This window comes from Geodermatophilus sp. SYSU D00779 (assembly GCF_054050595.1).
On the sequence record NZ_JBJGZQ010000009.1, the window covers coordinates 112,506 to 170,176 of the forward strand.

General features: G+C 74.1%; 48 protein-coding genes and 1 riboswitch (2 of these 49 cut by a window edge). Of the genes, 15 read left to right on the forward strand and 33 right to left on the reverse strand.

What is annotated here, in order from left to right; genetic code table 11:
• The 4 genes from sufD to ACI79G_RS09425 all read right to left on the reverse strand — a co-directional run.
• Nucleotides 1-218: the 5' end (the start) of a Fe-S cluster assembly protein SufD gene (gene sufD / locus ACI79G_RS09410; protein ID WP_456880867.1), read on the reverse strand. 1,105 nt of this gene lie to the left of the window's left edge; 218 of the gene's 1,323 nt are visible here — the first part of the coding sequence; its start codon is at nucleotides 216-218; its stop codon lies off the left edge, out of view.
• Nucleotides 218-1,660 (reverse strand): Fe-S cluster assembly protein SufB, encoded by a 1,443-nt coding sequence (sufB, locus tag ACI79G_RS09415; protein ID WP_456880868.1) that lies wholly within the window; start codon nucleotides 1,658-1,660, stop codon nucleotides 218-220. Before sufB ends, sufD begins: the two co-directional genes overlap by 1 nt.
• On the reverse strand, nucleotides 1,657-2,577 hold the full coding sequence (locus tag ACI79G_RS09420; protein ID WP_456880869.1) for a helix-turn-helix transcriptional regulator: 921 nt from the start codon (nucleotides 2,575-2,577) through the stop codon (nucleotides 1,657-1,659). The genes sufB and ACI79G_RS09420 overlap by 4 nt, the downstream gene beginning before the upstream one ends.
• A 152-nt stretch (nucleotides 2,578-2,729) precedes the next feature.
• A complete protein-coding gene (locus ACI79G_RS09425; protein WP_456880870.1) occupies nucleotides 2,730-5,273 on the reverse strand; it encodes an ATP-dependent Clp protease ATP-binding subunit in 2,544 nt (847 codons plus the stop codon).
• Nucleotides 5,274-5,513: 240 nt separating this feature from the next.
• Between ACI79G_RS09425 and ACI79G_RS09430 the strand changes: the two genes are divergently transcribed.
• A complete protein-coding gene (locus ACI79G_RS09430) occupies nucleotides 5,514-6,458 on the forward strand; it encodes a COX15/CtaA family protein (protein WP_456880871.1) in 945 nt (314 codons plus the stop codon).
• A 239-nt stretch (nucleotides 6,459-6,697) separates the two neighbouring features.
• Here ACI79G_RS09430 and ACI79G_RS09435 read toward each other — a convergent pair whose 3' ends face one another.
• Together ACI79G_RS09435 and ACI79G_RS09440 are read right to left on the reverse strand one after the other, a co-directional pair.
• A complete protein-coding gene (locus tag ACI79G_RS09435) occupies nucleotides 6,698-7,270 on the reverse strand; it encodes a hypothetical protein (RefSeq protein WP_456880872.1) in 573 nt (190 codons plus the stop codon).
• A gap of 219 nt (nucleotides 7,271-7,489) precedes the next feature.
• The gene (locus ACI79G_RS09440; RefSeq protein ID WP_456880873.1) at nucleotides 7,490-8,410 is read right to left on the reverse strand and encodes a heme o synthase; all 921 of its coding nucleotides are present in this window, start codon (nucleotides 8,408-8,410) and stop codon (nucleotides 7,490-7,492) included.
• A gap of 371 nt (nucleotides 8,411-8,781) precedes the next feature.
• On the opposite strand from ACI79G_RS09440, the gene tkt reads away from it, so the two are divergent.
• From tkt to ACI79G_RS09470, 6 genes are all read left to right on the forward strand, one after another.
• Nucleotides 8,782-11,007 (forward strand): transketolase, encoded by a 2,226-nt coding sequence (tkt, locus tag ACI79G_RS09445; RefSeq protein ID WP_456880874.1) that lies wholly within the window; start codon nucleotides 8,782-8,784, stop codon nucleotides 11,005-11,007.
• 86 nt (nucleotides 11,008-11,093) lie between these two features.
• A complete protein-coding gene (gene tal, locus ACI79G_RS09450; RefSeq protein WP_456880875.1) occupies nucleotides 11,094-12,197 on the forward strand; it encodes a transaldolase in 1,104 nt (367 codons plus the stop codon).
• Nucleotides 12,198-12,424: 227 nt separating this feature from the next.
• Entirely contained in the window at nucleotides 12,425-13,942 is a 1,518-nt protein-coding gene (zwf, locus tag ACI79G_RS09455; protein WP_456880876.1) for a glucose-6-phosphate dehydrogenase, read from the forward strand.
• A gap of 40 nt (nucleotides 13,943-13,982) precedes the next feature.
• A complete protein-coding gene (locus ACI79G_RS09460; protein WP_456880877.1) occupies nucleotides 13,983-15,104 on the forward strand; it encodes a glucose-6-phosphate dehydrogenase assembly protein OpcA in 1,122 nt (373 codons plus the stop codon).
• Nucleotides 15,101-15,916, forward strand: coding sequence for a 6-phosphogluconolactonase (gene pgl / locus ACI79G_RS09465; RefSeq protein WP_456880878.1), 816 nt, complete (start codon nucleotides 15,101-15,103; stop codon nucleotides 15,914-15,916). The genes ACI79G_RS09460 and pgl overlap by 4 nt, the downstream gene beginning before the upstream one ends.
• A 99-nt stretch (nucleotides 15,917-16,015) precedes the next feature.
• Nucleotides 16,016-16,174 carry a hypothetical protein gene (locus ACI79G_RS09470; RefSeq protein WP_456880879.1) on the forward strand — a complete coding sequence of 53 codons (159 nt, stop codon included), beginning with the start codon at nucleotides 16,016-16,018 and terminating at the stop codon, nucleotides 16,172-16,174.
• A gap of 61 nt (nucleotides 16,175-16,235) precedes the next feature.
• On the opposite strand, the gene ACI79G_RS09475 is transcribed toward ACI79G_RS09470, so the two are convergent.
• The 16 genes from ACI79G_RS09475 to ACI79G_RS09550 all read right to left on the reverse strand — a co-directional run bounded on the left by ACI79G_RS09475 (nucleotide 16,236) and on the right by ACI79G_RS09550 (nucleotide 35,913).
• The gene (locus tag ACI79G_RS09475) at nucleotides 16,236-16,577 is read right to left on the reverse strand and encodes an RNA polymerase-binding protein RbpA (protein WP_091217129.1); all 342 of its coding nucleotides are present in this window, start codon (nucleotides 16,575-16,577) and stop codon (nucleotides 16,236-16,238) included.
• A 249-nt stretch (nucleotides 16,578-16,826) separates the two neighbouring features.
• A complete protein-coding gene (gene secG, locus ACI79G_RS09480) occupies nucleotides 16,827-17,060 on the reverse strand; it encodes a preprotein translocase subunit SecG (RefSeq protein ID WP_091217127.1) in 234 nt (77 codons plus the stop codon).
• 154 nt (nucleotides 17,061-17,214) lie between these two features.
• Complete coding sequence (locus ACI79G_RS09485) at nucleotides 17,215-19,002, reverse strand: ABC transporter substrate-binding protein (protein ID WP_456880880.1); 1,788 nt, start codon at nucleotides 19,000-19,002, stop codon at nucleotides 17,215-17,217.
• A gap of 34 nt (nucleotides 19,003-19,036) precedes the next feature.
• A complete protein-coding gene (gene tpiA, locus ACI79G_RS09490; RefSeq protein ID WP_456880881.1) occupies nucleotides 19,037-19,864 on the reverse strand; it encodes a triose-phosphate isomerase in 828 nt (275 codons plus the stop codon).
• A gap of 15 nt (nucleotides 19,865-19,879) precedes the next feature.
• Entirely contained in the window at nucleotides 19,880-21,073 is a 1,194-nt protein-coding gene (locus ACI79G_RS09495) for a phosphoglycerate kinase (RefSeq protein ID WP_456880882.1), read from the reverse strand.
• Between the two features lie 2 nt (nucleotides 21,074-21,075).
• A complete protein-coding gene (gene gap, locus ACI79G_RS09500; RefSeq protein ID WP_456880883.1) occupies nucleotides 21,076-22,080 on the reverse strand; it encodes a type I glyceraldehyde-3-phosphate dehydrogenase in 1,005 nt (334 codons plus the stop codon).
• Between the two features lie 689 nt (nucleotides 22,081-22,769).
• Nucleotides 22,770-23,750: a DNA-binding protein WhiA gene (gene whiA / locus ACI79G_RS09505; protein WP_091217613.1), complete on the reverse strand. Its 981-nt coding sequence runs from the start codon at nucleotides 23,748-23,750 to the stop codon at nucleotides 22,770-22,772.
• Nucleotides 23,751-23,777: 27 nt separating this feature from the next.
• Nucleotides 23,778-24,866, reverse strand: coding sequence for a gluconeogenesis factor YvcK family protein (locus tag ACI79G_RS09510; protein ID WP_456880884.1), 1,089 nt, complete (start codon nucleotides 24,864-24,866; stop codon nucleotides 23,778-23,780).
• A complete protein-coding gene (gene rapZ, locus ACI79G_RS09515) occupies nucleotides 24,866-25,900 on the reverse strand; it encodes an RNase adapter RapZ (protein ID WP_456880885.1) in 1,035 nt (344 codons plus the stop codon). The genes ACI79G_RS09510 and rapZ overlap by 1 nt, the downstream gene beginning before the upstream one ends.
• Nucleotides 25,897-27,957 carry an excinuclease ABC subunit UvrC gene (uvrC, locus tag ACI79G_RS09520; RefSeq protein ID WP_456880886.1) on the reverse strand — a complete coding sequence of 687 codons (2,061 nt, stop codon included), beginning with the start codon at nucleotides 27,955-27,957 and terminating at the stop codon, nucleotides 25,897-25,899. The genes rapZ and uvrC overlap by 4 nt, the downstream gene beginning before the upstream one ends.
• Before the next feature lie 69 nt (nucleotides 27,958-28,026).
• On the reverse strand, nucleotides 28,027-28,947 hold the full coding sequence (locus tag ACI79G_RS09525; protein WP_456880887.1) for an alpha/beta fold hydrolase: 921 nt from the start codon (nucleotides 28,945-28,947) through the stop codon (nucleotides 28,027-28,029).
• 86 nt (nucleotides 28,948-29,033) lie between these two features.
• Nucleotides 29,034-29,330 carry a hypothetical protein gene (locus ACI79G_RS09530; RefSeq protein ID WP_456880888.1) on the reverse strand — a complete coding sequence of 99 codons (297 nt, stop codon included), beginning with the start codon at nucleotides 29,328-29,330 and terminating at the stop codon, nucleotides 29,034-29,036.
• A gap of 115 nt (nucleotides 29,331-29,445) precedes the next feature.
• Nucleotides 29,446-30,675: a saccharopine dehydrogenase family protein gene (locus ACI79G_RS09535; RefSeq protein ID WP_456880889.1), complete on the reverse strand. Its 1,230-nt coding sequence runs from the start codon at nucleotides 30,673-30,675 to the stop codon at nucleotides 29,446-29,448.
• Nucleotides 30,676-30,736: 61 nt separating this feature from the next.
• Complete coding sequence (locus ACI79G_RS09540; protein WP_456880890.1) at nucleotides 30,737-31,387, reverse strand: LysE family translocator; 651 nt, start codon at nucleotides 31,385-31,387, stop codon at nucleotides 30,737-30,739.
• Between the two features lie 84 nt (nucleotides 31,388-31,471).
• Nucleotides 31,472-34,363 (reverse strand): excinuclease ABC subunit UvrA, encoded by a 2,892-nt coding sequence (gene uvrA, locus ACI79G_RS09545; RefSeq protein ID WP_456880891.1) that lies wholly within the window; start codon nucleotides 34,361-34,363, stop codon nucleotides 31,472-31,474.
• Between the two features lie 137 nt (nucleotides 34,364-34,500).
• Complete coding sequence (locus ACI79G_RS09550; protein WP_456880892.1) at nucleotides 34,501-35,913, reverse strand: amidase; 1,413 nt, start codon at nucleotides 35,911-35,913, stop codon at nucleotides 34,501-34,503.
• A gap of 50 nt (nucleotides 35,914-35,963) precedes the next feature.
• Between ACI79G_RS09550 and ACI79G_RS09555 the strand changes: the two genes are divergently transcribed.
• Nucleotides 35,964-36,620 carry an MBL fold metallo-hydrolase gene (locus ACI79G_RS09555; protein ID WP_456880893.1) on the forward strand — a complete coding sequence of 219 codons (657 nt, stop codon included), beginning with the start codon at nucleotides 35,964-35,966 and terminating at the stop codon, nucleotides 36,618-36,620.
• A 7-nt stretch (nucleotides 36,621-36,627) separates the two neighbouring features.
• On the opposite strand, the gene ACI79G_RS09560 is transcribed toward ACI79G_RS09555, so the two are convergent.
• The 7 genes from ACI79G_RS09560 to uvrB all read right to left on the reverse strand — a co-directional run bounded on the left by ACI79G_RS09560 (nucleotide 36,628) and on the right by uvrB (nucleotide 46,014).
• Nucleotides 36,628-36,906 (reverse strand): hypothetical protein, encoded by a 279-nt coding sequence (locus ACI79G_RS09560; protein WP_456880894.1) that lies wholly within the window; start codon nucleotides 36,904-36,906, stop codon nucleotides 36,628-36,630.
• Nucleotides 36,907-36,917: 11 nt separating this feature from the next.
• The gene (locus ACI79G_RS09565) at nucleotides 36,918-37,679 is read right to left on the reverse strand and encodes an SDR family NAD(P)-dependent oxidoreductase (protein WP_456880895.1); all 762 of its coding nucleotides are present in this window, start codon (nucleotides 37,677-37,679) and stop codon (nucleotides 36,918-36,920) included.
• A 16-nt stretch (nucleotides 37,680-37,695) separates the two neighbouring features.
• A complete protein-coding gene (locus tag ACI79G_RS09570) occupies nucleotides 37,696-38,697 on the reverse strand; it encodes an acetamidase/formamidase family protein (RefSeq protein ID WP_456880896.1) in 1,002 nt (333 codons plus the stop codon).
• A 153-nt stretch (nucleotides 38,698-38,850) separates the two neighbouring features.
• Nucleotides 38,851-40,860, reverse strand: coding sequence for a S9 family peptidase (locus tag ACI79G_RS09575; RefSeq protein WP_456880897.1), 2,010 nt, complete (start codon nucleotides 40,858-40,860; stop codon nucleotides 38,851-38,853).
• A 28-nt stretch (nucleotides 40,861-40,888) separates the two neighbouring features.
• Nucleotides 40,889-41,995, reverse strand: a complete 1,107-nt coding sequence (locus ACI79G_RS09580) for a TerC family protein (protein ID WP_456880898.1) — start codon at nucleotides 41,993-41,995, stop codon at nucleotides 40,889-40,891.
• A 340-nt stretch (nucleotides 41,996-42,335) separates the two neighbouring features.
• On the reverse strand, nucleotides 42,336-43,493 hold the full coding sequence (locus tag ACI79G_RS09585) for a TerC family protein (protein WP_456880918.1): 1,158 nt from the start codon (nucleotides 43,491-43,493) through the stop codon (nucleotides 42,336-42,338).
• 406 nt (nucleotides 43,494-43,899) lie between these two features.
• A complete protein-coding gene (uvrB, locus tag ACI79G_RS09590; protein ID WP_456880899.1) occupies nucleotides 43,900-46,014 on the reverse strand; it encodes an excinuclease ABC subunit UvrB in 2,115 nt (704 codons plus the stop codon).
• Between the two features lie 461 nt (nucleotides 46,015-46,475).
• On the opposite strand from uvrB, the gene glgX reads away from it, so the two are divergent.
• The 5 genes from glgX (at nucleotide 46,476) to ACI79G_RS09615 (ending at nucleotide 54,956) form a co-directional block, all read left to right on the forward strand.
• Nucleotides 46,476-48,593: a glycogen debranching protein GlgX gene (gene glgX / locus ACI79G_RS09595; protein ID WP_456880900.1), complete on the forward strand. Its 2,118-nt coding sequence runs from the start codon at nucleotides 46,476-46,478 to the stop codon at nucleotides 48,591-48,593.
• Nucleotides 48,594-48,595: 2 nt separating this feature from the next.
• Nucleotides 48,596-50,923, forward strand: coding sequence for a malto-oligosyltrehalose synthase (gene treY / locus ACI79G_RS09600; RefSeq protein ID WP_456880901.1), 2,328 nt, complete (start codon nucleotides 48,596-48,598; stop codon nucleotides 50,921-50,923).
• Nucleotides 50,924-51,208: 285 nt separating this feature from the next.
• Nucleotides 51,209-51,376: riboswitch (cyclic di-AMP (ydaO/yuaA leader) on the forward strand.
• 24 nt (nucleotides 51,377-51,400) lie between these two features.
• A complete protein-coding gene (locus ACI79G_RS09605) occupies nucleotides 51,401-51,961 on the forward strand; it encodes a transglycosylase family protein (protein ID WP_456880902.1) in 561 nt (186 codons plus the stop codon).
• Nucleotides 51,962-52,477: 516 nt separating this feature from the next.
• The gene (gene treZ, locus ACI79G_RS09610; protein WP_456880903.1) at nucleotides 52,478-54,232 is read left to right on the forward strand and encodes a malto-oligosyltrehalose trehalohydrolase; all 1,755 of its coding nucleotides are present in this window, start codon (nucleotides 52,478-52,480) and stop codon (nucleotides 54,230-54,232) included.
• Nucleotide 54,233: 1 nt separating this feature from the next.
• Nucleotides 54,234-54,956, forward strand: coding sequence for a dihydrofolate reductase family protein (locus ACI79G_RS09615; RefSeq protein WP_456880904.1), 723 nt, complete (start codon nucleotides 54,234-54,236; stop codon nucleotides 54,954-54,956).
• On the opposite strand, the gene ACI79G_RS09620 is transcribed toward ACI79G_RS09615, so the two are convergent.
• From ACI79G_RS09620 to ACI79G_RS09635, 4 genes are all read right to left on the reverse strand, one after another.
• The gene (locus tag ACI79G_RS09620; RefSeq protein ID WP_456880905.1) at nucleotides 54,931-55,332 is read right to left on the reverse strand and encodes a DoxX family protein; all 402 of its coding nucleotides are present in this window, start codon (nucleotides 55,330-55,332) and stop codon (nucleotides 54,931-54,933) included. The two genes, ACI79G_RS09615 and ACI79G_RS09620, sit on opposite strands and share 26 nt — an antisense overlap.
• 2 nt (nucleotides 55,333-55,334) lie before the next feature.
• Nucleotides 55,335-55,721 (reverse strand): type II toxin-antitoxin system VapC family toxin, encoded by a 387-nt coding sequence (locus ACI79G_RS09625; protein WP_456880906.1) that lies wholly within the window; start codon nucleotides 55,719-55,721, stop codon nucleotides 55,335-55,337.
• Nucleotides 55,718-55,951: a type II toxin-antitoxin system Phd/YefM family antitoxin gene (locus ACI79G_RS09630; protein ID WP_456880907.1), complete on the reverse strand. Its 234-nt coding sequence runs from the start codon at nucleotides 55,949-55,951 to the stop codon at nucleotides 55,718-55,720. The genes ACI79G_RS09625 and ACI79G_RS09630 overlap by 4 nt, the downstream gene beginning before the upstream one ends.
• Nucleotides 55,952-56,026: 75 nt before the next feature.
• On the reverse strand, nucleotides 56,027-56,263 hold the full coding sequence (locus tag ACI79G_RS09635) for a hypothetical protein (protein ID WP_456880908.1): 237 nt from the start codon (nucleotides 56,261-56,263) through the stop codon (nucleotides 56,027-56,029).
• A 222-nt stretch (nucleotides 56,264-56,485) separates the two neighbouring features.
• On the opposite strand from ACI79G_RS09635, the gene ACI79G_RS09640 reads away from it, so the two are divergent.
• A complete protein-coding gene (locus tag ACI79G_RS09640) occupies nucleotides 56,486-56,848 on the forward strand; it encodes a peroxiredoxin (RefSeq protein ID WP_456880909.1) in 363 nt (120 codons plus the stop codon).
• A gap of 49 nt (nucleotides 56,849-56,897) precedes the next feature.
• Nucleotides 56,898-57,671 carry the 5' portion of an ATP-dependent DNA ligase gene (locus tag ACI79G_RS09645; protein WP_456880910.1) on the forward strand. The gene runs 306 nt beyond the window's last position, so only the first 774 of its 1,080 coding nucleotides appear in the window; it begins with the start codon at nucleotides 56,898-56,900; its stop codon lies beyond the right edge, outside the window.

The window sequence follows — 57,671 nt, forward strand, 5'->3', positions numbered from 1 at the left end:
TCGGTCGAGGTGAACCGCTCGGCCGGCGAGCCGGTCGGTGCCGGGCCACCGTGCGAGTGCGCACCCGGCGCGGCCTGCCCGGCGGTGCCGGTGCCGGCGGCCGGGGTGGTGGGCGGGCCGGCCTGGGCGCCGACCCCCTCGCCGAACAGCTCGCCGGCGAGGGTGGCCGACTCCGTGGTCAGGCCCGTGGTGTTGCTGGGCGTGTTGTCGGACGGCATCAGCCGACGGCACCTTCCATCTGCAGTTCGATCAGGCGGTTCAGCTCGAGGGCGTACTCCATCGGGAGCTCGCGGGCGATCGGCTCCACGAACCCGCGGACCACCATCGCCATCGCCTCGTCCTCGGACAGCCCGCGGCTCATCAGGTAGAAGAGCTGGTCCTCGCTGACCCGGGAGACGGTCGCCTCGTGGCCCATCGCGACGTCGTCCTCGCGGACGTCGACGTAGGGGTAGGTGTCCGACCGGCTGATCGTGTCGACCAGCAGCGCGTCGCACTTCACCGTCGACTTCGAGCCGTGCGCGCCCTCGTCGACCTGGACCAGGCCGCGGTAGGACGTGCGGCCGCCGCCGCGGGCGACGGACTTGGACACGATGGTCGAGGAGGTGTTCGGCGCGGCGTGCACCATCTTGGCGCCGGCGTCCTGGTGCTGGCCCTCACCGGCGAAGGCGATGGAGAGCACCTCGCCCTTGGCGTGCTCCCCGGTCATCCAGACCGCCGGGTACTTCATGGTGACCTTGGAGCCCAGGTTGCCGTCGACCCACTCCATGGTCGCGCCCTCGTGGGCGATCGCCCGCTTGGTGACCAGGTTGTAGACGTTGTTCGACCAGTTCTGGATGGTCGTGTACCGGCAGCGGGCGTTCTTCTTGACGATGATCTCGACGACCGCGGAGTGCAGCGAGTCCGACTTGTAGATCGGCGCGGTGCAGCCCTCGACGTAGTGCACGTAGGCGCCCTCGTCGACGATGATCAGCGTCCGCTCGAACTGGCCCATGTTCTCGGTGTTGATCCGGAAGTAGGCCTGCAGCGGGATCTCGACGTGCACGCCCTTCGGCACGTAGATGAACGAGCCGCCCGACCAGACGGCGGTGTTCAGGGCGGCGAACTTGTTGTCGCCCGAGGGGATCACCGAGCCGAAGTACTCCCGGAAGATGTCCTCGTGCTCCTTGAGGGCGGTGTCGGTGTCGAGGAAGACGACACCCTGCTCCTCGAGGTCCTCACGGATCTTGTGGTAGACGACCTCGGACTCGTACTGCGCCGCGACACCGGCGACGAGCCGCTGCTTCTCGGCCTCCGGGATGCCCAGCTTGTCGTAGGTGTTCTTGATGTCCTCGGGCAGCTCCTCCCACGAGGTCGCCTGGGCCTCGGTCGAGCGCACGAAGTACTTGATGTTCTGGAAGTCGATCCCGGACAGGTCCGAACCCCAGTCGGGCATCGGCTTGCGGCCGAACAGCTTGAGGGCCTTGAGCCGCCGCTCGAGCATCCACTCGGGCTCGTTCTTGCGGCGGGAGATGTCCCGGACGACGTCCTCGTCCAGGCCGCGGCGGGCGGAGGCCCCGGCGACGTCGGCGTCGGCCCAGCCGTACTGGTAGCGGCCGAGCTGCTCGATCTGCTCGTCCTGCGTCAGCGGCGTGCCGGTCACCGGCTGCTGGGTGCTGGTCATGCGGGCGTCCTCTCCCGGTCGTTCGTGGGGGTGCTGCTGGTGGACGGTGCGGTGCGCCCGCCGGCTCGGAGCCGGTGCGCCGCGCGCTCGTCCGGTACAGGGCTCGCGGGGCCCGATCTGTTCCCCGCGCGCGTGTGAGCAAGGACCCGGTCCCCACCCCGCGCGCGCTCGGGGTGAGCCTCTGGACCGGGCCACGGGTCGGTGCGGCGGACCGGCCCCGGGATGTGCGTGGTGCACACCCCGTCGCCGTGGGCGATCGTGGCCAGCCGCTGCACGTGCGTGCCGACGAGCCGGCCGATCACGGCCGTCTCGACCTCGCACAGCTGCGGGAACTCCGCCGCCACGTGCGCGACCGGGCAGTGGTGCTGGCACAGCTGGCCGCCACCCGAGATCGCCGAGGCCGACGCAGCGTAGCCCTCGGCCGTGAGCGCCGCGGCCAGGGCCTGGGCGCGGTCGACCGGCGGCCCCGGCACGGTTTCCACCGCGGCCGAGCAGCGCTGCTCCAGCCCGGCGAGCTGGGCCTCGGCCACCGCGCGGACGGCGTCCGGCCCGCCCTGCGCCGCGACGAACCGCAGCGCGGTCAGCGCCAGGTCGTCGTAGGCGTGCGGGAACGCCGAGCGGCCGGCGTCGGTGAGGTGGAACAGCCGGGCCGGGCGGCCCCGGCCCCGGGGCGCTCTGCTGGTCCCCGCCCCACCCTGCCGCTCCTCGACACGGCCGGTGGACACCAGCGCGTCGAGGTGCCGGCGGACGGCGGTCGGCGAGACCCCCAGCCGCCCGGCGAGCTCGGTCGCGGTCTGCGGACCGTGCTCGAGCAGCAGGGCGGTGACGCGGTGCCGCGTGCGCCCGTCCTCGGCGGACGGCGAGGGGCGCGACGGGTTGCTCGCCCCGCCGCCGACCTGCACCGCACTGCTTTCCACAACACGAGTCTCACCTAATTCCGGCGGCGTGCAAGCAAGGGCAACCTAAGCCGGGCACGGACCCTGGCCTGAGCCGGAGCCGCGGCCGGGCCGGCGGGAGCGGTGCGGCACACCTCCCCCGCCGGCCGTGTGACCGGGAACACGTCCGGTGGCTACACGCCCGCCGGCGCGGGCTGGTCGACGGCGAAGTCCAGCCGGCCGTCCCGGACGCCGACGGTGACCCGCCGGCCCCGCTCCAGGCGGCCGTCGAGCAGCAGCCGCGCCAGCGGGTTGTCGACCTCTCGCTGGATGGCGCGGCGCAGCGGCCGGGCGCCGAACTGCGGCTCGAACCCGTGCTCGGCGATCCAGGTGACCGCCTCGTCGGTGAAGGCCACCTCGATGTCCTGGGCCGCCAGCCGACGGCGCGTCTCGTCGAGCAGCAGCCGGGTGATCCGGGCCAGCTGCTCGGTCTCCAGCTGCTGGAAGACCACGATCTCGTCGATGCGGTTGAGGAACTCCGGCCGGAACTGCTCGCGCAGCCGCCGCATCAGCCGCTCGCGCAGCCCGGCGTCGGCGGCCGCGCCGTCGCCGGAGCCGAAGCCCAGCGGGGTGTTGCGGCCCTGGATCAGCTCCGACCCCAGGTTGCTGGTCATGATCAGCACGGTGTTCTTGAAGTCCACCGTGCGGCCCTGCGAGTCGGTGAGCCGGCCGTCGTCGAGCACCTGCAGCAGGGTGTTGAAGACGTCGGGGTGCGCCTTCTCGATCTCGTCGAGCAGCACGACCGAGTAGGGACGGCGGCGCACCGCCTCGGTGAGCTGGCCGGCGTCCTCGTAGCCCACGTACCCGGGCGGGGAGCCCACCAGCCGGCTGACCGTGTGCCGCTCCTGGAACTCGCTCATGTCCAGCCGGATCATCCGGTCCTCGTCACCGAAGAGCGCCTCGGCCAGCGCCCGCGCCAGCTCGGTCTTGCCGACGCCGGTGGGCCCGAGGAACAGGAAGCTGCCGATCGGCCGGTCGGGGTCGCCCAGGCCGACGCGCGAGCGGCGCACCGCCTCGGCGACCACCCGGACGGCGTCCTCCTGGCCGACGACCCGCTGGTGCAGGTGCTCCTCGAGCTGCAGCAGCCGCTGCACCTCCTCCTGCGTGAGCTGGCTGACCGGGATGCCGGTGGCCCGGGAGACCACCTCGGCGATGTCCTCGACGCCGACCTCCGGCACACCCGACCCACCCGGGCCGGACTGCCCGCCGCCGGTGCGGGCCTGCTCCAGCCGCTCCTGGGCCGCGCTGAGCTGGTCGCGCAGCTCGGAGGCGCGCTCGTACTGCTCGGCGGCGACGGCCTGGTCCTTCTCCCGCTGCAGCCGCTCGACCTCCTGCTCCAGCCCGCGCAGGTCGGTGGGCGGGGTCTTCACCCGCCGGCGGACCCGGGCGCCGGCCTGGTCGATGAGGTCGATGGCCTTGTCCGGCAGGTGGCGGTCGGTGACGTAGCGGTCCGAGAGCTCCACCGCGGCCCGGATCGCGTCGTCGGTGAAGCGCACCTCGTGGTGGGCCTCGTACCGGTCCCGCAGCCCGCAGAGGATCTGCACGGTGTCCTCGACGTCGGGCTCGCTGACCAGGATGGGCTGGAACCGGCGCTCCAGGGCGGCGTCCTTCTCGATGTTGCGGCGGTACTCGTCGAGCGTCGTCGCGCCGATGATGTGCAGCTCCCCGCGGGCCAGGGCCGGCTTGAGCATGTTGCCCGCGCCGCCGGAGCCCTCCGAGGCGCCCGCGCCGACGACGGTGTGCAGCTCGTCGATGAAGACGATGACCTCGTCGCTGTGCTCGCGGATCTCGTCCATGATCTTCTTGAGCCGCTCCTCGAAGTCACCGCGGTAGCGGGTGCCGGCCACCAGGCCGGTGAGGTCCAGCTCGACCAGCCGCCGTCCGCGCAGCGTCTCCGGGACGTCGCCCTCGACGATCTGGGCCGCGATGCCCTCGACGATCGCGGTCTTGCCGACGCCGGCCTCGCCGATGAGCACCGGGTTGTTCTTGCGCCGCCGGGAGAGCACCTCGACGGTCTGCTCGATCTCGGCCTCCCGGCCGATCACCGGGTCGATCTGGCCGTTGCGGGCCATCTCGGTCAGGTCGCGGCCGTACTCGTCGAGCGTCGGGGTGCTCGACTGGCCCTGCCCGGGGCCGCCGGGGCGCCCGCCGCCGGGCTGGCCGCCGCCCATGGCGACCTGCTGCAGCGCCTCCGGCGTGACGCCGCGCTCCCGCAGCAGCCGCCCGCCCGGGGAGTCCGGGTTGACCGCGAGGGCGAACAGCAGGTGCTCGGGGCCGATGTAGGTGGAGCCGAGGGCGCGGGAGACGCGGTGGGCGTCGAGCAGGGCGCGCTTGGCGGCCGGGGTGAGGGACGGCGACTCGTTCCGGGGCTCGCCCCGGGTGAGCTGCTGCTCGAGCTCGGCACGCAGCCGGTCGGGGTCGGTGCCGGAGCGGGACAGGAACTGGCGGGTGGTCTCGTCGCCCGTCATGGCCCACAGCAGGTGCTCGGTGTCCAGGTCGGCGCTGCCGGTGGACACCGCCTCGCGCGCGGCCGCGTTGACCAGCTCCCGCGCCTGCTGGCTGAGGAACTGGGTGATGTCGACGCGCTGCCGCGGCGTGCGCTGCTCCCCGCCCAGGTACCGGGCGAAGAAGTCGTCGAAGGGGCTCCCGTAGGGCCCCGGGAAGAAGGGGGTGGTCATGCCTCACGTCCAGGGGATCGGATCGGTCGGTGGGGCGCCCGGGAGGTCCCGCGGGACTCGGGGAGCGACTCGCGGGGCGTTCCCGCTGCGGCTCCCTTACCCGGGTGGGCGCACCGACACCGGTGGCGGCGACTCGGCCGCTCGCGTCGCGTACAGCGCAGGACAGCGGCCCGTCCTTCCGCCCCGCGCTCCGCTCTCGGCGAACCGAGGAGCGTCCGTCCGCGCGGCTAGCATCGGCCCGTGCCGGTCCTCCCCACCGCCTTCTCCCCCGCTGCCATCTCGCGTCTGGCCCTGGCCAACGTGGTCGCCAACGGCGCGATCATCGTCACCGGCGGCGTCGTCCGGCTCACCGGCTCGGGGCTCGGCTGCCCGACCTGGCCGCGGTGCACCGAGGAGAGCTTCGTCACGACCCCCGAGCTCGCCGGGCACGGCGTCATCGAGTTCGGCAACCGGCTGCTGACCTTCGTCCTCACGGCCGTCGCCGTCGCCCTGCTCGTGGCGGTCTTCCGCTCGCCCCGGCGCGACCTGCGCCCGCTGGCCGTGCTGGCCTTCCTCGGCATCCCGGCCCAGGCGGCCATCGGCGGCGTCACGGTGCTGACGGGGCTCAACCCGTGGACGGTGGCGGTCCACTTCCTGGTCTCCGTCGTCCTGACCGCAGTGGCCACGGTGCTGTGGCTGCGGTCCCGGGAGCCCGGGGTGGGTCAGCCGCTGGTCCGCCGTCCGATCGCCCTGCTGGTCGGCGGGATCGCCGCGGTCACCGCGGCCGTGCTGGTGCTGGGGACGATCGTCACGGGCAGCGGCCCGCACAGCGGCGACGTCGACGCGAACGACGTCCCGACCGGCGACCGGATGGGCTTCGACATCGAGCTGGTCAGCCAGCTGCACGCCGACGTCGTCTTCCTGCTCGTGGGCCTCACGATCGCCCTGCTGGTGGCCCTCCACGCCACCGACGCCCCGGGCCGGGTCCGCCGTGCCGCCCGCGACCTGCTCGTCATCCAGTTGCTGCAGGGCGTGATCGGCTTCGTGCAGTACTTCACGCACCTGCCGGTCGTGCTGGTGCTGCTGCACATGCTGGGCGCGGTGCTGGTGACGGTGTGGACCGCCCGGCTGGTGTGGTCGGTGCGCGGCCCGGCGTCCGAGGCCCCGCTGAGCACCTCACAGGTCCCGGCATCCGCCACTCGCTGACGAGCGCGGGCCCCTCTCGCGCTGCTTCCCACGCCCTTGCGCTGGTGCACGAGCGCGAGGGCGGCGGGAACAGCGCAGGAGTCCGCCCAGCGTCAACGGGGCCCTGCTCCGCGATCCGGGGTCCCACGGGCGTGCCCCGTGGGCGCTCCGGCGTGCCGAGAGCCGACCGGCTCCCTCGGCGCGAGCAGCCCCACCGCTCGTGGCCGGCCGACCCGTCTCACCAGCGGAGCCCGGCCGCGTCAGCGGTGCCGGCCGCCGGGCAGGTCCTCGATCCGCCAGACCTCACCGTCGTAGGTGACCACGTAGGCGTTCCCGTGGACGACCTCCATCGACGTCGGGCGGTCCAGTCCGGCGGCGACCACGTCGAAGCCGCCATCCCGGTTCGCCACGAGCAGCTGACCGGTGTCCGGCAGGGCCGGTGACCCCTCCAGCGCGCCCTCGGGGAAGTCGCCCTGCGCGAGCGCGTACAGCGCGTCCCGGCCGGTCTCCACGTCGACGAGCAACCGTCCACCCGAGGCGACGAGGGTGACCTGCAGCAGGCGGTTGGCGTGCCCGTCGGTGACCAGGAAGCCGCCCTCGTACGCCTCCGTCGCGTACGGCACACCCGTGGGCACGAAGAAGTCGAAGTCCGGGGGCGGCGGGTTCTCCATCGTCCACGCGCCGATGTCGGCGACGACCTCGCAGGCGTCGTCCTCGACGCGGAGGACGCCGGTCACCTCGGTGCCACCGACGTCCTCGCTGACCATCGAGGTGAGGGCGTACATCGACGAGCCGAGGAACGCGACGTCCGTGGCGCCGCCGGCGTCCCCCACCAGCACCTGCCGGGGCAGGCACGAGGCGACGACCGTCGTCGCCCGGTGCCCGGGTCGATCCGGGTCACCTCGCCCGAGACGGGTTCGGGCACGTACAGCGCACCGTCGGGACCGACCGTGCTGCCCGAGCCGCCCGCCAGGCCGGTCACCAGGAGCTCGGGGTCGCCGGCCTCCGGGGGCGGCCCCGCCTGCGCCCCCGCCGGGGCGGGGTCGTCCGGCTCAGACCAGGACGTCGACGATGATCGCGATGGAGAGCAGGGTCATGTAGGTGATCGAGACGTGGAACAGCTGCATCGGTCTGGTCTCCGCACCCGCGCGGATGCGCCGCAGCAGCCGGTGCGCCTCGACGACGAACCACAGCCCCAGCGCGGCCGCGGCGACCGTGTAGACCCAGCCGATCCCGAAGCCGTCGGCCACGGGCCACAGCAGCAGCGAGACGACGACGGTCAGCCAGGTCCAGACGACGGTCTGCCGCCCGACCGACAGCGGAGCGGCCACCACCGGGAGCATCGGGACGTCGGCGCGCGCGTAGTCGGCGCGGAACCGCATGGCGAGGGCCCAGAAGTGCGGCATCTGCCAGCAGAAGACGACGCCGAAGAACACCACCGCCGGCCAGGCCAGCGTGCCGGTGACCGCCGCCCAGCCGATGAGCACCGGCGCCGCCCCCGGCACCCCGCCGAACTCGGTGCTGCGGCGGGTGTACCGCTTGAACACCATGGTGTAGAGGACGGCGTAGTAGAAGATCGCCCCCGCGGCCAGCAGGGCCGCGAGCGGCGTCGTCGTCGCGTACAGCAGCGCGACCGACAGCACGGACAGCACCAGGCCGAACACGAGCGCGGCCCGCGGGGTGACCTCGCCGGTCACCAGCGGGCGCCGCTCGGTGCGGTGCATGAGCCGGTCGATGTCGCGGTCGTACCAGCAGTTGACGACGTTGGCCGCGGCCGCGGCGAGGGTGCCGCCGGCCATCGTGGCCAGGAGCAGCTCCCACGACGGCAGCCCGCCGGAGGCCAGCATCATCGCCGGCAGGGTGGTGACCAGCAACAGCTCGATGATCCGTGGCTTGGTCAGCGCGACGTAGGCGCGCAGCGTGGCCGACAGCCGGCGGGCCTGGACCGTCGGGCGTTCGGAGAGCGTCGTCACCGGGCGGCCACCGACGGGGAGTCGGCGCGCGCACAGGGCACCACCGGGCACCTGGACAGCACGGGGTCCCTTTCGACCGGGGACGGGAGAACGGACCAACTGTAGCCCGCGGCCACCCCTGCCCACGGTCGGCATGACCAGGGTCTCCTCCCCCGTGCAGACCACTAGGGTCGATCACGTTGGTGCTGCGCACCCAGCGGGTAGGGCCGACGTCGACGACGACGGTGCGTCCTGGTGAGGAGCAGCCGGGCCGTGACTGACGCGAGGCCGGTCGCTGGGGCCAGGCACCGCCGTCCGCCCGGGTCCGACAGGTCGCCGCTGATCGCCCGGGCGGGTCCCGCACGGCCGACCCGAGGGAGCACGACAGACCGATGACCACCGACGACGCGACGAAGGGCACCGAGGCCGAGGCCCCGGCCGAGGCCGCCACCGACGCACCCACCGGCGACCCGCGCCAGCCGCACCCGACACTCCCGGAGGGCTTCGGGGAGCTCGACCGCCGCGCCATCGACACCGCCCGTGTGCTGGCGATGGACGCCGTCCAGAAGGTGGGCAACGGCCACCCGGGGACGGCGATGAGCATGGCCCCCACCGCCTACCTGCTCTTCCACAAGTGGCTCCGGCACGACCCCAGCGACCCGAACTGGATCGCCCGCGACCGCTTCGTGCTGTCCATGGGCCACTCGAGCCTGACCCTCTACATCCAGCTCTACCTCTCCGGCTACGGCCTGGAGCTGGAGGACCTGGAGGCGCTGCGCACCTGGGGCTCGAGGACCCCGGGCCACCCCGAGGTCAACCACACCCCCGGCGTGGAGACGACGACCGGTCCGCTGGGCCAGGGCGTCGGCAACGCCGTCGGGATGGCGATGGCCGCCCGCCGCGAGCGCGGCCTGTTCGACCCCGACGCCCCCGAGGGCGAGAGCCTCTTCGACCACACCGTCTGGTGCTTCGCCTCCGACGGCGACATGGAGGAGGGCGTCAGCGGCGAGGCGTCGTCCCTGGCCGGCACGCAGCAGCTGGGCAACCTGGTGCTCGTCTACGACGACAACCACATCTCCATCGAGGACGACACGAACGTCGCCTTCACCGAGGACGTCGGCAAGCGCTACGAGGCCTACGGCTGGCACGTGCAGCACGTCGACGACGGTGAGGACCTCGCCGCGGTCGACGCCGCGTTCGCGGCGGCCAAGGCCGAGACCGGCCGGCCCTCGCTCGTCGTGCTCCGCACGATCATCGCCTGGCCGGCGCCGAACAAGCAGAACACCGGCGCGGCGCACGGCTCGGCGCTCGGCGACGACGAGGTGCGCGCCACCAAGGAGGTCCTCGGCTTCGACCCGGACAAGACCTTCGACGTCGACGAGGAGGTCCTCGCCCACGCCCGCTCGGTCGTCGAGGAGGGCCGCAAGGAGCGCGCCGCGTGGGACGAGCGGTTCGCCGCCTGGGCGCGGGACAACGCCGACGCGGCGGCACTGCTCGACCGGATGCGCACCCGCACCCTGCCCGAGGGCTTCGGCGCGGACCTCCCGAGCTGGGACGCCGACCCGAAAGGCGTGGCCACCCGCAAGGCCTCCGGCGAGGTGCTCGCCGCGCTGTACCCGGTGGTGCCCGAGCTGTGGGGCGGCTCGGCCGACCTCGCGGAGAGCAACAACACCGCGGTCAAGGGCGAACCGTCGTTCCTGCCGGCCGACCGCCAGACCAAGATGTGGTCGGGCGGGCCGTACGGGCGCACGCTGCACTTCGGCGTCCGGGAGCACGGGATGGGCGCGATCATGAACGGCATCGCGCTGCACGGCGGCACCCGCGTCTACGGCGGCACCTTCCTCACCTTCTCCGACTACATGCGCGGCGCGGTGCGGCTGGCCGCGCTCATGCAGCTGCCGGTCACCTACGTCTGGACGCACGACTCCATCGGCCTGGGCGAGGACGGCCCGACCCACCAGCCGATCGAGCACGTCGCGGCGCTGCGGGCCATCCCCGGCCTGGACGTCGTCCGCCCGGCCGACGCCAACGAGGTCGCCGTCGCCTGGCGGACCGTGCTGGAGAACAACGACCGCCCGGCCGGCCTGCTGCTGTCGCGGCAGAACCTGCCGGTGTTCGACCGCTCGGAGTTCGGCTCCGCCGAGGGTGTCGCCCGCGGGGCCTACGTCCTGGCCGAGGCGTCGAACGGCAGCCCCGAGGTGATCCTGCTCGGCACCGGCTCCGAGGTGCAGATCGCCGTCGCGGCGCGCGAGCGCCTGGAGGCCGACGGCGTGCCCACCCGGGTCGTCTCGGTGCCCTGCGTCGAGTGGTTCGCCGACCAGGACCAGGCCTACAAGGACGAGGTCCTGCCGCCCACCGTCCGCGCCCGGGTCAGCGTCGAGGCCGGCGTGCCCATGGGGTGGCGCGAGTTCGTCGGCGACGCCGGCCGGATCGTCGGCCTGACCCACTACGGGGCCAGCGCCGCCTACTCCGTCCTCTACGAGCAGTTCGGCCTCACCGACGAGGCCGTCGTCGCCGCTGCCCGCGAGTCGATGGAGGCCGCGCGGGCGGGGAACGCCGTCCCCGCCGGCCCGGTTGCAGCCACCGGGGGCCTCCCCCACCCCACCGGCGACCGATGAAGGACCACCCTTCCTCCCACGCCCCGCAGGCTCGGCGCGGGACCCTGGAGGGTGGCCGTTCCAGCACCTCACCAGGAGGACCTGACATGGCAGAGAACGAGAAGCTGGCCGAGCTGTCGTCGGCGGGGGTCGCCGTCTGGCTCGACGACCTCTCCCGCGACCGCATCCGCAGCGGCAACCTGCAGTCCCTGGTCGACGAGTACTCCGTCGTCGGCGTCACGACCAACCCGACCATCTTCGCCGCGGCGATCAGCGGGTCGGAGTCCTACGACGACCAGCTGCACGCCCTCGCGGTGCGCAGGGTCAGCGTCGAGGAGGCGCTGCGCACCATCACCGCCTCCGACGTCCGGGACGCCTGCGACCTGCTCGCGCCGGTCGGGCAGCGGCAGCCCGGCGACGGCCGGGTGTCGCTGGAGGTCGCCCCCGGCCTGGCGCACGACACCGACGCCACCGCGGCCGAGGCGGCGCACCTGTGGTGGCTGGTCGACCGGCCCAACCTGTTCATCAAGATCCCGGCGACGGAGGCCGGCCTGCCGGCCATCACGACGTCCATCGCGCGGGGCATCAGCGTCAACGTCACCCTCATCTTCAGCCTCGAGCGGTACCGGGCGGTCATGGACGCCTACCTCGCCGGGCTGGAGCAGCGGCTGGCCGAGGACGCCGACGCCGACCTGTCCGGCATCGCCTCGGTGGCGTCGTTCTTCGTGTCCCGCGTCGACACCGAGATCGACAAGCGGCTGGAGAAGGCCGGCGCCGACCAGCTCAAGGGCAAGGCGGCCCTGGCCAACGCCCAGCTGGCCTACCAGGCCTACGAGGAGGTCTTCTCCTCCGACCGCTGGCAGGCGCTGGAGGCCAAGGGCGCCCGCCCGCAGCGGCCGCTGTGGGCCTCGACCGGCGTGAAGAACCCCGAGTACGCCGACACGCTCTACGTCAGCGAGCTCATCGCCCCCGGCACCGTCAACACGATGCCGGAGAAGACGCTCAAGGCCTACGCCGACCACGGCAGCCCGGGCACCCCGGTGCAGAAGACCTACGACGACGCCGCGGCCACGATGAAGGCCATCGCCGACGCCGGGGTCGACCTCGACGACGTCTTCCGCGTGCTGGAGGACGAGGGCGTGCAGAAGTTCGTCGACTCGTGGGACGAGCTGACCGAGTCGGTGCGGACCCAGCTGGAGGACAAGGCCTGACCCCCGGGGCCCCGCGCACCCCGCCTGGTCGGCGGGTGCGCGGGGCCCCGCTCCGTCGGCCGGGAGCCGAGCGGGGGCTCCCGGTCCGTGGTCCGCCGCGCCGCGGGAGGCCGCTCGCCGCGCGGATCCGCCGCGGAGACGGAGAATCGACGCAGTTCCCGCACGCTCCCGTCGCCCGGTGCACCGCCGCGCCGGAGCGCGGGTCCCTCCCGACCTCGAGGACGGACATGATTCCCAACCCGCTGCGCGATCCGCGGGACCGGCGGCTGCCCCGCGTACCCGAGCCCTGCGCCCTGGTCGTCTTCGGCATCACCGGGGACCTCGCCCGCAAGAAGCTCCTCCCGGCCGTCTACGACCTGGCCAACCGCGGGCTGCTGCCCACCAACTTCGCCCTGCTGGGCTTCGCGCGCCGTGACTGGGGTGACGAGGACTTCGCCGAGCTGGCCCGCGACGCCGCCCGCAAGGCCGCCCGGACCCCGTGGCGGGAGGAGGTCTGGGAGCGGCTGGCCGGCAGCGTGCGCTTCGTGCAGGGCTCCTTCGACGACGACAACGCCTTCGACGAGCTGGCCGCGACCCTCGGCGAGCTCGAGGGCAGCCACGGCATCGGCGGCAACGCGGCGTTCTACCTGTCCATCCCGCCGGCGATGTTCCCGGTCGTGCTCAAGCAGATGCAGCGCACCGGCATGGCCGACAGCACCCCCGGACGGTGGCGCCGGGTCGTGGTGGAGAAGCCGTTCGGCACCGACCTGGCCTCCAGCAGGGAGCTGAACGAGCTCGTCGACTCCGTGTTCACCGCCGAGGACGTCTTCCGCATCGACCACTACCTGGGCAAGGAGACCGTCCAGAACCTGATGGCGCTGCGGTTCGCCAACGAGCTGTTCGAGCCGGTCTGGAACGGCCACCACGTCGACTCGGTGCAGATCACCATGGCCGAGGACGTCGGCATCGGCGGGCGGGCGCAGTTCTACGAGCAGACCGGCGCCGCCCGGGACGTGCTGCAGAACCACCTGCTGCAGCTGCTCGCGCTCACCGCGATGGAGGAGCCGGTCGAGTTCTCCGCCGAGGAGATCCGCACCGAGAAGCTCAAGGTGCTGCGCGCGATCTCGCTGCCCGAGGACCTCTCGACCTTCGCCGTCCGCGGCCAGTACGAGCAGGGGTGGCTGGCCGGCCAGCGGGCCACCGGCTACCGGCAGGAGGAGGGCGTCGACCCGCACTCCAGCACCGAGACCTACGCCGCCGTCCGGCTGGGCGTGGAGACCCGGCGCTGGGCGGGCGTGCCGTTCTACCTGCGCACCGGCAAGCGGCTGCCGCGGCGGGTCACCGAGATCGCGCTGGTGTTCAAGCGCGCGCCGCACCTGCCCTTCGCCGACACCGACACCGAGGAGCTGGGCCACAACCAGCTGGTCGTGCGCGTGCAGCCCGACGAGGGAGTGACCCTTAAGTTCGGGTCGAAGGTTCCCGGCAGCGTGATGGAGGTCCGCGACGTGTCGATGGACTTCCTCTACGGCGAGCAGTTCACCGAGGCCAGCCCCGAGGCGTACGAGCGGCTGCTGCTGGACGTCCTGCTCGGGGACGCCACGCTGTTCCCCCGCAACGCCGAGGTCGAGGCCTCGTGGTCGGTGATCGACCCGCTCGAGGAGTTCTGGGCCGGGACGACGCCGCAGCCGTACCGGGCCGGCGAGTGGGGGCCGCGGGCGGCCGACGAGATGCTCGCCGCCGAGGGCCGCCGGTGGCGGCGTCCGTGAGGCGGGTACCGGCTACCGCCGCCCGACGGGAGGGAACCCGATGACGACCCTGTGGGACACCACCGGCTCCGCGGTGGTCAAGGAGCTCGCGGCGCAGCGGCGCACCGGCGGCGCGGTGCTCTCCGGCGTCGCGCTGACCCTCGTGGTCGTGGCCGACGAGAACCGGGTGGCCGAGGCCGAGGAGGCCGCGACCGCCGCCGCCGAGCAGCACCCCTGCCGGCTGCTGATCGTCGTCCGCCGGCAGATCGAGGCGCCGACGCCGCGGCTGGACGCCGAGGTGCTGATCGGCGGGCGGCTGGGCCCGGGCGAGGCCGTGGTCATGCGCATGTACGGCCGGTTGGCGCTGCACGCCGAGTCGGTCGTGCTGCCGCTGCTGGCCGCCGACGCCCCCGTGGTGACCTGGTGGCACGGCACCCCGCCGGACCAGCTGGCCACCGACGCGCTGGCGGTGATCGCCGACCGGCGGATCACCGACAGCTCGCTGGCCGAGGACCAGCTGGCCGCGCTGCGCGCCCGCGCCGAGGACTACGCGCCCGGCGACACCGACCTGGCCTGGACCCGCAGCACGCCGTGGCGGTCCACGCTCACCTCGACGGTCGACTCGGTCTCCGGGCGCCGTGGGGACGCCGTCCGGGTGCTCGGCGGCCGGGTGGAGGGCGACCCGGGGCACGCGACTGCGCTGCTGCTGGCCGGCTGGCTGAGCGCGCGCTGCGGCTGCGCGATCCCGGTGGTGTCCGGCGAGCGACGCCCCGGCCCCAGCGGCGTCTCGGCCGTGGTGCTGGAGCTCGACCAGGACGAGCAGGTGCGGGTGGAGGCCACCCGGCGCGGCGGCGCGGTCATCCACCAGCCCTACCGGCCCGAGGCGACCGTGGCCCTGCCCGACCGGCAGCTCGGCGACCTGGTCGGTGAGGAGCTGCGCCGGCTGGACCCCGACGAGCCGTTCGCCGACGCGCTGGAGGCCACGACCGGCGTCCCGGACCTGGCGTACCGCTCCCCCGTGCGCGAGTACGTGTGGTTCGACCCCGCCGAGGAGAACGCCGGCAGCGGCGGGCAGACGCTCCCCGCCGTCCCACCGGACTCGGAGGGCACCGACGAGGTGGCCCAGCAGGGCGTGGACGACCCCGACCAGGGCGCCCGCGACGCCGGGCAGGCCGTCCCGTGACGCTGCCTCCCGGGGACCGGATCGCCGCCCGGCTGGCCGAGGAGGGCCGGCCCGTCCCGGACGTCGTCGTCGAGCCCGACGCCGACCGGCTGGCCCGCGCGGTCGCCACGGCGCTGGTCGCCCGGCTGGCCGCGGCGCAGGCGGTGCACGGGACGGCGTCGGTCGTCCTCACCGGCGGGGGCATCGGCACCGCCGTCCTCGAGCGGGTCGCCGACCTGGTCCGCGAGCCGGCGCGGGAGCGGGTCGACTGGACCGCCGTCGACGTCTGGTGGGGCGACGAGCGCTGGGTCCCGGCCGACGACGACGAGCGCAACGAGCTCGGCGCGCGGCGGGCACTGCTGGACCCGGCCGGCGTCCCGGCGGAGCGGGTGCACGCGATGCCGGCCTCGGACGCCGGGTTCGCCGAGCCCGAGGACGCCGCCGCCTGGTACGCCGAGCAGCTGGCCGCCGCGGCACCGGAGGGCGGGGCGCTCCCCCGCATCGACGTGCTGCTGCTGGGCATGGGCCCGGAGGGGCACGTGGCGTCGATCTTCCCGGGGACGCCTGCGGTCTCCGACGAGCGCACGGTGGTCGCGGTGCGCGATTGCCCCAAGCCGCCACCCACCCGGGTCAGCCTGGGCTTCCCTGCGATCAACGCGGCCGAGGAGGTGTGGCTGCTCGTCTCCGGCTCGGCGAAGGCACCGGCCGTGGCGCGGGCGCTGACCGCCGGCACGACGCCGGACGAGCTGCCTGCGGCCGGGGTGCACGGACGCCGGGCCACCCGGTGGTTGCTGGACGCCGAGGCCGCTGCGGAGCTCGACGGGCGGAGCTGAGCCGGGGTCCGGCGACCCTGGCGGGGAGGCCGGGCGGCGAGCAGACTGCGGTCCGCGACCGCAGCCACCCGGCCGCCGGCCCTCCCCGTGGAGCCCGCGATGACGCGCCCCGCCCCCGCTGCCCGCCGCACGCCTCGTCCGGTGCGGGAGGTCGTCCCCGTGGCACCGCCCGGGCACCGGGGGTGCTACTGGAACTGGGAGCGGGCGGCCTGGGTGGTCTGGACGACCGTGCCCCAGCCGCGACCGCCGCGCGAGTAGGACGGGGCCTCAGGGGTGGCCCGTCCGGGACCCTGGCCCCTGCAGGGTCCCGGGTCCGCTCTCAGGCGCCGCGGCGGGCCCGCAGCTTGGCCAGCGCCTCCTCGAGGAGGGCGTCACCGTCGGCGTCGCTGCGCCGCTCGCGGACGTAGGCCAGGTGGGTCTTGTAGGGCTCGGTGCGCGGTGCGGGGGGCGGCGCCGCCTGGTCCTGGCCGGCCGGGAGGCCGCAGCGGGGGCAGTCCCACAGCTCGGGTACCTCGGCGTCGGAGGCGAAGGACACCTGCGTCTCGTGGCCCTGGGCGCACCAGAACGGCACCCGCCGGCGGGGCGCTGCCTCCCCGCGCTCGGCCTCGCCCATCGGGCCCGCTCCCACCCGCGTCCCCCGGATCGCGTTACCACCAGCCACCAGTGCCCCCTGCGCGTCTCGGCGATCTGCGGCGACGAGTGGCCGCCGGGGCAGTCTAGAACCTGGATCTTGCCACGGAGAGGACTTTGGTCCCGGTGACCTCGGCATTCACCGGACGCCGAGGCGAGCGCTGGGCGTGCTGAACGGCCTCGTCAGAGGCTCGCCGCGAACCTGGTGACGTGCTGGAACGGCCCCGTCCTGGGCACCGCCCCGAGCGCGCGAGGGATGGGGCGAGGACGGGGTCCTCGTTCAGACCTTGAGCAGGATGCCCAGGGCGATGATGCAGACCGTCCAGATCAGGCCGATGAAGACGGTCAGCCGGTTGAGGTTCTTCTCCACCACCGAGGAGCCGGACAGCTGCGAGGAGACCGCACCGCCGAACATCGAGGACAGGCCCCCGCCCTTGCCGCGGTGCAGCAGGATCAGCACCACGAGGAGCACGCTGGTGAGCACCAGCAGCACGTTGAGGACCAGCTCGACCATGCCCCGAGGGTAACCGACCGGCCGCGGGAGGCCGTCGAGCCGACCGTCCCCGGCCGCCCGCGTCCCCGGGCGGTCAGCGGCTGTGCACACGGTCCGCTCCCGCGCCCGGGTCCGCTCCTCGCTCGCTGGCGCTCGCTGCGATGCCCCCGCGCTGTCAGCGGACGCCGGCGGTCGCCAGGTCGTAGCTCGTGTACGGGCCCATCACCACGCCGTTGCGCAACCGCTGGCCGGCCAGCAGCTGCACCCGCGACTCGGCGAGCGGCACGTACGCGCCGGTGGCGGTGGCGGCGGTCGCCACCTCCCGCCAGGCGGCGCGGGCGGCCTCCGGGTCGCCGGCGGCCGCGCGCGCCGCGTCGATGAGTCCGTCGATCCCGGGATCGGCGAGCCGGGCGAAGTTGGTGTTGCCGACGGTGCTCACCGACCGGCCGTCGACCAGCGGGACGAGGAACGAGCCGGGGGTCGGGAAGTCGGCGGTCCAGGTGGCCAGCACGATGCCGATGCCGTTGTCGCGGACCCGGTCGGGGTTGCCCACCTCGGTGGCGTAGAAGCTGGGCGCGTCGAGTGGGCGGACCTCGGCCCGGATGCCGACGCGCGACAGCTGCTCGGCCACCTCCTCGGCGACGGCCACACCGGTGGGGGCGTCCGGGACGGCGAGCACGGTGTCGAAGCCCTCCGGCTGCCCGCAGGTGGTCAGGGCCTCCTGCGCCGCGGCCGGGTCGGGCGTCGGGTCGGGTTCCTCCGGCCCGTCCTCCACACCGCGCGGCCACAGCTGCGAGGTGCGCACGGCCTCCGTCGGCCCGCCGAGCACCTCCTGCACCGCGACGCGGTCCACCACGGCGGCGACCGCGGCCCGGCAGGCCGGGTCGTCGAACGGCGCGACGTCCGTCGGCAGCGCGAGCAGCCGGACGACGTTGTTCGTCACCTCGTCGATGCGGTCGACCAGCGGGACGTCGCCGCCGGTGTCCTCACCCAGCCGGGCCGTCGTCGGGGCCTGGATGCCGGCGCCGGAGATGTCGACGTCGGCGGACCCGGCCAGCAGCGCCTGGTCGCGCTCCACGCCGGTCAGCCCGGTGCGCACGACGACCCGGTCGGGCAGCGCGGTGCGGACCTCGTCGGTCGCCGGATCCCACTGCGGGTTGCGCTCGAGCACGATGCCGGTGACGTCGTCGCGCGTGGCGACCGCGTACGGGCCGGAGGACACCGGGTCGCCGCCGTAGTCGGCGCCGGTGTCGCTGTCGGCCGGGACCGGGCTGCTCGAGGGCAGCCCCATGACGTACGGGAAGTCCGGCTGCGGCGAGCGCAGCCGGAAGGTGATCGTGCGGTCGTCGGGGGTCTCGACCGAGGCCAGCCCCAGCCGGCCGGGGGTCTCGTCCTGGTACGGCCCGGCGTAGGGGTTCTCCGGGTCGTCGAGCAGCTCGACCACGCGGGTGGGGCCGCCGACGACGACGTCCGAGGCGAACGAGCGCTCGATGCCGTACTTGACGTCGCGCGAGGTGATCGGCGCGCCGGTCTCGAAGCGGACGCCCTCGCGGAGCGTGAACGTCCAGGTCGTGCCGCCGTCCGGCGTGGTGCCGAGGTCCGTCGCGAGGTCGGGCACCAGCTCGCCGGTGCGGCCGGGCTCGGAGGAGTAGCTGACCAGCGTGCGGGTGTAGAGCCGCATGAGGTTCCACACGCCGGGGAGGTAGGAGCGCTGCGGGTCGAGGTTGTCGACCTCGCCGGTCACCACCCGCAACGTGCCGCCGGTGGCCTCGGACGGCGCCCGGACGCCGGTGACGCCGGTGTCCGGGCCGCCGCCGAAGACGGGGAGCGTGGAGCTGTCCTCACCGGCGTTGGCGCAGCTGACCGCCACCCCGACCACCAGCAGGACGACGGCGGCGATGCCGGCCACCCGGCCGCGGGTGCCCCGCGCCCAGGCGGGGCCCCGCTCCAGCGTGCTGTCCAACCCCACCCGCTCCCCGCCCGTCCGGCGGCGGCGGTCAGCCGACGTCGGCGGCTGTCCGACAGATCTGCGCGAACTCGTCGCCGTCCAGGCTGGCACCGCCGACGAGTGCACCGTCGACGTCCGGCCCGGCCAGGATCCCGGCCGTGTTCGCGGCCTTCACCGACCCGCCGTAGAGGATACGGACGATCCCGGCGGTCTCCGCGCCGAAACGCTCGGCGAGCCGTGACCGTACGGCACCGCACACCTCCTGGGCGTCCTCGGGCGTGGCGACCTCGCCGGTGCCGATCGCCCACACCGGCTCGTACGCGATCACGATGCCGGTCCCCTCCCCCGGGCTCGTGAGCTGCTCGGCGGTCAGCCCCTCGAGCGCGGCGTCGAGCTGGGTGGTGCAGTGCGCGACGTGCTCGCCGGCCCGGCGGACCTCCAGCCCCTCCCCCACGCAGAGGATCGGCACCAGCCCGTGCCGCAGCGCCGCCTGCACCTTCGCGGCCACCACGGCGTCGTCCTCACCGTGCAGCGCGCGCCGCTCGGAGTGGCCCACGACGACGTAGCGGCAGGCCAGCGCCGCGAGCATCGCGCCGCTGACCTCGCCGGTGTAGGCGCCGGAGTCCTGCGTCGAGAGGTCCTGAGCGCCGTAGCCGATCCCGAGCTTGTCGCCGGTCACCAGCGTCTGCACGCTGCGCAGCGCGGTGAACGGCGGCAGGACGACGACCTCGGCGGCCTCCAGCTCGGGCTCCTTGAGGCTGAAGGCCAGCTTCTGCACCAGGCCGATCGCCTCGAGGTGGGTGAGGTTCATCTTCCAGTTGCCGGCGATGAGCGGCCGGCGTCCCCCACGGCGTGCGGGAGTGCCCCTGCGTGCCACGTCCGTCCTCCTCGGTCAGTCGGCCAGCACCGCGAGGCCGGGCAGCTCCCGGCCCTCGAGGTACTCCAGCGACGCGCCACCGCCGGTGCTGATGTGGCCGTAGGCGGCCTCGTCGAGGCCGAGCTGGCGCACCGCGGCGGCGGAGTCGCCGCCGCCGACGACCGACAGGCCGTCGACCGCGCCCACCGCCTCGGCCACCCCGCGGGTGCCGGCCTGGAAGGTGCTGAGCTCGAAGACGCCCATCGGGCCGTTCCAGAAGACGGTGCGGGCACCGCCCAGCTCGCGGCCGAAGGCCTCCACCGTGCGCGGGCCGACGTCCAGGCCCATCTGGTCGTCCGGGATCTGGTCGACGGGGACGGTGGTCGTCTCCACCTCGGCGCTGAACTCCGGCGCGCAGACCACGTCGAGCGGCAGCACGATCCGCTCCCCCGCCTCGGCCAGCAGCCGCCGGCAAGTCTCGACCTGGTCGGCCTCCAGCAGCGACTTCCCGACGCCGTGGTCCTGGGCGGCGAGGAAGGTGAAGCACATCCCCCCGCCGACCAGCAGCCGGTCGACCTTGGGCAGCAGCGCCTCGATGACGGCGAGCTTGTCGCTGACCTTCGAGCCGCCGAGCACCACGACGTAGGGCCGCTCGGGGTCCCGGGTCAGCCGGGTCAGCACGTCGAGCTCGGTGGCCACCAGCCGCCCGGCGACGTGCGGCAGCCGCAGCGCCACGTCGTACACCGAGGCGTGCTTGCGGTGCACCGCGCCGAACGCGTCGTCGACGAAGACGTCGGCGAGGGCGGCGAACCGGTCGGCCAGCTCGCCCCGCTCGGCGTCGTCCTTCGACGTCTCGGCGGCCTCGAAGCGCACGTTCTCCAGCAGCAGGACGTCGCCGTCGCCGAGCGCCCCGGCCCGGGTCCGGGCGTCCTCCCCGGCGACGTCGGTCGCCAGCGGGACGTCGGCGCCGAGCAGCTCCCCGAGCCGCGCGGCGACCGGCGCCAGCGAGTACTGCGGGTCCGGTGCGCCCTTGGGCCGGCCCAGGTGGGCCGCGACCACGACGCGGGCGCCGGCGTCGCGCAGCGCCTGCAGCGTGGGCAGGCTGGCGCGGATCCGGCCGTCGTCGGTGATGGCCCGGGTGGACTTGTCCAGCGGGACGTTCAGGTCGGCGCGCAGGAACACGCGCCGACCCGAGACGCCCTCGGCGAGCAGGTCGTCGAGGGTCCGCATCGTTACAGCGAGCGGCCGACGAGCTCGACGGAGTCGACCAGGCGGTTCGAGTAGCCCCACTCGTTGTCGTACCAACCGAGCACCTTGGCCATCGGGCCGAAGACCTTGGTCAGCTTGCTGTCGTAGATGCAGCTGGCCGGGTCGGTGACGATGTCGGAGGAGACGATCGGGGCGTCGGTGTACTTGAGGATGCCGGCCAGCGGGCCCGAGGCGGCCTCGCGGTAGGCGGCGTCGATCTCGTCGGCCGGCACCTCGCGGGAGAGCTGCACGGTGAGGTCGGTCGCCGAGCCGGTGGGCACCGGGACGCGGACCGCGTAGCCGTCGAGCTTGCCGTTGAGCTCGGGCAGGACCAGCCCGATCGCCTTGGCCGCACCGGTCGAGGTCGGGACCATGTTGAGCGCGGCGGCGCGGGCACGACGGAGGTCCTTGTGCGGGCCGTCCTGCAGGTTCTGGTCGGCGGTGTAGGCGTGGATCGTGGTCATGAGACCGCGCTCGATGCCGAAGCTGTCGTTGAGCACCTTGGCCAGCGGGGCCAGGCAGTTCGTCGTGCAGGACGCGTTGCTGATGATCGTCTGCGAGCCGTCGTACTTGTCATGGTTGACGCCCATGACGATGGTCAGGTCGTCGCCGGTGGCCGGCGCGGAGATGACGACCTTCTTGGCGCCGCCGGCGTCCACGTGCTTGCGCGCGTCGTCGGCCTTGGTGAAGAAGCCGGTGGACTCGACGACGACGTCGACGCCCAGGTCGCCCCACGGCAGGTTGGCCGGGTCGCGCTCGGAGAGCACCTTCATGGTGCTGCCGCTGATCTTGATGCCCTCGCCGTCGGCGGCGACGTCCTCGGACAGCACGCCCAGGATGCTGTCGTACTTGAGCAGGTGCGCGAGGACCTCGGGGCTGGTGAGGTCGTTCACCGCCACGATCTCGATGTCCTTGCCGCTGGCCGCGGCGGCCCGCCAGAAGTTGCGTCCGATCCGGCCGAAGCCGTTGATGCCCACCCGTACGGTCACAGCTGACCCTCCATGTGCTCGATCGGTCTGTCGCCTCGGTCGGCCGCGCGGGCGCGCGGCCGCGATCTGCGACGACCCTATCGGCCAGCACCCCGGCCGTCCGGTCGAGGCTCAGCAGCCGGGCACCGGCTCCGCGACCCCGGCGCCGCCCGCAACGGGGACGTGCGCCCCGTCGGGACCGCCGGGGACCGCGGCCACGACCCGGTCCCGTCCGGTGGCCTCGGCGGTGTCGAGCGCCTGGTCGGCGGCCTGCGGCAGCGCGGCCGCGGCGCTGCCCCCCGCGGGGCGGACGGCGACGCATGCTCACGCTGAGGCCGACGTCGTCGCCGTCGAGCAGGTGCCGGACGGCGGCGACCAGGGGGCCGCCCCGGCCTGCCGTGGTGTCGGAGGCCGCGACCGCGCGGGGACCGGCCACGTCCCCCACCGGCCGGCCGCGACCAGCTCACCGGTGAGCTCGGGGCGCAGCCGCCCCAGCTTCCGCACGGCAGCCGGGTCGACGTCGAGGAGGACGCCGTCCGGGTCGCACGCCCCGTGAGCCGGGCATCGACGCCCGGCTCGACCGGCTGGAGGCCCGTCACCCGATCGGGTGAGGGGCGCCCCCCGCGGCCGCGGGGGGCGCCCCTGGTGACCGGCGGGAACGGCCCCGTCCCGGGTCCCACCCTGGGCCTGCGGAGGGCGGGGTCCTCCGGCTACTGGGTCAGCATGTCCTCGGTGACGACGGACTCGGTGTCCGGGATGCCGAGGTCCTTGGCGCGCTTGTCGGCCATGGCCAGCAGCCGGCGGATCCGGCCCGCGACGGCGTCCTTGGTCATCGGCGGCTCGGCGCGCTGCCCCAGCTCCTCCAGCGAGGCCTGGCCGTGCTCGAGCCGCAGCCGGCCCGCGACGAGCAGGTGCTCGGGAGCGTCGCCGTCGAGGATCTCCAGCGCCCGCTCCACGCGGGCGCTGGCGGCGACCGCGGCGCGGGCGGAGCGGCGCAGGTTGGCGTCGTCGAAGTTGGCCAGCCGGTTGGCGGTCGCCCGGACCTCGCGGCGCATCCGCCGCTCCTCCCAGGCCAGCACCGCGTCGTGGGCGCCCATCCGGGTCAGCAGCGCGCTGATCGCGTCGCCGTCCCGCACGACCACCCGGTCGGCGCCGCGGACCTCGCGGGCCTTCGCGGCGATGCCCAGCCGGCGGGCCGCACCCACCAGCGCCATCGCGGCCTCGGGCCCCGGGCAGGTGACCTCCAGCGAGGAGGACCGGCCCGGCTCGGTCAGCGAGCCGTGCGCCAGGAAGGCCCCCCGCCAGGCGGCCTCGGCGTCGTTGATCCCACCGCTGACCACCGACGGCGGCAGCCCGCGGACCGGACGACCGCGCTGGTCGACCAGCCCGGTCTGCCGGGCCAGGCCCTCGCCGTGCTTGGCGATGCGGACCAGGTAGCGCACCCCGCGGCGGATGTTGCCGCCGGCCAGCACGCTCACTCCGCTGGTGTAGCCGTAGACCTCACTGATGTCGCGACGCAGGCGACGGGCCACCGACCCGGTGTCCAGCTCGGCCTCGATGACCACCCGGCCACCGACGATGTGCAGGCCGCCGCTGAACCGCAGCAGCGCGGTGACCTCCGCCTTGCGCTCGGAGGTCTTCGTGCACTCCACGCGCGACAGCTCGTCCTTGACCATGGCCGTCATCGCCATGCCGTCCACCCCCACGTTCCCCCGGGCTCAACCAGCCCCATGTGCGGCGTTCCCTTCGTCTCCCCCTCGTACCGGATCCGGTACGTGAGGTTGCGGTACCGGCTCGCGTTCGTCCATGCCCTGCCGCGTCCCGAGCGCCTGGCGGAGAGCTCCGGCCAGGCGCGCCGGGTCGTGCCGCGGCACGCCACCGTCCTCGGCGACCCGGGCCAGCACGAGCTCGGCACCGCACTCACGTACCGCAGACAGGAGACCACAGCGGTCAACCACCGATTCCTCATCGGCGATCACCGTGTGCAATGCCACTCCGCCGAGATGGCCCTGCAGGACGGTCAGGTGCTCCTCCGGCGAGAAGCCGTCGGTCTCCCCCGGCTGGGGTTCGAGGTTGAGGACGACGACCACCCGGGCGCTGCTCGCGGCGAGCGCGGCGCGCAGCCGCGGCACCAGCAGGTGCGGCAGCACGGAGGTGTACCAGGAGCCCGGGCCGAGGGAGACGACGTCGGCCGTGGCGATGGCGTCGAGGACGGCGGGGTGCACCGGCGGGTCGGCCGGCGCGACGAGGATGTGGCGCACCCGGCCGGGGGTCGCGGCGATCGCCGACTGCCCGCGGATCGTGCGGGTGCGGACCGGGTCGTCGGGGTCGGCGCTCTCCACCTGGGCGACCAGGTCGAGCGGGACGTCGGCCATCGGCAGCACCCGCCCGCAGGCGCCGAGCAGCCGGCACACGTCGTCCAGCGCGCGGACGGTGTCCCCGCCGTGCATCTCGGTCAGGCCGGTGAGCACCAGGTTGCCCACCGAGTGGCCGGCCAGGACGCCCGTGCCGCCGAGGCGGTGCTGCAGCAGCGCCGCCAGCTGCCGGGTGTCCTCGCGCTCGCCGGCCAGGGCGGCCAGGGCCATGCGCAGGTCCCCGGGGGGCAGCACGGGCATCTCCCGGCGGATCCTCCCGGAGGAGCCACCGTCGTCGGCGACGGTCACGACCGCGGTGAGGTCCGGCGTGATCCGGCGCCAGGCGGCGAGCGCGGCGGCCAGGCCGTGGCCCCCGCCGAAGGCGACGACCCGCAGCGGCCGGACCCCGGTCCCGTCCGCGCCGGCGGGCCGGACGGACTCCGCGGCGCCCACTACTCGCGGCCCAGGTCGCGGTGCTGGACGGCGGCGTCGACGCCGTCCGCGCGCAGCCGGCGGGCGAACTCCTCGGCGATGGCGACGCTGCGGTGCTTGCCGCCGGTGCAGCCCACGGCGAGGGTGAGGTACCGCTTGCCCTCGCGGCGGTAGCCGGGGATGAGCAGCCGCAGCACGTCGGTGTAGCGGTCGAGGAAGGGCCGGGCGTCCTCCTGGCCGAGGACGTAGTCGCGCACGTCCGGGTCCTGGCCGGTGTGCGGGCGCAGGTCGGGCAGCCAGTGCGGGTTGGGCAGGAAGCGGGCGTCGACGACGAGGTCGGCGTCCAGCGGCAGGCCGTACTTGAACCCGAAGCTGAGCACCGTCGCGGTCAGCGGCGGCGTCTTGCCCTCGCGGGCGAAGGCGTTCTCCAGCGTGGCGCGCAGCTGGTGGACGTTGAGGTCGCTGGTGTCGACCCAGAGGTCGGCCTCGCCGGCGATGCCGGTCAGCAGCGCCCGTTCCTCGGTGATGCCGTCGGTGAGCGTGCCGCTGCCCTGCAGCGGGTGCTCCCGGCGGTTGGACTCGTAGCGGCGGACCAGCACCTCGTCGCGCGCGTGCACGTAGACCACCCGCGGGCGGTGGCCGGCCTCGGCGAGCACCCGGATCGCCTCCTGCAGGTCGCTGGAGAAGGCCCGGCTGCGCACGTCGACGACGGCGGCGAACCGGCGGACGTCGCCGCGCGCGCCGAGCTCGACCATCGGCAGCAGCAGCGCCGGCGGCAGGTTGTCGACGACGAACCAGCCGAGGTCCTCCAGCACCCGCCCGGCGCTGTTCTTGCCGGCGCCGGAGAGCCCGGTGACGACGACGACGTCCAGGGGCTGGGTCTCGGTGGACGACGGGTCCAGCGGCGGAGGGACGTCGCTGTGCGGGTGGCCCGGCGTGCCGGGAGGCACCTCGAGGTGGGCGGTGTCCCGGTGGTCGGTCTCCTGTACGGCGTCCTGGGGTGCGGTGTCCTGGGGTGCGGCGTCCTGGGGTGCGGTCTCGACCCGTTCGCTCACGAGACCACCAGTCCGACCTCGGCGGTGGCGCCGGAGCCGCTGCGGGGGGTGCCGCGCTCGGCCGGGCCGGCCGGGGCGGTCGTCGTCTCGACGGTCTCCTCCGCGGCGTCGTCGTCCGCGTGCGCCGGGGCCGTCGCCTCCCCCGCCTCCGGCTGTGCCACCGCCGCCAGCACGGCCTCCGCCGTCCGCCGGCCGATGCCCGGCACGGCCATCAGCTCCTCGACGGTGGCGGCACGCAGCCGCTTGAGGGACCCGAACTGCTTCATCAACGCCTTCCGCCGCGACTCCCCGAGACCGGGGACGTCGTCCAACAGGGAGACCAGCATGCTGGTGGACCGCTTCTGCCGGTGGTAGGTGATCGCGAAGCGGTGCGCCTCGTCGCGGACCCGCTGCAGCAGGTACAGCGCCTCGGAGGTGCGCGGCAGGATGACCGGGTCCGACTCCCCGGGCAGCCACACCTCCTCCATCCGCTTGGCCAGGCCGCACACGGCGACGTCGACGACGCCGAGCTCGTCGAGCGACCGGGCGGCCGCGGCGACCTGTGGCGCACCGCCGTCGACCACGAGCAGGTTCGGCGGGTAGGCGAACCTGCGCGGCCGGCCCTCCTCCGCGGCGATCCCCTGCTCGTCGCGGCGGTCGGCCTCCTCCTTGAGGTGGCGGGCGAACCGGCGGCGGACGACCTCGGCCATCGCCGCGGTGTCGTCGGTGCCCTGGTGGACCGAGAAGCGGCGGTAGTCCGACTTCTTCGCCAGCCCGTCCTCGAAGACCACCATCGACGCCACGACGTTGGTCTGCTGGACGTGCGAGATGTCGATGCACTCGATCCGCAGCGGCGCCTCGGGCAGCTCGAGCGCCTCCTGCAGCTCCGAGAGCGCCAGCGAGCGCGCCGTGAGGTCGCTGGCCCGCTTGACCCGGTGCCGGGCGAAGGCCTCCTTGGCGTTGCGCTCCACCGTCTCCAGCAGGGCCCGCTTGTCGCCGCGCTGCGGCACCCGGAGGCTGACGCGGCTGCCGCGGAGCTCGCTGAGCAGCTCCTCGTAGACGTCGGCGTCGTCGGGCAGCTCGGGGACCAGCACCTCCCGGGGCACCGCCTCCCCGGCCTCGCCGACGCCGGTCGCCTCGTCGACGCCGCCGTAGACCTGCAGCAAGAACTGCTCGACCAGCTCGCCGGTGGTGACCTCCTCGACCTTGTCGACGATCCAGCCGCGCTGGCCGCGCACCCGCCCGCCGCGGACGTGGAAGACCTGCACCGAGGCCTCGAGCTCGTCCTGGGCGAAGGCGACGACGTCGGCGTCGGTGCCGTCCCCGAGGACGACGGCCTGCTTCTCCATCGCCCGCTTGAGGGCGCCGAGGTCGTCGCGCAGCCGGGCGGCCTTCTCGTACTCCATCGCCTCGGCCGCGGCGGCCATCTCGCGCTCCAGGCGGCGGACCATCTGGTCGGTGCGGCCGGCCATGAACTCGACGAAGCCGTCGACGATCTCCCGGTGCTCCTCGGCGGAGACCCGGCCGACGCAGGGGGCGGCGCACTTGCCGATGTAGCCGAGCAGGCACGGGCGGCCGATCTGCCCCGCGCGCTTGAAGACGCCGTTGGAGCAGGTGCGGGCCGGGAAGACCCGGGTGAGGGTGTCGAGCGTCTCGCGGATCGCCCAGGCGTGCGCGTACGGGCCGAAGTAGCGCACGCCCTTCTTCTTCGGGCCGCGCATCACCTGCAGCCGCGGGTACTCCTCGTTCAGGGTCACGGCCAGCGACGGGTAGCTCTTGTCGTCGCGGTAGCGGACGTTGAACCGCGGGTCGAACTCCTTGATCCAGTTGTACTCGAGCTGGAGGGCCTCGACCTCGGTGCCCACGACGGTCCACTCGACGCTGGCCGCCGTCGTCACCATCTGCCGGGTGCGCGGGTGCAAGCCCGCCACGTCGGCGAAGTAGCTGTTCAGCCGCTGCCGGAGGCTCTTGGCCTTGCCGACGTAGACGACCCGGCCGTTGGGGTCGCGGAACTTGTAGACGCCGGGTGACTCCGGGATGCTGCCGACCGCCGGTCGGTACGTGGACGGGTCGGGCATGTACCCCAGGTTAGGTGGGCCGGACGACGGTTCGCCGACCAGATGACACCGGTGTGATCCGGACGCCGGTCAGCCGCCGAGCCGGGCCCCCAGCCAGGCGAGCAGGTCGCCGGTCACCTCGTCGCGGTTGGTCTCGTTGAAGACCTCGTGCCGGGCGTCGGGGTAGACCCGCAGCTCCACCGGCAGGCCGCGGTCGCGCAGCAGGTCGGCCAGCGCGGCGACCTGGGCGGCGTCGGTCCCGCCGACCGGGTCGCACTGCCCGGCCAGCAGCAGCACCGGCAGCCCGTCGGGGAGCCCCGCCACGCCCTCGGGGCTGGCCGCGTGGGTGACCAGCGCGAACATCCCGGCGCCGTAGCGGTACGTGGGCGGGACGTCGTCGCCGCACAGCGGGTCGGCGAGGTAGGCGTCGACCTCCGCCGGGTCGCGGGTGAGCCAGTCGTAGGGCGTGCGGGCGGGCTCGAAGGGCGCGTTGAAGGCGCCGAGGGCGTCCATCGGCTGGTCCCCCATGCCGCCGGCGACGGCCGCCTCCAGCTGCGGCACCGCCTCGGCCAGCTGGGGCGCGACGCCGATCGGGCCGGACAGCACCAGGCCGGCCAGGTCCGCGCCGTCCCGCTCGGCGGAGGCCAGCGCGACCGCCGAGCCCAGCGAGTGGCCGAGCAGGAAGCGCGGGACGCCGGGGTGGTCGGCGGCCAGCCGCTCCCCCAGGTCGCGGACGTCGTCGAGGACGGCGTCGCTCGTGGCCCCCTCGCCGAAGCCGCCGGCGCCGGTGGACTCCGCGCTGAGCCCGTGCCCGCGCTGGTCGAGCGCGGCCACGGCGAACCCCTGGGCGGTCAGCGCGCCGGCCAGCCGCTCGTACCGCCCGGCGTGCTCGGAGAGCCCGTGCACCAGCTGGACGGCCCCCCGCACCGGGCCGTCGGGCGTCCAGCGGCGCTCGGCCAGCCGGGCGCCGTCGCGGGCGTCGATCCAGGTGACGGGAGCGGGGCTGGTCATCGGGCTGGCCTCCTCGGACGGCGTCGTCGCCGGTCAGCCTGCCCGTCCACGGCCGCCCGCGCAGGTCCGGGGGCGGCTCGCCGCGGTCAGCCGACCGGGCGTGAGCGGTGCACCGCCCCGGCCCACGGCCCGTGCGCCAGGACGGCGGCACCGGCCCGCCCGGCGAGCCGCACCGCCCGCCGGGCCAGCACGAGGGCCGAGAGCACGCCCACGCCGCCGGCCAGGACGGCGACCGCGCCCGGCACCGCCTCGCCGGTGACCGCGAGCGCGCCGATCGCCACCAGGGCGAGGAGGACGACCGCGGACCGCACGCCGCCCCCCGGGGACGTCGGCGAGCCGCAGTTCGACAGGTCCGGGTCACAGTCGGGCGTGAGCGCGGTCACCGGCGCCTCCTCGATCGGGGACCCGCCACACCGCGACCGCGGCGTGACGTGGATCACACGGAGGGTAGGGCGTGGGTCGCCCTCCGCTCAAGCCCGGCGTCCCCGGTCGAAGGGCTCACGTCTCCGCGACCTCGTAGGTGTGCCCGGCGGCGCGCAGGCGCTCGACCAGCACGGGCCCGAGCGCGGTGGCGGGGGTGAGCGACCCGGCCCGGTCGGGCAGCCGGTCGCCGTCCAGGGCCAGGCCGAGGACGGTCTCGCCCAGCATGACGGCGGTGGCGGCGTAGCCGGGGTCGCCCTGTCCGGCGGCGGTGGCGCGGTAGCGGCGTCCGCTCCCGGTGGTCGCGTCGACCTCCATGCGGAACCAGCCGCGGGCCCGGGTCCGCTCGCCGGGGCCGGTGCCCGGTTCGGGCAGCACCCGGTCCAGGAGGGACCGGGTCGGGGGCAGGCTCATCGCGGCGGCGAAGCCGGCCAGCGCGCCCGTGACCGCGGTGGCCGCCGCGGCACCGGGGATCCCCCGCCCGCAGCCCATCACCTCGCCGTAGCGCAGGTCGCGGCCGTACGCCCAGTCCTGCAGGGCGTTGCTGCGGCGGACGACGCGGGTGTTGAACGGGGCCATGACGAACGGTGCCGTCCAGCGGCCGTCGGGGGTGCGCGACGGCGGACCGGCGTCGCGCGGCTGCCGGGTGTCGGGCTCGGCGGCGCGGTCGGGGCTGAGGGCGAACGGGTCGCCGACCAGCCGGCGGGCGGCGGCGTCGCGGCGCAGCTCCTCGAACTGGACGCGGACGGAGTCCACGGTGCCGCCGCTGAACCCACCACGGGCGGTGGCGACCAGCTGCACGTCGCGCAGGCCGCCGGCTCCGTCGGCCCGCGCCCGCTCGGCGAGCAGGAGGACGGAGAGGTCGGAGGGGATGGAGTCGTAGCCGCAGGCGTGGACGACGCGGGCGCCGGTGTCGCGGGCGACCGCGTCGGTGGCGTCGATCGCCCGGCGGACGAACAGCACCTCGCCGGTGAGGTCGGCGTAGTGCGTGCCGGCCCGGGCGCAGGCCTCGACCACCGGCAGGCCGTGGCGGGCGTACGGGCCCACGGTCGTGGCGAGCACCCGGGTCGAGGCCGCCAGCGCGGCGAGCGAGGCGGCGTCGGTGGAGTCGGCCTCGACCAGCGGCCAGTCGCGGGCGGCCGCCGGCAGCTCACCGCGCACCCGCTCGAGCCGGCTGCGGGACCGGCCGGCCAGCGCGATGCGGAGGCCGGCCGGGGCGGCGCCGGCGAGGTACGCGGCGAGCAGCCGGCCGACGAAGCCGGTGGCGCCGTAGACGACGAGGTCGTGGTCCCGCTGTGCGTCCGTCACCCGGCCATCGTCGCCCAGCGGCCCGTCGGTGGCAGGCCCCTCCGCGGAGCACGTCCGGGTCTCACCGGTCGGCGGCCGCGACCCGGACGCCGAGGCCGACGAGGACCGTGCCGCTGACCGCCTCCAGACGGCTGCGGACCCCGGGGCGGCGGAACCACGCGCCGGCACGGGCGACGGCGGCGGCCAGCCCCGTGTACAGCGCGGTCTCGATGGCCACCTGGACCAGCGCCAGCACCGCGGTGGTGGCGAACAACGGCCGGTCGGTCGGGACGAACTGCGGGTAGAAGGCCATGAGGAAGACGGCGGCCTTGGGGTTGGCGAGCTGGACCAGGAGCCCCTCGCCGAACGCCGTCCACCGGCCACGCCGGTCGGGGCCGACCGGCGGTGCCGGGGCACCGGCCTCGATCGGGGACCTCCGGGCGCGCCAGGCGGCCCGCCAGGCCTGCAGCCCCAACCACACCAGGACGACCGCGCCGACGACCCGCAGGACCAGGAAGGCGACCTCGGAGGCGGTCACCAGGGCGGCGGCACCCGCAGCGGCCAGCAGGGCCCACACGTAGAGCCCCGCCTCGAGCCCCAGGACGGTCGGCACCGCTCCGCGGAAGCCGCGCAGCGCGGCCCGCCGCAGGACGAGGGCCACCGCCGGCCCCGGCGACGCCGCGATCAGCACCACGGCGAGGACGAACGCCGGTGAGGCCGCGACCAGGTCCACGGCCCCGATGCTGGCACCCCGGTCACGGGGCGTCGACCGAGTTGCGGAGGTCGGGCCGGGCCCCGCCCGGTGCCCGACCGCCGCTCAGCTGGCCTTCTTGCGGGCCCGCTTCTTCGGCGCCGCCGCGGCGGCCACTGCGTCGGGGTCGAGCATCGGGACCAGGTAGCGGCCGGTGTGGCTCTCCGGGACCGTGGCGAGGAACTCCGGCGGCCCCTCGGCGACGACCGTGCCGCCGCGGAAGCCGCCCTCGGGGCCCATGTCGATCAGCCAGTCGGCGCTCTTGATGACGTCGAGGTTGTGCTCGATGACGATCACCGAGTTGCCCTTGTCGACCAGGCCCTGCAGCACGATCAGCAGCTTGCGGATGTCCTCGAAGTGCAGCCCGGTCGTGGGCTCGTCGAGCACGTAGACGCTGCGGCCGTTGGAGCGCTTCTGCAGCTCGCTGGCCAGCTTCACCCGCTGCGCCTCCCCGCCGGAGAGGGTGGTCGCCGGCTGGCCGAGCCGGACGTAGCCCAGCCCGACCTCGGTGAGGGTGCGCAGGTACCGGGAGATGGCGGGGATGGCGGCGAAGAAGTCGGCCGCCTCCTCGATGGGCATGTCGAGGACCTCGGCGACGGTCTTGCCCTTGTAGTGCACCTCGAGGGTCTCCCGGTTGAACCGGGCGCCCTTGCACACCTCGCACGGCACGTAGACGTCCGGCAGGAAGTTCATCTCGATCTTCAGGGTGCCGTCGCCGGAGCAGGCCTCGCAGCGGCCGCCCTTGACGTTGAAGGAGAAGCGGCCGGGCTGGTAGCCGCGGATCTTCGCCTCGGACGTGCTGGCGAACAGCTTGCGGACGTGGTCCCAGACGCCGGTGTAGGTCGCCGGGTTGGACCGCGGGGTGCGGCCGATCGGCGACTGGTCGACGTGCACGACCTTGTCGAGCTGGTCGAGCCCGGTGATGGTGCGGTGCCGGCCGGGCACCATCCGCGCGCGGTTCAGTTCGTTGGCCAGGACCGTGTACAGGATGTCGTTGACCAGGCTGGACTTGCCCGAGCCCGAGACGCCGGTGACCGCGACGAGCAGGCCCAGCGGGAAGGTGACGTCGACGCCCTTGAGGTTGTGCTCGCGGGCGCCCTTGACCACCAGCTCCCGGCCGGGCGTGGGCTGGCGGCGCACCTGCGGGACGGCGATCTCCTTGCGCCCGGAGAGGTACTGCCCGGTCAGCGACCGCTCGCTGGCCATCAGCTCCTCGACCGTGCCGCTGACGACGACCTCGCCGCCGTGCTCGCCGGCGCCGGGGCCGATGTCGACCACCCAGTCGGCGGTCTTGATCGTGTCCTCGTCGTGCTCGACGACGATGAGCGTGTTGCCCATGTCGCGCAGCCGCACGAGGGTCTCGATCAGCCGGGTGTTGTCGCGCTGGTGCAGCCCGATGGAGGGCTCGTCGAGCACGTAGAGGACGCCGACCAGCCCCGAGCCGATCTGGGTGGCCAGCCGGATCCGCTGCGCCTCGCCACCGGCCAGGGTGGCGGCCGGCCGGTCCAGCGAGAGGTAGTCGAGGCCGACGTCGACGAGGAAGGACAGCCGCGCCTGGATCTCCCGGAGCACGCGGTCGGCGATGGCCCGCTCCCGCTCACCCAGCTCCAGCGCGCCCAGCCACTCCGAGGCCTCGCCGATGGACAGCCCGGTGACCCCGGCGATCGAGCGGCCGTTGAGCTTGACCGCGAGGATCTCGGGCTTGAGCCGGGTGCCGTGGCAGACGGGACAGGGCACGTCGCGCATGTAGCCCTCGTACTTGTCCCGCATGAACTCGCTGTCGGTGTCCTCGTGCCGCCGCTCGATGAAGGGCAGCACGCCCTCGAACGCGGCGTAGTAGCTGCGCTCGCGGCCGTAGCGGTTCCGGTAGCGGACGTGCACCTGGTCCGGCGAGCCGTGCAGCACGGCCTTCTGCACCTTGGCCGGCAGCCGCTCCCACGGGTCGTCCATGGAGAAGCCGAGCTGCTGGGAGAGACCGGTGAGCAGCCGGGTGAAGTACTCGTTGCTCATCGAGGAGGCCCACGGGGCGATCGCACCCTGGGCCAGGCTCTTCCCCGGGTCGGGCACGACGAGGTCGGGGTCGACCTCCTTGCGGGTGCCGATGCCGGTGCACTCGGGGCAGGCGCCGAACGGAGAGTTGAAGGAGAACGACCGGGGCTCGAGCGCCTCGAAGGACAGCCCGTCGTCCACGCACGCGAGGTGCTCGGAGTACGTGCGCTCGCGGTAGGGGTCGTCCTCGGGGAGGTCCACGAAGTCGAGGACGACGAGGCCGCCGGCCAGGCCCAGCGCGGTCTCCACCGAGTCGGTGAGCCGCCGCTTCGCGCTCTCCTTGACGGTGAGCCGGTCGACGATCACCTCGATCGTGTGCTTCTCCTGCTTCTTCAGCTTCGGCGGGTCGGTCAGCTGGTGGACGACGCCGTCGACGCGGACGCGGGAGAAGCCCTGCGTCTGCAGCGAGCTGAACAGGTCGACGTACTCGCCCTTGCGGGCCCGGACGACGGGCGCGAGCACCTGGAAGCGGGTGCCCTCCTCCATGGCCAGCACCTGGTCGACGATCTGCTGCGGGGTCTGCCGCGAGATCGGCTTGCCGCAGTTGGGGCAGTGCGGCTGCCCGGCGCGGGCGTACAGCAGCCGGAGGTAGTCGTAGACCTCGGTGATCGTGCCGACGGTCGACCGCGGGTTGCGGTTGGTCGACTTCTGGTCGATCGAGACGGCCGGCGAGAGGCCCTCGATGAAGTCGACGTCGGGCTTGTCCATCTGGCCCAGGAACTGGCGGGCGTAGGCCGACAGCGACTCGACGTAGCGGCGCTGGCCCTCGGCGAAGATCGTGTCGAAGGCGAGGCTGGACTTCCCCGAGCCGGACAGCCCCGTGAAGACGATCAGTGCGTCCCGGGGCAGGTCGAGGTGGACGTCCTTGAGGTTGTGCTCGCGGGCGCCGCGGACGACGAGACGGTCCAATGTGATCCCTGTCGGTCAGCCGGGCCGGCCGGTCGCGCCGGGCCCGCGGTGGAGGTGTCGAGATGTCGATACGGACAACGCCGTCACCGCCCGGGCGCAATCCGTGACGACGGCGACGTTGCCGCTCGCCCGGGTGCTCAGACGGGAGCCGGGGACGACGCTCCGGCGGGGTCGAAGACCGGGGCATGACGACGCCAGGGCAGCCGACGCTCCAGCTCTCCGGCCAGCCAGAGTAGTCGCCTCTCGGCCCCCGGGGGGCCGACCAGCTGGACCGCCAGCGGCTGCCCCGTGGGGCGGGTGCCGGCGGGGAGCACGAGGGCCGGGAGGCCGGCCAGGCTCCAGGCCGCCGTCCACGGCGCCCAGCGCGCGTTGGCCGTCACGTTCGCCAGGAACGAGCGCTCGTGCCAGGGCCGGGCGGGCAGCGGCGGCCCGGTCACGACCGGGGTGAGCAGCAGATCGACGTCGGCGAAGAACTCCACCATCCGCTCGCGGAACCGGTCGGCGGTGGCCGGCCGGACGAGACCCGCGGCCCGGACGGCGCGGCCGACGCGGGCGTGCGTGCGGCTGCGCGGCTGTAGGTCGGCCAGCGGGATGCCCAGGTGCGCGGCGTCGTCGGCGGCGCCGGCCATCCAGCGGGCCAGCGCGCCGGCCGCGGCCCCGGTGGTGATCGGCGGGTCGCGGCGGACGACGGTGTGACCGGCCGCGGTGAGGGCCGCGACCACCGTGTCGACGGCCGCCCGGACCGGCCCGTCGGCGCGCGTGCCGGGCACCGGGGAGCCGGTCGAGACGGCGAAGCGCAGCGGCCGGCCGGGCGCCTCGAGCGGCGTGGGCTCCTCCCCCGCCAGCACGGCGTGCGCCACGGCGAGGTCGGCGACCGTGGTGGCCAGCGCACCGTTGACGGCCATGCCGGACCAGTCGTCGGCGCCGATGCCGCCGGGCACCACGCCCCGGCCGGGCTTGAGCGTCACCAGACCGCACGCGGCGGCGGGCAGCCGCAGCGATCCCATGCCGTCGTTACCGTGGGCGATCGGGACCGCGCCGGAGGCGACCGCCGCCGCGCTGCCGCCGGAGCTGCCGGCCGGCGACCGCGCCGTGTCCCACGGGTTGCGGGTCACCGTGCCGGGCCCGTCGGTGGCGCCGTAGAGGCCCAGCTCCGGCATCCGGGTGATGCCGACGACGACCGCCCCGGCCCGGCGCAGCCGTCCCACCACCTCGGCGTCGCGGGTCTCCGGCGGCCCGGTGCGGGCGGCGGAGCCGTCGGTGCAGACCTCACCGGCGACGGCGACGTTGTCCTTGACCGCGACCGGCACCCCGGCCAGCGGCATCGCGAAGCGGGTGAGCGCGGTGTCGACGGCGTGCGCCTCGGCCAGGGCGGCCTCGCGGCGGACGACGCGGAAGGCGCCGACCCGCGGCTCCACCGCGTCGAGGTGGGCCAGGTGGGCGCGGACGACCTCGACCGCGGTCAGCTCCCCCGACCGGACGCGGGTGGCCAGCTCGGTGGCCGGGAGCCCGACGATCCGACCGGCGGGGAGACCTCCGCTAGCGTCCATGCCTGGACCGTAACCGCGGCCGCCGACACTCTCCGCACGGGAGGCTGGGGATGGGGTACACCGGGGACGTCGAGGTGGGCGGGCCGGCCGACGTCCGGGAGCTGCCGGGGCTGACGATCAGCAAGCTGGCGGTCAGCGAGATGGCCAACAACGCGTACCTGCTGCGCGACCCGGACACCGGTGAGGCCGTGCTCATCGACGCCGCGGCCGAGCCCGAGGCGCTGCGCGCCCTCATCGGCGACGCCGACGTGCACACCGTCGTCACCACGCACGGGCACTGGGACCACCACCGCGCGCTGCCCGAGGTGGTCGAGGCGACCGGCGCGGTCACCGTCGCCCACCCGGCCGACGCCGACGAGCTGCCCGTCCCCGTGCAGCGGCCGGTGGTGCACGGCGACACGGTCCGGGTCGGCGGGCAGACCCTCGAGGTCATCCACCTGCGCGGGCACACGCCGGGCAGCATCGCGCTGCTCTGGCGCGGGCCGGAGGGCGCCGGCACGCACCTGTTCACCGGCGACAGCCTCTTCCCCGGCGGGGTGGGCAAGACCTGGTCGCCGGAGGACTTCACCAGCCTCGTCGACGACGTCGAGGAGCGGCTGTTCGGCACGCTGCCCGACGAGACCTGGGTCTACCCCGGGCACGGGAAGGACACGACGCTGGGCGCCGAGCGCCCGCACCTCGCGGAGTGGCGCGCCCGCGGCTGGTGAGCCGCGGTCACTCCTCGAAGAGCGCCACCAGCTCGTCGGGGGTGCCGGCCACGTGCAGGGGGACGACGGACACCGTCCACCCGGGACGGCGCTCGTCGATGCCGATCGCGAGGTCCCAGGCGGCGCGGGCCGTGAGCGGGCCGAAGCACGCGTCGTCCCCGTCGTCGCTGAGGGCGACCTCGACCAGCCAGGTGTCGGAGAGGTCGGCGGCCAGCTCGGCGAACTCGGGCTCGGTGCCGTCCTCGGGCTCCGGGGAGTCGGCCTGCACGGGGTAGATGAGCGCCATGCCGCACCCTCTCAGAGCTGGATGCCACGGGTGAGGGCGCCGTCCACCACGAGGTTGGTGCCGGTCGTGAAGCTCGACACCGGGCTGGACAGGAAGACCACGGCGCGGGCCATCTCCTCCGCCGTCCCCATGCGACCGGTGGGGTTGAGGCCGAGCGCCGTCGCGAACAGCTCGGGGTCGCCGCGCTCGACGCCCTGCCAGAAGCCGTCCGGGAAGTAGGTGTTGCCCGGCGAGACGACGTTGGCGCGCACACCCCGTCCCGCCAGCTGCATCGCCAGGCCCGAGACGTAGCCGACGATCGCGGTCTTCATCGTCCCGTACGGCCCCGAGACGGCGTCGGACTCGCGCCCGGAGACGCTGGAGACGGCGACGATCGAGCCCTGCCCGCTGCGCTCCAGGTGCGGGATGGCCGCCTTCGCCAGCCGCACCGTGTGCATGAGGTCGACCTCGAAGCTCGTGTACCAGTTCTCCTCGGTGTCCGGGATCGCCAGCGCGCTGACGTTGGCCACGACGGCGTCCAGCCCGCCGAGCCGGCCGGCGGCGGCCTCGACCCAGCCGGTCAGCGCCGGCCCGTCGCGGACGTCGACCCGCGCGCCGGTCGCCCGGCCCCCGCGCTCGGCGATCCCCTTCTCCGTCGCCTCGATCTCGGCGGCGTCGCGGGCGCAGAACTCCACGACGGCGCCCTCGTCGACGAAGGTCTCGACGATGGCGCGGCCGATGCCGCGGGTGCCGCCGGTGACGAGCACGCGGGAGCCGGTGAGCTGCAGGTCCACGGTACCTCCGGGGGTGTCAGAGCAGGGTGGCCGCGCGGCGGCGGAGGTCGTCGTGCAGCCCGCCGTACGCGGTGGCCCGGGGCAGCAGCGACTTCCGGGCCTTCACCACGGTGCTGTAGTTCGCGTCGACCACGTTGGCGATGGGCACCTCGCTGATCTGCGAGAGCAGCTGGTAGGCGTCCATCGGGTCCAACCCGTAGAGGTCGCGGAACCAGCGCACCAGCTCGACCTGACCGATCCGCCAGGCGTCCTCGAGCGGGCGGCTGGAGCCGACGGTCATCCAGTGGGTGTCGTCCTCCAGGCGGGGCCAGGCCGGCGCGTCGCCCTTGATGAGCTCGACGATGAGCGTGGTGGTCATCGCGCCCTCGACCGCGGTGCCGCAGGCCTCGCCCTCGCCCTGCCGGTAGTGCCCGTCGCCGATCGAGAACAGCGCGCCCTCGACGTTGACCCCGAGGAAGCAGGTGGTGCCGGGCCGCATCTGCGGGGTGTCCATGTTGCCGCCGAAGCGCTCGGGGACCAGCGAGCTGCGCACCTCACCGCCCATCGGGGCGACGCCGACCGTGCCCAGCATCGGCTCCACCGGGAGGGCGATCTCCAGGTCGGTGTGCCGGGCGGCGAAGGTCACCGTGTTGGCCGCGCGGTCGAGCTCGTAGATCCAGGTGGTGTCCGGCAGCGCCTCCTGCAGGGTCGCGGTCACCGCGGTGCTGGTCAGCCCGCCGAAGAACGGGATGGCGGCCGAGGCGCCCCAGTCCCGTGCCGGTTCCATCGCGACGAAGTGCAGGGCCAGCGTGTCCCCCGGTTCGGCGCCCTCGACGTGGAAGGGGCCGGTCTGCGGGTTGATGAAGCGCAGGTCGACCTTGTCGCTCGAGAGGTCCTTGGTCGAGCGGAGCGCGCCGTTGAACGCGTCCTCGGACCACACCCGCAGCGCCGTCCCCGGCCTGATCCGCATCAGGGGTGCGACACCACCGAAGGTGTAGGCGTACTGCTCGAACGTGGGCGTGACCTCGACGACGTCCATGCCGCACCCTAGGGACGCGCGGACACCGACGGCAACGGCGAGCCGTCGTCCGCCGGTCCGGGCACCCACGCGGGACGGCTGGTGCACTTCTGCTCCGCTCCTCCGCGCGCGGTCCCGGGGTGCGGGAGGAGGACGCGGCCGGCGACCGTCCGCTCAGTCCAGCCGGGTGGCCCGCACGGTCAGCGGCTCCCGGCCGTCGTGGCGGTCGCCCGGCAGCGGTGCGCCGTCCACGACCGCGCCCGGGAGGTCCTCGTCAGGGGTGACCGGCAGCCAGCGTGCCCACCAGCGCAGCAGGTGCTCGAGCCGGGCCAGCCGGTGCCGGGGCCGCCCGGTCCGGCCGAGGTCCGAGCCCTCCCCGGGGAAGAGCAGCAGCTCCGCCGGGACGCCGCGGCGCTTGAGCTCGACGTAGCGCCGCACCCCCTGCTCGCGCGGGAAGCGCCGGTCGTCCTCCCCGTGCACCACCAGGGTGGGCGTGGTGGTCCCGGCCGACGGGACCGGCGGGTCGACGCCGAGGTACTGGTCGACGAACCACCAGCCCACGTCCGAGGTGCCGATCAGCCCGGCCGGGTCGGTGAGCGCCCCGTCGACGACGGCCGCGGCGAACCGCGTCGTCCGGCCGGTGAGCACGGTCGCCAGCCAGCCGCCGTAGCCGGTGCCCATGACGCCGACCCGCTCGGGGTCGAACGCCGGGTCGGCGAGCACGGCGTCGAGGAACGCGGTGACGTCGTCGGCGTCCACCGTGCCACCGGCGCCGCGCACCGCCCCGGCGTGCGCCTGCCCGTACCCGGACGAGCCCCGCGGGGCGCAGCGGACGACGGCGTAGCCGGCCGACACCAGCACCTGGGAGTCCACCGACAGCGACCAGCCCCCGGGGCGGCGCAGCGGGTCCGACAGGTACAGCAGCACCGGGTGCGGCCCCGGTCCGCCGGGCACGGTCACCCACCCGTGCACCTCGGTGCCGTCCGGTGCGGTCGCGGTGCGCTCCTCCGAGCGGTGCAGCCGCCCGGTCGCGCCGAGCGCCCGGCCGAAGCCGGTGAGCAGCCGCCGCCGGCCGGGCGTGACGGCGACCAGCTCACCCGCGGAGCGGTCGTGCCCGACCGTGGCGACGACGACCCCGCCGGCCGCGGCCAGCCCGTGCACGGTGAACGGCCCGTCGACCAGCGCCTCCGGCGACCCGCCGTCCAGCGGCACGCGGAGCAGCTCGACGGCGCCGCGCGAGCGCACGCCGAGGTGGGCCGCTCCCCCGGCCAGCACGGTCGCCGGCGTCGCGTCGCCCCGGTCGGTGGCGGCCGGCGCCAGCACCGGCTCGAGCGCGCCGCCGGTGGCCCGCACCCGGCACAGGGTGGCGCCGCGACCCACGACGTCCAGCCCGTCGCGGCCCAGCTCGAGCCGGGCGGTCAGCCAGATCCAGTCGCCGGAGGGGTCGTAGGCGGGCCGCGCGCACTCCGCCCGGCCGTCGGTGACCCGGCGCAGCGTCCCGCCCGCGGCCGGGACGGCGTACACGTCGCGCACCAGGTCCCGGTCGGCGCGCGCGTGCCGGGCGGAGACGAACGCCAGCTCCGCCCCGTCCGGGCTCCAGGTGACGTCGGTGTCGTCGACGCTGCCGTCGGTGACCTGGCGGGGCCGCGGCGGCGTCCCGTCGTCCTCCCCGGCCGGGGGCAGGTCGAGGACGAAGACGTGGCTGTGCCGGTCGGTCACGACCCCGGCGCCGTCGGCCTGCCAGCGCAGCGTGGTGACCAGCCACGGCGGCTGCGCGGCCCGGTCCGCGCCGGAGCGGTCGACCTGCGGCACCCGGGCGGTCCAGGCCAGCCGGCGGGAGTCCGGGGACCAGACCGGCCGGCCGGTCCCCAGCGGGGCGTCGGTCAGCCGGCGGGGTGCGCCGCCGGCCGTGGGCAGCAGGTGCAGCTGCGGCGGGCCGCCCGGGTCGGCGCCCCGGTAGGCCAACCAGCGGCCGTCCGGGGAGAAGACCGGGTCGGTGTCCCGCGGACCGGGCGTCAGCGGGCGGGCCGGCGCCGACCCGTCGGTGGGCACGGCCCACAGCCGGCTGCGCTCGGCGTCGTCCCCCGGGTCGGGCCGGGTGACGGCGACGACGGCCATGCGCCCGTCCGGGGAGACCGTGGGGACACCGGGCGTGCGCAGCAGCGCGAGGTCGTCAGGGCGCACGGTCGTCGTGCCTCCCCCGCGCGGCGGCTCAGCGGTGGCGGGTCTCCTCCTCGGGCTCCACGGTGAGCCGCGACTCGGCCTTCGCCGCCGCGGCCGGCCCGCCCGTGGCCACGGACTCGGCGGTCTCCGGTGCGACGTCCGGGGCTCCCGGGCCCTGGTCCTCGTCCGGCAGCTGACCGCGGGTCTTGAGCAGGCTGGCGACGGTGGCGACCAGCAGGACGCCGAGGATGACGCTCAGCGACAGCCAGATCGGGATGGTCGGGACCGCCTCGACGTGCTCGCCGCCGTTGATGAACGGCAGGTTGTTCTCGTGCAGGGCCTCGAGGATCAGCTTGACCCCGATGAAGGCGAGGATGACCGCCAGGCCCAGCGACAGGTAGACCAGCCGCTTGAGCAGCCCGCCGAGCAGGAAGTACAGCTGCCGCAGGCCCATCAGCGCGAAGACGTTCGCGGTGAAGACGATGAACGGCTCGCGGGTCAGGCCGAAGATCGCCGGGATGCTGTCGAGCGCGAAGAGCAGGTCCGTCGTCCCCAGGGCGAGGAAGACGATCACCATCGGCGTCCAGAGCTTCTTGCCGTTCTCGGTGACGCGGATCTTGGCGCCCTGGAAGTCCTGAGTCATCGGCAGGACCTTGCGCATCCGCCGGATGAAGGCGTTCTCCTCGTAGTCCTCGTCCTCGCCGCGGTGCCGGACCAGGTTGATCGCGGTGTACACGAGGAAGGCGCCGAAGATGTAGAAGACCCAGATGAACCGCTCGATCACCGCGGCGCCGAGCAGGATGAAGATGCCGCGCAGGACCAGGGCGATGATGATGCCGACCATCAGGGCCTCCTGCTGCAGGTGCCGGGGCACCCGGAAGCGGGCCATGATGATCACGAAGACGAACAGGTTGTCGACCGACAGCGAGTACTCGGTGAGCCAGCCGGCGTAGAACTCCGTCGCGTACGTGCCGTTGGTGAAGCTCAGCAGCAACAGCCCGAACAGCAGGGCCAGCGTCACGTAGAAGCCCACCCAGATGCTCGCCTCCTTCACGGAGGGCTCGTGGGGCCGACGCGCGACGATGGCGAGGTCGGCCAGCAGCAGGACCGTGAGGCCCACGAACGTGGCGACCTCGAACCAGACGGGGAGTTCCATACGGCCATTTCCTCCGGGGACAGGCAGGTGTCAGCACCGGAGGTCTCTCCCACCGCCGGCCCGGGGGCCGGCGATCGGCAGCACCGGAGGCCATGGGACCTCGTGATGACGACACTGCCGCGGGGGGATACTCCCCTCCATCGAACGGCCCCGGACCGGCGCAGTCGTCAGTGGCTGCGGCCTTCTGAAGCCGCGCCCACCGTACCCGCCCCCTCGTCCTCCCTCGACGCGACGTCCCGGGTGATCTCCCTTGCACCGTGGGTCGCGGTCGGTCCGCCGGCCGACGGCACCGGGCCCGCCCTCGGGAGAGGACGGGCCCGGTGGAGTGGTGGGGAGGCGGTCAGCCGCGGTGGCGCGTGGAGCCGCTGGAGGCGTGCTCGGGGGCGTCGGTCACCGGCGCGTCGTGCGGCGAGGGCGGGGCCTCGTCGGGGCGACGCGCGTGCGGGTCGCGGTCGCCGGGCCCCTGCGCCACCAGGCCCTCGTGCCCGGCCGCCGCGTCACCGGCGCCGGTGGGCGACCCGAGGCCGCGGGCCGCGTCACGCCGGTTCTTCGCCAGGCTCGCCACCGTCGTCACGAGGAGCGTGACCAGGATGACCGTCAGCGACAGCCAGGTGGGCACCTCGGGGATCACCGTGACGTGCTCACCGCCGTTGATGAACGGCAGCTCGTTCTCGTGCAGCGCGTGGATGAGCAGCTTCACGCCGATGAAGCCGAGGATCACGGCCAGCCCGTAGGACAGGTAGACCAGCCGGTCGAGCAGGCCGTCGATGAGGAAGAACAACTGCCGCAGGCCCAGCAGCGCGAAGGCGTTCGCGGTGAAGACGAGGTACGTCTCCTGGGTCAGCCCGAAGATCGCCGGGATCGAGTCGACGGCGAAGAGGATGTCCGCGCTGGCGATGGCGACCAGGGCGATGGCCAGCGGGGTGATGTGCCGACGGCCGTCGAGCTTGGTGACCATCTTGTCGGAGTGGTACTCGTCGGTGGTCGGGAAGACCTTGCGGGCCAGCCGCAGCGCGGCGTTCTCCTTGAACTCCTCGTCGTGCGAGTGGCCGCCGCTGCGTGCCTGCGCCCACGCGGTCCAGATGAGGAACCCGCCGAAGACGTAGAAGATCCAGCTGAACTGCGCGATGGCGGCAGCGCCGACGAAGATGAACACCGTCCGCAGGACCAGGGCGAAGGCGATGCCGAACAGCAGCACCTTCTGCTGCAGCTCCCGCGGGACCGCGAAGCTGGCCATGATCAGGACGAACACGAAGAGGTTGTCGACCGAGAGGCTCTTCTCGGTGATGTACCCGGCGAAGTACTCACCGGCGTACTGGCCCCCGGAGAACCAGAGGACCAGCAGACCGAAGACCACGGCGATGCCGACGTAGACCGCCGACCAGATCGCCGACTCGCGCAGTGTCGGTGCGTGCGGGGTGCGCACGTGACCGACGAAGTCGAACAACAGCATCCCGACGATCGCGGCGATCGTCAGGGCCCACACCCAGAAGGGCACGTCCAAGGCAGATACCTCCGGTGACTCGGCGGCGCACGAGGCGCCGCGGTGTCGGACCAGAGGTCTCTCCCGCCCCCTCACTGCTGAGGTGGCCAGCGGTGCCGGGGGTCCATGGGGACCCCGTACTGACGACACCGCCGCGCGGGGATACTCCCCTCCACGGACCGCCGACGCCGACCCACGCTGCGGGGCCGCCGTCGAGCGGTTACTTCCCCGATGACACTACCGGGATGCGCGGTGTTCCCCGGATGAGGATGAACACATCCGGGCGTGACGTGGGCCACCGGCCCTCGAGCACCATCCAGCCCGCGACGGCGGCCCCGTCCGGGGGCGCCGCCAGAGGCTCGCCGCGGCCCCGTCCCGGGTTCCGCCCCGAGCTCGCGAGGGCTGGGGAGGACGGGTCCTCTCAGGCGTGCGCGGCGTCGAGCTGGCGCAGCTCCTTCTTCAGCTCGGTCAGCTCGTCGCGCAGCCGGGCGGCCACCTCGAACTGCAGCTCGCGGGCGGCGGCCAGCATCTGGTCGTTCATCTGCGTGATGAGGTCGGCCAGCTCGGCCCGCGGCAGGCCCTGGACGTCGATGCCGCCGGCCTTGCCCGCCTTCTTCGACGACAGCCCCGGCACCGGCGCCTTGCCGCGGGACTGCTGCCGGCCCGAGCCGCCGACCAGCTCGACGTTCTCGGCATCCTCCGCGGCGCGGTAGATGCCGTCGAGGATGTCGACGATCTTCTTGCGCAGCGGCTGCGGGTCGATGCCGCGCTCGGTGTTGTACGCGATCTGCTTCTCGCGCCGCCGGTTGGTCTCCTCGATCGCCTGCGCCATGGAGGGCGTGATCGTGTCGGCGTACATGTGCACCTGGCCGGAGACGTTGCGGGCCGCGCGGCCGATGGTCTGGATCAGGGACCGGTTCGACCGGAGGAAGCCCTCCTTGTCGGCGTCGAGGATCGCCACGAGGGAGACCTCGGGCAGGTCGAGGCCCTCGCGCAGCAGGTTGATGCCGACGAGGACGTCGTACTCGCCCTGGCGGAGCTCGCGCAGCAGCTCGACCCGGCGCAGCGTGTCGACCTCGGAGTGCAGGTACCGCACCTTGATGCCCAGCTCGAGCAGGTAGTCGGTGAGGTCCTCGGCCATCTTCTTGGTGAGCGTGGTGACCAGCACCCGCTCGTCCTTCTCGGTGCGCACCCGGATCTCGTGCACCAGGTCGTCGATCTGGCCCTTGGTCGGCTTGACCACGACCTCGGGGTCGACCAGGCCGGTCGGCCGGATGACCTGCTCGACGACCTCGCCCTGCACCCGGCCGAGCTCGTAGTCGCCCGGGGTCGCGGAGAGGTAGACGGTCTGGCCGATCCGGTCGGTGAACTCCTCCCACTTCAGCGGGCGGTTGTCCATCGCCGACGGCAGCCGGAAGCCGTGCTCGACCAGCGTCCGCTTGCGGCTCATGTCGCCCTCGTACATGCCGCCGATCTGCGGCACCGTCACGTGTGACTCGTCGATGACGAGCAGGAAGTCGTCGGGGAAGTAGTCGAGCAGACAGGCGCCGGCGCTGCCGGGCGCGCGGCCGTCGATGTGCCGCGAGTAGTTCTCGATGCCGGAGCAGAAGCCGACCTGGCGCATCATCTCGATGTCGTAGGTGGTGCGCATGCGCAGCCGCTGGGCCTCCAGCAGCTTGCCCTGCCGCTCGAGCTCGGCCAGCCGCTGCTCGAGCTCGGCCTCGATGGAGGCGATCGCCCGCTCCATGCGCTCCGGTCCGGCGACGTAGTGGGTGGCCGGGAAGACGAACAGCTCGTCGACCTCGCGCACGACCTCACCGGTGAGCGGGTGCAGGTAGTACAGCCGCTCGACCTCGTCGCCGAACATCTCGATCCGGCAGGCCAGCTCTTCGTAGACCGGGAAGACCTCGATCGTGTCGCCGCGCACCCGGAAGGTGCCGCGGGTGAACGACAGGTCGTTGCGGGTGTACTGCTCGGTCACCAGGGTGCGCAGCAGGTCGTCGCGGTCGCGCTCCTCCCCCACCTTGATCTTCAGCGCCCGGTCGACGTACTCCTCCGGGGTCCCCAGGCCGTAGATGCAGGAGACGGTGGAGACGACGACGACGTCACGCCGGGTGAGCAGGCTGTTGGTGGCGGAGTGCCGCAGGCGCTCGACCTCCTCGTTGATCGAGGAGTCCTTCTCGATGTAGGTGTCGGTCTGCGGGACGTAGGCCTCGGGCTGGTAGTAGTCGTAGTAGGACACGAAGTACTCGACGGCGGCGTCGGGCAGCAGCTCGCGGAACTCGTTGGCCAGCTGCGCGGCCAGGGTCTTGTTCGGCGCCATGACCAGCGTCGGGCGCTGCACCTGCTCGATCAGCCAGGCCGTCGTCGCCGACTTGCCGGTACCGGTCGCGCCGAGCAGGACGGTGTCCTGCTCGCCCCGCTGCACGCGCTCGGCGAGCGCCGCGATCGCGGCCGGCTGGTCGCCCGAGGGCTGGAACTCGCTGACGACGCGGAAACGCCCGCGGGTGGGCCGGATGTCGGTGGTCGCGCGCACGGGATCGACGGTACGACCCCCCAGTGACAGGACGTCGTCCGTGCGCCGTGGGCGGACGGGAGGGGCGAGTGGGACGACGGGACTGGCATGCGGTGCTTGCACGTGCTGGGGTCGCCGCCTAGCGTCCCCGGTCGCAGGAGCGGTCACCGCCGAGGACCAGTGCCACCCGGGGCCCTGCGCCCAGGACGAGGTCGGACCCGGCGTCGCTGCCCCGGCCGGACCTGCGCACGACGCCCCCCACGGAGACCTCCGCGGGGGGCGTCGTCGTCCCCGCCACGGCCCTCCCCCCGGAGGCCGTGAGCGATGTCTCCGCGCCGTGACCTCGGGGAGGGTTGGACGGCGGTGCGCCCGGGCAGGACGGTCCGGCAGACCACGCGCACCGACCTCCCCGACGACGCCACGCGACGGGGAGGCCACCGGCCCCCGGCGTCCGGGGGCGCCAGCACAGGAGGACCTCGTCCATGAACCAGGTGTGGCCTGGAACCGCCTACCCCCTCGGCGCGACCTACGACGGCACCGGCACCAACTTCGCGATCTTCAGTGAGGTCGCCGAGAAGGTCGAGCTGTGCCTCTTCGACGACGACGGCAACGAGGAGCGCATCCGGCTCCCCGAGATGGACGGCTACGTCTGGCACGCCTTCCTGCCCGGCATCCAGCCCGGGCAGCGCTACGGCTACCGCGTGCACGGCCCCTACGACCCGTCCCAGGGCCTGCGCTGCAACCCCAACAAGCTGCTGCTCGACCCCTATGCGAAGGCGATCGACGGCCAGATCGACTGGGACCCGTCGGTCTTCGGCTACGACTTCGACAGCGGTGAGCGCAACGACGAGGACTCCGCGGCGCACATGCCGAAGTCCGTCGTCGTCAACCCGTACTTCGACTGGGGCGTCGACCGTCCGCCGAGGACGCCCTACCACAAGACGGTCATCTACGAGGCCCACGTCAAGGGCCTGACGATGACCCACCCCGACGTCCCGGAGGAGCTGCGCGGCACCTACGCCGGCATCGCGCACCCGGCCGTCATCTCCTACCTGCAGGAGCTCGGCGTGACCGCCATCGAGCTCATGCCGGTGCACCAGTTCGTGCAGGACGACACGCTCCAGCAGAAGGGCCTGCGCAACTACTGGGGCTACAACACGATCGGGTTCTTCTCGCCGCACAGCGAGTACGCGAGCAACACCGACAACGGCATGCAGGTGCAGGAGTTCAAGGGGATGGTCCGCACCCTGCACGAGGCGGGCATCGAGGTCATCCTCGACGTGGTCTACAACCACACCGCCGAGGGCAACCACCTCGGCCCCACGCTGTCGTTCAAGGGCATCGACAACCGGGCCTACTACCGGCTGGTCGAGGACGACCCGCAGTACTACATGGACTACACGGGCACCGGGAACTCGCTCAACGCCCGAACCCCGCAGGCGCTGCAGCTGATCATGGACTCGCTGCGGTACTGGGTCACCGAGATGCACGTCGACGGCTTCCGCTTCGACCTGGCCTCCACGCTGGCCCGCGAGCTGCACGCCGTCGACCGGCTGTCGGCCTTCTTCGACCTGGTGCACCAGGACCCGGTGGTCAGCCAGGTGAAGCTCATCGCCGAGCCGTGGGACGTCGGCGAGGGCGGCTACCAGGTCGGCAACTTCCCGGCCCTGTGGACCGAGTGGAACGGCAAGTACCGCGACACCGTCCGCGACTTCTGGCGCGGCGAGCCCTCCACCATCGGCGAGTTCGCCAGCCGGCTCACCGGCTCGGCCGACCTCTACCAGCACTCCGGCCGGCGCCCGGTGGCGAGCATCAACTTCGTCACCGCGCACGACGGGTTCACGCTCAACGACCTGGTCTCCTACAACGAGAAGCACAACGAGGCCAACGGCGAGGGCAACAACGACGGCGAGAGCCACAACCGCAGCTGGAACTGCGGCGTCGAGGGCCCGACCGTCGACAAGAAGGTCCTGAACCTGCGTGCCCGGCAGCGGCGCAACTTCCTGGCCACGCTGATGCTCAGCCAGGGCGTCCCGATGCTGCTGCACGGCGACGAGCTGGGCCGCACCCAGCAGGGCAACAACAACGGCTACTGCCAGGACTCGCCGCTGACCTGGATCCACTGGGACGAGGTGGACGAGGGGCTGCTGGAGTTCACCAAGCTGGTCACCAAGGTCCGCCGCGACCACCCGACGTTCCGCCGCCGCCGGTTCTTCCACGGCCGCCCGGTGCGCCGGGGCGAGGGTGACCCGGTGCAGGACGTCGCCTGGCTGACCCCGTCCGGCGACCTGATGACCGAGGACGACTGGGACGCCGGCTACGCCAAGACGATCGCCATGTACCTCAACGGGCACGGCATCCGGGAGACCGACGAGCGCGGGGAGTACGTGGTCGACGACCACTTCTACCTGGCGTTCAACGCCCACCACGAGCCGATCGAGTTCACCCTGCCGGCGGAGGAGTACGCCGTGGCCGCGTGGACCGTCGTCCTCGACACCGCGGAGATGGGCGAGGTCGAGGCGCGGGAGCTCAAGCCCGGCGAGACGGTGACGGTGCAGGACCGCTCGATGGTCGTGCTCAGCGCGCCCCGGCGGTCGTGAGCGTGTCCGAGCCGCTGGACAGCGCCGCCCGCCGCCGGGACGTCCCCACCGGGACCTACCGGCTGCAGGTCACCGCCGAGTTCACGCTGGACGACGCCGCGTCCCTGGCCGGCTACCTCGCCGACCTGGGCGTGAGTCACGCCTACGCCTCACCGCTGCTGCGGTCGGCGTCGGGCAGCACGCACGGCTACGACACCGTCGACCACGCGCACATCGACGAGTCGCGCGGCGGGCAGGCCGGCTTCGACCGGCTGGTCGCGGCGCTGCACGAGCAGGGGCTGGGCCTGGTGCTCGACCTGGTGCCCAACCACATGGGCGTCGCCGACCCGGCGGAGGCGCCGTGGTGGTGGGACGTGCTGCAGCACGGCCGGGAGAGCGCGCACGCCGCGGCGTTCGACATCGACTGGGACTTCGGCGGCGGCCGGGTGCGCATCCCGGTGCTCGGGTCGGCGGACGACGTCGAGAAGCTCGAGGTCGTCGACGGGGAGCTGCGGTACTACGACAACCGGTTCCCCATCGCCCCGGGCACCGGCGAGGGCACCCCGCAGGAGGTGCACGACCGGCAGCACTACGAGCTGGTCGACTGGCGGCGCGCCGACCGGGACCTCAACTACCGCCGGTTCTTCGCGATCAACACCCTCGCCGGGCTGCGCGCGGAGGACCCGGCGGTCTTCCAGGCCACGCACGACCTGGTGCTGCGGCTGGTGGGGGCCGGCGCGGTCGACGGGCTGCGCATCGACCACCCCGACGGCCTGGCCGACCCCAAGGGCTACCTCGACCGGCTGGCCGAGGCCACCGGCGGCCGGTGGACCGTGGTGGAGAAGATCCTCGAGCCCGGGGAGGACCTGCCGGAGTCGTGGCGGACCGCCGGGACGACGGGCTACGACGCCCTCGCCGAGGTCGACGACGTGCTGGTCGACCCGGCCGGCGAGACGGTGCTCAGCGCGCTGGACACCGAGCTCACCGGCGCCCCGGTCGACTACGCGCACCTGGTGCACGACTGCAAGCGCGAGGTCACCGACGGGATCCTCGGCTCGGAGGTGGCCCGGCTGGTGCGGGTCATCGGCGAGCTGCCCGGCATCTCCCGCGAGCAGCAGACCGAGGCGCTGGCCGAGCTGCTGGCCAGCTTCCCGGTCTACCGCACCTACCTGCCCGACGGCCGCGAGCACCTCGACGCCACCGTGGTCGCCGTGCGGGAGCGCCGTCCCGACCTCGGCGCCGCGCTCGATGCGCTGCACCCGGTGCTCTCCCAGGCCGGGACCGAGGCGGCGACCCGCTTCGAGCAGACCAGCGGTCCGGTCATGGCCAAGGGGGTCGAGGACAGCGCCTACTACCGGTGGGCCCGGTTCGTGGTGCTCAACGAGGTCGGCGGCGACCCGGCGCGGTTCGGCAGCACGGTGCAGGAGTTCCACGAGGCGCAGCAGCGCCGCGTGGAGCGCAAGCCGCGGTCGATGACCACGCTGTCGACCCACGACACCAAGCGCAGCGAGGACACCCGCGCCCGGCTGGCCGTGCTCGCCGAGCTGGGGGCCGAGTGGGCCGACCTGGTCCGCGGGCTGCTGACCCGGCACCCGCTGCCCGACCGGCCGCTGGCCCACCTGGTGTGGCAGAACCTGGTGGGCGCCTGGCCGCTGTCCCGCGAGCGGGCGCACGGCTACGCGGAGAAGGCGGCCCGCGAGGCGGGGACGTCGACGACGTGGACCGACGTCGACGAGGAGTTCGAGACGGCGCTGCACGAGATGGTCGACGCGGCCTACGACGACGAGCGGACGAACGCCGAGATCGAGCGGTTCGCCGCCCGCATCGCGCCGTTCGGCCGGTCCAACTCGCTGGCGCAGAAGCTGCTGCAGCTGACGATGCCCGGCGTCCCCGACGTCTACCAGGGCACCGAGCTGTGGGACCTCTCCCTGGTCGACCCGGACAACCGCCGTCCGGTCGACTACGAGCAGCGCCGCCGGCTGCTGGCGCAGCTGGACGCCGGTGAGGTCCCCCCGGTCGACGAGACCGGCGCGGCGAAGCTGCTCGTCGTCTCCCGCGTGATGCGGGCGCGGCGGGAGCACCCCGAGTGGTTCGCCGGGTACGAGCCGGTGGCGGCGACCGGGGTCGCCGCCGACCACGTGGTCGCCTTCGACCGGGGCGGTGTGGTGCCCGTGGCGACCCGGCTGCCCGTGGGCCTGTCGATCGTCGGCTGGGGCGACACCGCGCTCCAGCTGCCGACCGGCGCCTGGCGGGACCTGCTCACCGGCGGCCGGTTCGTCTCCGACGCCGAGGGGCTGCCGGTGGCGGGGCTGCTCGAGCGGCTGCCGGTCGCGCTGCTGGTCCGCGACTGAGGAAGGCCCCCCTGCCCCCACCGCTCGCAGGCTCGCGGCGGGACCCTGCAGGGGGGCGCCGGGTCCGGGCCAGGACCGGTGGACTGAGACGCAGTTCACGTCCCCGCGGGTGCACGTGCGCCCGCGGGGACGTGACCAGGTGATCTGCCCGGTCCCGGTCCCGACGGCCGGCCGTGTCACCGCCGTTGCTCCTGCGGCACGAGGTGAAGCGCCGTGACCTGACCGTTACCTTGTCCCGGCACCCCCCATCCGGGACCGGGTGCCGGAGCCGATCCGCCGAACCCCGTCCGTCGGCCGCCGTACCTCCTGCACAGCCAGGACGGGGGTGGGGGACCCATCTCGGTGTCCGGCCGGTCCGGCCGGGCACCTCGGGGTGAAGCCGTGTGCGCACGGCCGGGGCACCGATCGCTCCGAACCCGACAGCTCACCTCGCAGGCGGCGGATCGGGAGTCCCCCATGCGTTCGTCCTCTTCCCGCATGCCCGCACGCGCCCTGCGCCGCGGCGCCGTGGTGCTCGGTGGCGCCGCCGCCGTCTCCCTCGGCGTCCTCGCCGCCCCGGCCTCGGCAGCGGCCCCCAACGACTGGGACGCCGTCGCCCAGTGTGAGTCCAGCGGCAACTGGGCCATCAACACCGGCAACGGCTACTACGGCGGCCTGCAGTTCAGCGCGAGCACCTGGGCCGCCTTCGGTGGCCACGAGTACGCGCCCAACGCCCACCTGGCCACCAAGGCGCAGCAGATCGCCGTCGCCGAGCGCACGCTCGACGCGCAGGGCCCGGGTGCCTGGCCGACCTGCGGCAAGGCGCTCGACCCCTCCGCCCCCGAGGCGGGCGCGGCTCCGGCCGCGCCGGCCCTGGTGTCCGCCCCCGCGCCGGCGGCCGCCGGCGGGACCTACACGGTGCAGGCCGGTGACACGCTCGGCCGCATCGCGTCGGAGCAGGGCGTCGCGGGTGGCTGGCAGGCGCTGTACGCCGCCAACGACGACCAGCTGAGCAGCCCGGACCGCATCGCGGTCGGCCAGGTGCTGCAGCTGCCGTGAGGCGGACCGGCGGCCGGGGGACGTCCTCCCCCGGCCGCCGGGTGCCGGTGACGACCTGGAACGGCCCCGCTGCAGGGCCCCGCGCGGAGCTCGCGAGCGGTGAGGAGGACGGGGTCCTCCTCCAGAAGCGGATGGCGTCGATGACCCGCGCCCGGACGGCGATCACCGCGGGCAGCAGCCCGGCCGGGGCGCCCACCGCGGTCGCCGCGACCAGCCCCTCGACGGCCGCGGCCACCGGGGAGCCCGGGGTGTCGGCCAGCGGGACGCCGCTGTTGAGCAACCGCTCCAGCGGCAGGATGCGCACCAGCACGACCGACAGCGCCACCGCGGCGAGCCCCTCGGGGGCGGGGTGGTGCCCTCCGGCACGGGTTGGTGCGCACGGTAAGGACACCACGACGGTCCGGATGCCCCGTGGCGCACGGCACGCCGGGAACGCGTGGTTGGCGACCGCCCGCGCGGGCATGACCCCCCGGACCGTCCGCATGACGACCCCGATCTCCCCCTGGAGGCCCCTGCATGTCCGCTGCCGTCGAGTTCGCCGTCTGGGCGCCGGTCCCGGAGCGGGTCCGGCTGCAGGTCGAGGGGTCGGTGCACGAGATGCGCCGGGAGGAGGGCGGCTGGTGGCGCGCCGAGGTCGAGGCCGGCCCGGAGGCCGACTACGGCTTCCTGCTCGGCGACGACGACACGCCCCGGCCGGACCCGCGCTCGCGCCGCCAGCCGGAGGGCGTGCACGGGCTGTCCCGCCGCCACGACCCGGCCTCCTACCAGTGGGGTGACCGCGCCTGGACCGGCCGCCCGCTGGCCGGGGGCGTGGTCTACGAGATGCACGTCGGCACCTTCACGCCCGAGGGCACCCTCGACGCCGCCGTCGGGAAGCTCGACCACCTCGTCGACCTCGGCGTCGACTTCGTCGAGCTGCTGCCGGTCAACGGCTTCGACGGCACGCACAACTGGGGCTACGACGGCGTCCTCTGGTACACGGTGCAGGAGAGCTACGGCGGCCCCGCGGCCTACCAGCGCTTCGTCGACGCCTGCCACCGGCGCGGCCTCGGCGTCCTCCAGGACGTCGTCTACAACCACCTCGGCCCGTCCGGGAACTACCTGCCGCTGTTCATGCCGATCTTCAGCGAGGGCGGCGCGAACACCTGGGGCAGCTCGGTCAACCTCTCCGGCCCTGACTCCGACGAGGTGCGGCGCTACATCCTCGACAACGCGCTGATGTGGCTGCGCGACATGCACGTCGACGGGCTGCGGCTGGACGCCGTGCACGCGCTGGTCGACGAGCGCGCCACCCACGTGCTCGAGGAGATGGCGCAGGAGGTCGACCGGCTGTCGGTGGCGCTCGGCCGGCCGCTGACGCTCATCGCCGAGAGCGACCTCAACGACCCGCGGATGGTCACCCCCCGGGTGGCCAACGGCACGGGCATCCACGCCCAGTGGAGCGACGACTTCCACCACGCGCTGCACTCGGTGCTCACCGGTGAGGGCCAGGGCTACTACGGCGACTTCGCCGCGGCCGGCCTCTCCGGGCTGGCCAAGACGCTGACCGGCGCGTACTTCCACGACGGCACCTGGTCCAGCTTCCGCCGCCGGCACCACGGCCGGCCGGTCGACACCGCCCTGCTGCCGGGCTGGAAGTTCCTCGGGTACCTGCAGGACCACGACCAGATCGGCAACCGCGCGGTGGGCGACCGCGTCTCGGCGTCGCTCTCCCCCGGCCTGCTCGCCGTCGGCGCGACGCTGGTGCTCACCAGCCCGTTCACCCCGATGCTCTTCATGGGCGAGGAGTGGGGCGCCTCGACGCCGTGGCAGTTCTTCACCAGCCACACCGACCCGGAGATCGGCCGGGCGACGGCCGAGGGGCGCAAGGGCGAGTTCGCCGAGCACGGGTGGGACGCCGACGAGGTGCCCGACCCGCAGGACCCGGAGACCTTCACCCGCTCCAAGCTGGACTGGTCGGAGGTGGAGCGGGAGCCGCACGCCCGGCTGCTGGCGACCACCCGGGCGCTGCTGGCGCTGCGCAGGCAGCACCCCGACCTGGTCGACCCCGACCTGTCGCGGGTGGAGGTCGCCTGGGACGACGAGGACCGCTGGCTGGTCGTGCACCGCGGCGCGCTGCGCGTGGTGGCCAACCTGTCCGGCGACGCGCGGGAGGTGGACCTCGACCGCGCGGCCACCGGCGTCCTCCTCGCCACCGGGGACGAGCCGGGCCTCGCCGGGACCACGGTGACGATGCCGGCGGAGAGCGCGGCCGTGCTGACCACCGCCTGACGTGCGCCGGCTGCTGCCCGATCCGGCGCCCGACCTGGACGACGACGCGCTGGTCGAGGCGTACCGGCTGCCGGCCGGGCGGTCGCTGCGGGTGGACTTCGTCGCCTCGCTGGACGGCTCGGTCACGGTGCAGGGCCGCAGCGGCGGCCTCGGCTCCCCCGGCGACAAGCGGGTGTTCCGCACCCTGCGGGTGCTCGCCGACGTCGTCCTGGTCGGGCACGGGACGGCGGCGGCCGAGGGCTACCGCCCGGTGGACGCCGACGCGCAGGTCGGCCGGCTGCGGACGTCGCTCGGCCGGCCGGAGTCAGCGCCGATCGCGGTCGTCTCCCGACGGGCGTCGCTGGCCCCCGGCGACCGGCTCGCCGTCCCGTCGACGTTGCTCGTCACCTGCGCGGCCGCCGACGCCGGCCGGCGGGCGGCCCTGGCCGAAGCCGGCGTGGCCGTGCTGGTCTGCGGGGAGGACGACGTCCACCTGCCCACCGCGCTCGACGCGCTCACCGAGCGGGGCCTGGAGCAGGTGCTGTGCGAGGGCGGGCCGGCGCTGCTGTCCGCGGCGCTGGCGGCCGGGGTGGTCGACGAGCTGGACCTGTCGATCACCCCGGCGCTGGTCGGCAGCCCGGACCGGCTGCTGGCCGGCGCGCTGAGCGACGTCGTCCGCCCCCGGCTGGTGCAGGTGCTCGAGGAGGACGGCGTGCTGTTCACCCGGTACGCGGTCGACCGGTAGCCCGCCGGGCGACCGCCGCGGCCCAGGCGACGTAGCCCAGGTTGACGAGCACCCGCGCCGCGACGCCGACCGGCCGGTCGAACGCCCGCTGTGCGGTGTGCCGGTGGCGCAGCGGCTCGAGGTGCGCGGGCAGGTAGGTCGTGATGAGCGCGGCGGTCGCCCACCCGCCGGTCCGGCGGGTCGCCGGCGCCGCGACGAGGACGCCGACGGCGACATCGGCCAGCCCGCTGACCGCGACCAGCGCGGACCGCGCCGGCAGCCACGACGGCACCAGGCCCCGGTAGTAGCCGGGGGTCGTGAAGTGGGTGACCCCGCTGACCACCATGAGCGCGGCCAGCGCCCACGCCGCCGGGGCGTCCGTCCTCGTGCGGGGCACGGTCAGCCCACCAGCCGGACGGCGTCGCCGTACGCCGTGAGCCGCTCGTCGGCGGTGAGCAGCACGGCTCCCTCGGCGACGGCCTGGGCGACGAGGAGCCGGTCGAACGGGTCGCGGTGGACGTCGGGCAGCTGCTCCACCGCGGCGGCGTGGTCGGCGGTGACCGGCAGGTGGTCGAGCACCAGCTCGACCGTGGCGCGCCGCGCCCACGTCCGGACGTCCGACCCGAGCGTCAGCTTCCCGATGTGCTGCTTGACCGCGAGCTCCCAGACGCAGACGGCCGAGACGATCCGGCGGTCGGCGTCCTCGATCACTGCCAGGTCGGATCCCAGCCGCTCTGGTGTCGTCGCCGCCCAGACGAGGACGTGCGTGTCGAGGAGGACCCTCACTGCTCGCCCTCGAACGCCCGCTGCAGGTCCTCGGGCAGCTCGTCGAAGTCATCGGCGATCCACACCCTGCCGCGGTCGAAGCCGAAGTTCGGCGTCCGCCGCGCCGGCCCGACCAGCCGGGCGACCACCCGGCCGCGGTTGGTGATCTCGACCTCCTCACCCGCGGCGACCTTCTCGAGCAGCCGCGACAGGTGCGTCTTGGCCTCGTGCACGCCGACGGATGTGGTCACGTGACTTAGTCTACTCGGCCGCGAACCCGCTCGAGGCGGACGACGTGCTGCTCACCCGGTACGCGGTGCGCTGACCTACCGGACGCGGACGGGCACGGTGATCTGGTCGGTGTCCACCTTCTCGACCGGCTCCAGCCCGGCCACCTCGCGTACCCGGGACAGCGGGAAGGCGCGCACCGCGCCCCGCTCCTCCACGAGCAGCAACCCGTCCGCGAAGCGCACCACCACCTCCCGCAGCGGCGGCTCGTCGCCGTCCAGGGAGACGGTGCGGGCGCGGTAGGTCATGTCGGGGCGGTACTCCGCGACCTCCATGGGCCCGCACGGTAGCCGTCACCGGCCCGCTGCGCCCGGGGACCGCGGGGCAGCCGACGAGCCCGACGGGGTCGCGGCGGACGTCGGGCCGGTGCGGGACCCGAGGCGGACGTGTGTCCCCACCCGGAACGCCATCGGTCGCTGCCGCGGGACCTCCGACTCCTGCGCCGGGCACCCGGCCGCCCCTAGCGTCCGCCCCGCCGACCGAGCGGAGGAGGAGCCATGGGCAAGGCAGTGGTCAGCCTGAAGACCGGACTCGAGGACGCGGAGACGGTCACCGTCGCGATGCTCATGGCCGTGGGGGCGGCCGAGTCCGGCCGTCCGACCGCGGTGTTCCTGGCCAAGGAGGCCGTGCGGCTGGCCCTCGACGGGGTGGCCGTCGGGACCGCCTGCGAGGGCTGCCCCCCGCTGACCAGCCTGTTCGAGCGGTACGCCGCAGCCGGCGGGCGGCTGTTCGTCTGCCCCATCTGCTTCAACGCCAAGCAGCTCGACGCCGCCGGGCTGGTCAAGGGCGCCGAGCTCGCCGGCACGGTTCCCCTGTGGGAGTGGATCGGCGACGAGGGCGCCACCACCTTCAGCTACTGAACCCGCCGCACGCCGCCGTCCGCCGGCGGTGACTGCTTGACTGACCGGCATGGACCTGCCCCTGCTGCCGCCGGTGAAGCCGATGCTGGCCAAGGCCGTCACCAAGGTGCCCACCGCCGAGGGCACGTTCTACGAGCCGAAGTGGGACGGCTTCCGGTGCATCGTCTTCCGGGACGGCGACGAGGTGGAGCTGGGCAGCCGCAACGAGCGCCCGCTGACCCGCTACTTCCCCGAGGTGGTCGAGGCGGTCAAGGCGGCGCTGCCCGAGCGCTGCGTGGTCGACGGCGAGATCGTCGTCCCCAACGGCGACCGGCTGCACTTCGAGGCGCTGCTGCAGCGCATCCACCCGGCCGAGTCGCGCATCCGGCTGCTCGCCGAGCAGACGCCGGCTTCCTTCGTGGCCTTCGACCTGCTGGCGATCGGCGAGGAGTCGCTGCTCGAGGTGCCGTTCGCGCAGCGCCAGGCGCGGCTGCGCGAGGCGGTCACCGGCACCGACTCCGTGCACGTCACCGCGATCACCCAGGACCCCGCGACCGCGCAGCGCTGGTTCGAGCAGTTCGAGGGCGCCGGGCTGGACGGCGTCGTGGCCAAGGCCCCCGACCTGCCCTACGCCCCCGACCAGCGGCTGATGACCAAGGTCAAGCACGTGCGGACGGCGGACTGCGTGGTCGCCGGCTTCCGCTGGCACAAGAGCGGGCCGATCGTGGGGTCGCTGCTGCTGGGGCTCTACGACCACTCCGGCGACCTGCAGCACATCGGCGTCGCGGCGTCCTTCCCGATGGCCCGGCGGGCCGAGCTGGTCGAGGAGCTGGCGCCCTACCGG

Bases quoted from the DNA above. Each gene is read 5' to 3' on its own strand.
- sufB (WP_456880868.1), bottom strand. From the start codon at position 1,660: ATGACCAGCACCCAGCAGCCGGTGACCGGCACGCCGCTGACGCAGGAC.
- ACI79G_RS09425 (WP_456880870.1), bottom strand. From the start codon at position 5,273: ATGACCACCCCCTTCTTCCCGGGGCCCTACGGGAGCCCCTTCGACGAC.
- tkt (WP_456880874.1), top strand. From the start codon at position 8,782: ATGACCACCGACGACGCGACGAAGGGCACCGAGGCCGAGGCCCCGGCC.
- tal (WP_456880875.1), top strand. From the start codon at position 11,094: ATGGCAGAGAACGAGAAGCTGGCCGAGCTGTCGTCGGCGGGGGTCGCC.
- zwf (WP_456880876.1), top strand. From the start codon at position 12,425: ATGATTCCCAACCCGCTGCGCGATCCGCGGGACCGGCGGCTGCCCCGC.
- ACI79G_RS09460 (WP_456880877.1), top strand. From the start codon at position 13,983: ATGACGACCCTGTGGGACACCACCGGCTCCGCGGTGGTCAAGGAGCTC.
- ACI79G_RS09470 (WP_456880879.1), top strand. From the start codon at position 16,016: ATGACGCGCCCCGCCCCCGCTGCCCGCCGCACGCCTCGTCCGGTGCGG.
- secG (WP_091217127.1), bottom strand. From the start codon at position 17,060: ATGGTCGAGCTGGTCCTCAACGTGCTGCTGGTGCTCACCAGCGTGCTC.
- ACI79G_RS09495 (WP_456880882.1), bottom strand. From the start codon at position 21,073: ATGCGGACCCTCGACGACCTGCTCGCCGAGGGCGTCTCGGGTCGGCGC.
- whiA (WP_091217613.1), bottom strand. From the start codon at position 23,750: ATGGCGATGACGGCCATGGTCAAGGACGAGCTGTCGCGCGTGGAGTGC.
- uvrC (WP_456880886.1), bottom strand. From the start codon at position 27,957: ATGCCCGACCCGTCCACGTACCGACCGGCGGTCGGCAGCATCCCGGAG.
- ACI79G_RS09525 (WP_456880887.1), bottom strand. From the start codon at position 28,947: ATGACCAGCCCCGCTCCCGTCACCTGGATCGACGCCCGCGACGGCGCC.
- ACI79G_RS09550 (WP_456880892.1), bottom strand. From the start codon at position 35,913: ATGGACGCTAGCGGAGGTCTCCCCGCCGGTCGGATCGTCGGGCTCCCG.
- ACI79G_RS09555 (WP_456880893.1), top strand. From the start codon at position 35,964: ATGGGGTACACCGGGGACGTCGAGGTGGGCGGGCCGGCCGACGTCCGG.
- ACI79G_RS09560 (WP_456880894.1), bottom strand. From the start codon at position 36,906: ATGGCGCTCATCTACCCCGTGCAGGCCGACTCCCCGGAGCCCGAGGAC.
- ACI79G_RS09570 (WP_456880896.1), bottom strand. From the start codon at position 38,697: ATGGACGTCGTCGAGGTCACGCCCACGTTCGAGCAGTACGCCTACACC.
- ACI79G_RS09580 (WP_456880898.1), bottom strand. From the start codon at position 41,995: ATGGAACTCCCCGTCTGGTTCGAGGTCGCCACGTTCGTGGGCCTCACG.
- glgX (WP_456880900.1), top strand. From the start codon at position 46,476: ATGAACCAGGTGTGGCCTGGAACCGCCTACCCCCTCGGCGCGACCTAC.
- ACI79G_RS09605 (WP_456880902.1), top strand. From the start codon at position 51,401: ATGCCCGCACGCGCCCTGCGCCGCGGCGCCGTGGTGCTCGGTGGCGCC.
- treZ (WP_456880903.1), top strand. From the start codon at position 52,478: ATGTCCGCTGCCGTCGAGTTCGCCGTCTGGGCGCCGGTCCCGGAGCGG.
- ACI79G_RS09635 (WP_456880908.1), bottom strand. From the start codon at position 56,263: ATGGAGGTCGCGGAGTACCGCCCCGACATGACCTACCGCGCCCGCACC.
- ACI79G_RS09640 (WP_456880909.1), top strand. From the start codon at position 56,486: ATGGGCAAGGCAGTGGTCAGCCTGAAGACCGGACTCGAGGACGCGGAG.